The sequence below is a fragment of the Clostridium sp. UBA4395 genome, assembly GCF_002390995.1.
Taxonomy (GTDB): domain Bacteria; phylum Bacillota; class Clostridia; order Clostridiales; family Clostridiaceae; genus Clostridium_J; species Clostridium_J sulfidigenes.
In genome coordinates this window covers 1-53,902 of the sequence record NZ_DGRF01000062.1, presented here as the reverse complement: position 1 = coordinate 53,902, position 53,902 = coordinate 1, and the positions used below count along the sequence as shown (strand labels likewise).

Below are 53,902 nucleotides of genomic sequence, written 5' to 3'. Positions count from 1 at the left end.
TATAACTTAACAGAACGAAAAATAAAATTGGGGGAGGTTGAAATGATAAAAGAGGTATTTCTATTATATATTGATAGGTGGCAATTTTTCTTAAAGCTAACAATGGAACACTTAAAAATTTCAGGAATATCTATATTAATAGCTTCAATAATAGGGTTAATATTAGGAATTTTTATTAGTGAGTATAAAAAGACATCTCCATTTATTCTTGGTATAACAAATTTTGTTTACACAATTCCATCTATATCGCTTCTAGGTTTTTTAATTCCTTTTTCAGGTATTGGAAATACTACAGCAGTAATAACCCTTACCATTTATGCACTTTTACCAATGGTTAGAAATACATATACAGGTATAGAAAATATAGATCCTTCCATAATTGAGTCTGCAAAAGGAATGGGTAGTACACCTTTTGAAATATTATGTAAAGTTAAATTTCCTCTTGCTACTACAGTGATATTATCGGGACTTAGAAATATGGTAGTTATGACAATTGCTCTTGGTGGTATTGCTTCATTTATTGGGGCAGGTGGGCTTGGAGTGGCAATTTATAGAGGTATAACTACAAATAATAAAACCATGACTATTGCAGGAAGTTTATTAATAGCTTTACTAGCATTGATATTTGATTTTATTATTGGAAGTATTGATAAAATTATTAAAAGGAAATGGAGGTTATTATAATTCATGAAAAATTTAAAGAAATATTGTAAAAAGTTTTCTCTATTATTGTTATTTATTTTCGTAGTTTCTATGGTAGGATGTTCAAGTAAAAGCAAAACCATTAAGATAGCAACAAAACCAATGACTGAACAATTTATCTTAGGTGAGATGCTAGCATTACTTATCGAAGATAATACTGATTTGGAGGCTGAAATTACTAAAGGAGTAGGCGGTGGCACAAGTAATATTCACCCTGCCATTGTAAAGGGTGATTTTGATCTTTACCCAGAATATACTGGAACTGGTTGGAGCTTTGTACTAAAAGAAGAGGGAATTCCGGATGATGAAACCTTATATAAGGAGCTTACAGAAAAATATGAAAGTCAGTACAACCTAAAGTGGGTTGGATTGTATGGATTTAATAATACTTTTGGGCTAGTAATAAGAAAAGATATTGCAGAAAAGTATAATATTAAGACTTACTCTGATCTTGTAGCATATTCGCCAGAGCTTATATTTGGAGCTGAATATGACTTTTATGAAAGAGAAGATGGATATGATGCATTATGTTCTACTTATGGATTAAAGTTTAAAAAGGCGTTAGATATGGATATTGGTCTTAAATATGAAGCTATAAATTCTAAGGAAATTGATGTAATGAATATATTCACAACAGATGGCCAACTTGCCAGTTCAGATATAGTAGTACTTAAAGATGATAAAAATTTCTATCAAACTTATTATTGCGGAACTGTTATACGTGAAGAGGTCCTTGAGAAATACCCAGAATTGAAAGTAGTTCTGACTAAAATGGAAAATATACTAACTGATAAAGAAATGGCAGAATTAAATCATAAAGTAGAGGGAAAAGGCCTTGATGAAAGAGAAGTGGCAAAAGAATTCCTAATAAATAAAGGATTATTAAAGTAATTATAGCAGAGGGAGAAATGTATGGAAAAACAAGATGTTATACATTTTGAAAGTGTGGCCAAGGCATATGGTAATAACTTGATATTAAACGATTTTAATTTAAAGATAAATAAAGGAGAATTTTTAACGATAATAGGTAGTTCAGGTTGTGGTAAAACTACAGTATTAAAACTGATAAATGGTTTACTTACACCAGAGGATGGAAAGATCCATGTAAATGGACAGGATATATCGAGGGTGAATCAAATTGAACTTAGACGAAGAGTTGGGTATGTTATCCAAGGAGTTGGATTATTTCCACATATGAACATAAGGAAAAATATCTCTTATGTACCTAATCTAATAAAGAAAGATGATAAAAGAAAGATAGAGTCCAAAGTTGAGGAGCTAATAAAAGTTGTTGGATTAAGTGAAGATACGTTAGAACGTTATCCAAGTGAACTTTCAGGGGGACAGCGCCAAAGAGTTGGTCTTGCAAGAGCTCTAGCTGCGTCACCAGAGATATTACTTATGGATGAACCCTTTGGTGCAGTTGATGAAATAACTAGAAAGTTATTGCAGGAAGAAATCTTACGTATTTATAAAGAGTTTAATGTAACCATTGTATTTATTACTCATGATATAAAAGAAGCTTTAAAACTTGGAACTAGAGTGCTTGTTATGGATAAAGGGAAAATAATACAAATTGGACCGCCAGCTGAAATAATAGAAAATCCTAAAACTGATTTCGTGAAAAAATTAATAGGTAAAGGATAGATTATTTAATATCAACTTAAAAATAAACATACAATATGTAAAAAATTGTAACCATAAAATTTGTATGGTAGCAATTTTTTTTGCATTTTAAATTTGTTTATTTATCACCAATATTCTCTTACAGCATATGATGTATTGAAAGTATTAAATAGATTAACATTATTATATTTTTTCAAAAAGGAGGAGAATCTATGTCCATTAACTTTAAGAAATTTATACCACGACCAGGCCTTGTAAATAAGCAAGGACGTTTACCTGATCCTTCAGAATTAGTTTGTATTGAAGTTCCTAAAATTTTTGACCAATGTTTAATTAAAAGATGCCTTGTATATGGGGAAGGTGCTGACACCAATACAACAGATTGTGAATTAAGAAGCGACCCACTTATTGATCCCAAGAGATACATTGGAAGTAGAGATTTCGATGTGACACTGATTTCTGTAGATAAGATTCCAGTTAAAGGGAAATGTGGCTTCAAAAGAATAGTTCTTAATTATATGATTTCTTTCTATGCTGATTACATTGATTGTAATGGTATTACCAAAAGTGAACTATATGAAATTAATAGAACTGATGTAATTGGGAAGTTCTACTGCCCTGATTCAATAGCTCAAATTTCAGCTAGTTTTGTTCCAGTTCAACAAGCTGAAGATTTAGATTCCAATATTATTAAACTTGAGATGGTTGCTGAAGCTCTAGACGGTGAATTACTACAGGATCTAAATGGAGATGATGTTTTAGATATTACTTTAGGTTACTACATTATTGTAAAATGTGAACTTATTGTACAATTACTTATACCTGCTTATGACTACTGTCCAGTTCCTAAAGAGTTATGCGAAGAAGAGCCAGAAGAAGACCCATGTGAGAGATTTGACAGAGCTCCAGTTCCTAAGTTCTATCCAGATCAAAACTTAGATCCATTATTCCCAGACTGTGATGATAATGATGGAGATTGTGATTAGTAAAATTATAGACTCTATTATAAGGAAAAATACTTAAGGTTTTTACAAGTAAATGAGTGATGTAACTTACAAAAATCAGTAGCTATAAAGGTGATTATATTTTTATCCATATTGACATATTTTTAATAAAAGCTTATCTATCATCACCTTTTTTATAAAAACTCTATATTACAATAAAAACACTTAAAATAAAATGATACCTAAGTTGACCATATAATTGATTTAATTAAAATATATTTAAGTAAAAGGAGGATTCTATATATGAATTCAATGTCAAAAAAATGTTATGATCCTTGTAAACCTGACCCTTGCAAAAAGGACCCTTGTAAGCATGAGCCTTGTAAAAAGGAATTTAAAAAGGAAAAAAACTGTGCAACTATTATAAAATGTGGTACTCCTAGTGCAACTACAATTCCAGTAGCGACTATAGCAGGTACAACTTTTACTGTTAGCTCTGTTACTTTAGATAATTCTTGCTTATGTAATCCAATAACAAAACTAGAATTTGCAAGTAATCTTGTTGCTCCAGTTGCTTTTACAGGAACTCTAAACTTCCAAGTGTTTAAACTTTGTAAAGGTCAAGTTACACCTGTTCCTGTAGGACCTTCATGGACATTTGATTTAGTAGCATTACTTTCATCTAGAACATTCTCATTCTTTGTTTGTGATTGTGATTCTTGTTTTGATGATTGCTGTACCTATACTGTAGTAGCAACTGTTACTAGTGCAGTTACTGTGGGTACTCTTAATATTAATAACGCAACACTTGGAGCAATATCAACATGTGGCAGAAATAACTGTTGTTAAAGAATAGTTATATATCCAAGAGCTTAGATAGTTTTCATATAAATAAATAAATTACTAATATTAATGTTAACAAAGTCTCGGAGTGTGAAATTTCCATTCCGAGATTTTTCTTATGTATCTATAATTTATAGATTATTATTCTAAAATAATTATCTTTTATATTTTTATGAGCAATCACGAAACTTCAATATTTTGAATATAATGTATAATGAGCAATAGTTTTATGACTTTAGACTTAATGATAGATATTTCTTATTTTAATGATAAGTCATATATTTATTTGTGTTGTGCCTATAAAAGGAGGATTATATGATTTATTTAGATAATGCAGCTACATCCTTTCCAAAACCATCAGAAGTTTATGACCAAGTATTAAATTGCATGAAAAATTATTGTGCTAATCCAGGGAGAGGCTCCCATGATATGTCTGTGAAATCAGCTTTGAAAATCATGGAAACAAGAGAGGAAATATGTGAATTATTTAATATACCAAGTCCTTTGAATTTGATTTTTACTAGTAATGCTACAGAAGCCTTAAATATATCAATAAAAGGAGCTTTAAAAAGAGGAGACCATGTTATTAGTACAGTAATTGAACACAATTCTGTTTTAAGACCACTTCATTCATTGTTTGAAGATGGAGTTCAAGTTACTTTGGTAGGTGTAGATAAATCAGGTTATATTAATTTTAATGACATCAAAAAAGAGATTAAGAAAAACACTAAAATGATTATTATCAATCACACTTCTAATGTATTAGGTAGTATTCAGGATATTAAAAGCATTGGAAGGATTTCAAAGGATAATGGGATTATATTTATGGTAGATGCATCTCAAAGTGCTGGAGTAATTCCAATTGATGTGGAAAATGATCATATTGATCTATTAGCTTTTCCAGGGCATAAAGGGTTATTTGGACCTCAAGGAACAGGGGGATTATTTATAAGAGATGGTATTAAGCTAAGGAACTTTAAGGAGGGTGGAACAGGAAGTAACTCACACTTTATGATCCAACCAGACTTTGTTCCAGATCAGTTTGAAAGTGGAACACTAAATACACCAGGAATTGCAGGTTTATGTGAAGGTGTAAAATTTATTAAGAAAACTGGATTAGATAATATACGAAAGTATGAAGAAGAATTATTATGGTATTTGCTAGAACAGATAAAAAAACTTTCTTACGTAAAAATTTATGGAAGTGATTCTAAAAAACAGAGAAGTGCAGTAATTTCATTAAATGTAGATGGAATTGATGCTTCAGTTGTTGGTGAACAACTAAATGAAAGAGGAATTGCTGTACGGACAGGCTACCACTGTGCACCTTTAATACATGATGTAATCGGTACGGAGTATGCTGGTACGGTAAGGGTGAGTCCAGGTTATTTTAATACTTTCGAGGATATAGAAAAATTAGTGGAAGCAATTATAATGATTTATAGATTAAAATAATGTGAAATGGAGGATACAGTACATATATAATTATATATGTAATAAAAAACATTAGGATGTGAAAGTTATGAATGCTTGTAATAATTCAAACTCTCTTTATCAAATAGACAATCCTAGTGATTGTGAAAGATATAAAATGCTTGAATATATACTAAAGATGCAGAATAGATTAGATGATCTAGATAATATAATTGATTTAATGAGTCCCCCTAAAGATATAACAAATATTTGTCCACCAGGGTATGCTAAAAATATTAAAGTAGCAGTAATTGGTGGGGGAGAGGCAGGGCTATCTGCAGCCTTTGAACTTAGGAAGATAGGATGTAATATTACTTTATTTGAAGCAAGTGAGAGAATAGGTGGTAGGGTATATACCTACTATTTTGACAGAAGTAAAAGATACTATGGTGAATTAGGACCAATGAGTATACCAGTATCCCATGAGACAACTTGGCATTATATAAATCTTTTTAAGCTTAACACAAGCCCCTTTGTAAATAATAATACTAATACTCTGCTTTATGTAAGAGGCAAAAGAGCTGTGAATAATCCTAAAGGGAAATATATATCAAGGAATATATTTCATGAATTTCTTTTGACAGACAGCGACAGAAACAAAGTTCGTTCACAACTTAATAGAAAATTTTATCAAAAATATTTAGATGCTCTTACATCTGAAGAAAGAAAGGAGTTAGTTGAAACTAAACCTGAATACTTAAAAAGTATAGAGGACATAGACAAACTAAGTTATAGAAGAGCATATGAAAATGAAGAGTTTAGTGAAGATGCAATATCAATGTTAGGTTATCTGGAAGGTAGTCATCAGTTTTTTAGATTAAGTCTTACAGAAATTTTACAACAATATTATACTGTTGATTCTGAGTTCACTTATGGTATTAATAATGGTATGATTAACTTACCTTTTTCATTATACAAAGCAATTTGTGGAAACTTAGAAGAAGTGTACAAAGGTATTGACAAAGATAAATTAGGTTGTGTAGATATAAAAATGGGTTCTCCAATTGATGGCATATATAGTTCATCTTCAAATAATAAAATCATTCTTAAATATAAAGAATGTGGAACAAGCAAGGAGAATCTAGAAGAATATGATTATGTTATATGTGCTATTCCATTCACAAGCCTGAGAAGAGTTGAGATTAATCCTCTTTTCACAGTGACAAAGATGCAGGCAATAAATGAAATGAATTATGAAACAGCGCAAAAGATATATTTATATATTAAGAAAAGATTTTGGGAAATGGGAAATACGTCAAAAAGAATAGTAGGAGGACGATCTTTCACTGATCTACCACTAACTTCAGTTTACTATCCATCAGATCACGCAAAACCTGTACCTAATAAATATGGGAATTGGACTTTAAAGAATGATGTAAAGACTGAAGAGCCAGGGGTATTGCTTGCTAGTTATAGTTGGGGTCAAGAAGCTGTTAGGTTAGGCAATGAAAACCCTGAGTTGCAAGTTAATGACGTTATAAAATACCTTGAAAAAATGCATGAACTTCCTCCTCATTATATTGATGAAAATTTTATTGATTATAAGTCATTAATCTGGTCTGATGTACAGTATATATGGGGAGCAGCGGCACTATCAAAACCAGAGGATAAAACACTGTTTTCATATGCTGTAACTGTTCCAGAAATGGGAAATAGAGTATTCTTTGCAGGAGAGCATATATCACAAAAACATGCATCGCAACAAGGCGCTTTACAGAGTGGAATGATTTCAGCAAATGAAGTAGCAAAGCAAATAGTATCTAATAAAAAATAGGCATAGGGTTAAAGTATAATTGAATTTTAGTATAAATGTAATGACCTACATCAGCTAGATGTAGGTCATTTTCTTTCTATATAGTATATATTTATAATGAATATATACTATATAGAAAGAAAAATATATAAAATGAAAGCTCATCTTTATTATTGAAATAGAGCAACATTATTATAGATTAATCGTAATTTTATATTTAAAAAACAGAGAGTTGAAGTTAATGAGAGTTTAATGAAAATATATAGATATTATACTGAATTATGCTTAGATGTTTTAGTAAATAACTGTATTGAGTACCAATTCAAATACAGTTAGAGTTAAACTAGGAGGTGCACCCGTACTAAATCCTACTGGATATAGAGTGTCTACTGTATCATCTACAGCTCCCCAAGGAAGTGCAACATCAAAAATATTATTGAATAATTTAATTTGTTCATCTCTTGGAATATTTGTTCCTCCGAATCTATAGTCAAGAAATACAGCTAGACGATTAGCGTTTAAATTAACAATTTTATTATTTTCGATATGAATAAAATCAACCTGTGCAAAATCTATTGGAAGAAAAATAATTGAACTACCAGATAAAGCTTTGGATATATGAGTTATTGTATTTTCATCGATTAAGATTGATGCATTTTGAAATTCAGTATTAAATAGTGTAAATTGAGTAAAAGAATTTGAAATATTATTTCTAATAATAATTGAACCACTTGACAATGGGATACCTTCAAATGTCATTGTAGCTAAGCTGTCAGTTGATCCATTAAAAGTGTTTCCAGCAATAAGTGTTCTACCTTGTACAGATTCAATATGCAAGGAATTTCGATTACCAGTATGAATAAATGTTGTAGATAAAATAGAGAGGTTGTCTGCTTTAATAAAGGCGTTGCGGCGACCGCCTTCCATAATACAACTACTTATAGTGATGTTTCTATAAATATCATCCGGAAAAGCTTTAAAAGGAATATTAAATAGCGAGTTAGAATTTCCAGAAATTGGTGTAGGTGCTACGAAATGAAGTCCTTCAAGGGTAACATTATCTGATTGAATAGATAAATGAGAAGTATCACCAAGATCTGCAAATGTAATTATTGTTGTATCAGCAGAAAATCCTTTAAGTGTTAATGATTTATTAATTATTAACTGTGCGATAAGATTATAATTACCAGGAAATATTAATATGGTGTCGCCGGGTGAAGCAGCTGCTATGGAGGTGGGTAAATCTGTATAAAACAATAGTTGGGTTATATTATAAATTCTATTTGTTGTCAATGTTATATTATCTCCAAAAGAAAGATAAGTGATGTCTTGAGATATAGCAAAAGTAATCTGTGCTCCTGGTAATGTTGATTGTAATTTTACGGCTGTTGTGCGGATAAAAGGAGATTCTAAACTTATATTATATAGTCCGGGAGACATATTAATAGTGTTAATGGTAGAATCGTTTAATGCTTCCAAAAATTCAACGGTATTTGTAACATTAGATGATGTTCTTAGATTTAATTTTTGAATATACACAGCCGCAGTTACACTTTCATTTGTTATATCGGGTATAGTTTGGAGGGTAACAGGTGTGTCGGACAACATGTTTACAATAGTAATTATAGAAGGTGAATTGATACTAATGATTGCATATCCAGTATTTTGTTGATTTGTATCACCTGATTTAAATATAGTATTAGTAACAAGAACTCCATTAATAAAAATACCAAATACATTCGGCTCAGCTCCAGATATACTGAACATTACTTCGTAGTCACCAGCAATTTCTAGGAAAATTTCAGATTCTCCTACAATATGACCAATGTGTCCCAATATCCAACCATTTGAGTTATATTTTATAGCTTCTTGGGATGGTATCAGTTGATTTCCTGTATTATATATATAGGCATATTCGCTTATATTTGCATCTACAGGTTGGGGTATTACAGTATATTCAATATTTAGAAATGGTCTTTGAATTGGTGCTGACCATTCACTAGATAGATATCCAATAGTAGAGAGAATTATATTTTCTATTCCAACTAAAGTAATACCATTGTTGGGTAGTATATTTTCAAACCAATCAATTACTATATTTGTTATATCAATACTAATAAAAGTATTAACATCTGCATCTGTTATATCTATAGAATAGGGAGTTGGATCTATGGATGGCGCATTATTCCAAGTAACAGTATTCTGTAAAAAATCATTTGAATTAGTAAATACGCTAACAGTTTGAGGAGATAATGTTCCATCTGAAGAATCCTTTCTATATACAAATAAATTTAAAGAAGCATTTAAAATAGTATTTCCGTCAGGTATAACTCCAGATAAATTAAACTTTAATAAACTTCTAAATACATCTGCAGGTTGAACAAACACGCCTGTAAATAAAAGACTTGACGTACCAAAATTATTGTTTGGCTTTAGCATAGAGATATAAGTGTCATGTACAGGTGAAAGTTGTAAAGAGGGCATAACGTCATCTCCTTATTATTTTAGATTTATTTTCTTTTCCCCTGTTGTTTTAAATTATAACAAATTTACTTTACATAATATATTAGAGTATAAAAAGTTGTACTTAGAGCAATAACTATAAATTATATTTTTTATAAAGAATAAAAAGCTAGTTAAAGAAAACTCAAGGTTAGTAACCTCGAGTTTAATTAACTTAAAAAGTATATATTTATAAATTTTCATTTTAAAATCTATAAAGTTAAGGACGATAATTGATTGCCCTTAACTTTAAATTAGCTAAACTAAATTATTTTCGGATACTCATAATTTTTAGCAACAGTTACATCTACCACATGTTGATATTGCTCCAAGTGTTGCATTGTTTATATTAAGAGTACCAACAGTAACTGCGCTAGTAACAGTTGCAACTACAGTATAGGTACAGCAATCATCAAAGCAAGAATCACAATCACAAACAAAGAATGAGAATGTTTCTGATGAAAGTAATGCTACTAAATTGAATGTCCATGCAGGTCCTACAGGAACAGGTGTAAATTGACCTCTACAAAGTTTAAATACTTGGAAGTTTATAGTTCCTGTGAATGCAACTGGTGCAACAAGATTACTTGCAAATTCTAACTTTGTTATTGGGTTACATAAGCCACAAGTGTCTAGAGTAAGAGAACTTACAGTGAAAGTTGTACCAGCTATAGTAGCTGCAGGTACTGTAGTAGAACTAGGAGTACCACATTTTATAATAGTTGGACAGTGTTTGTCCTCTTTAGATTCTTTTTTGCAAGGATCATAATAACCTTTTGACATTGAATTCATAAATAGAATCCTCCCTTTAATTACATAAATTTTAAAAATGTTAATTGTGTTAATAATTAGAATATTAAATTATTTTGTTGAGTGTTTTTATTATAGTATATGAGTTTTATGGAAGAAAGGTGATGAGAGATAGGCATTTATTATAAAATAATATACTTAAGAATAGTATCACCTTTCATGATTACTAATTTTAACGAAGTTAAATTATTCATATAACTACATAAACCTTAATTATTTTTCAGTTATAGTACTTTTAATCATTATCATCACAGTCTGGGAATAATGGATCTAAGTTTTGATCTGGATAGAACTTAGGAATTGGGGCTCTATCAAATCTTTCACATGGATCTTCTTCAGGCTCTTCTTCACATGGTTCTTTTGGAACTGGACAGTAATCATAAGCAGGGATGAGTAGTTGTACAATAAGCTCACATTTTACAACAATGTAGTAACCTAAAGTAATATCTAAAACATCATCGCCGTTTGGATCTTGTAATAACTCGCCATCTAGAGCTTCAGCAACCATTTCAAGCTTTATAATGTTAGAATCTAAATCTTCAGCTTGTTGAACAGGTACAAAACTAGCTGAAATTTGAGCTATGGAATCAGGACAGTAGAACTTTCCAATTATATCTGTCCTATTAATTTCATATAATTCACTTTTGTTTACACCATTACAATCAATATAGTCAGCACAGAAAGAAATCACATAATTTAGGACTATTTTCTTGAATCCTGGTTTTCCTTTAATAGGAATTTTATCTACGGAAAGTAGTTCTACATTGAAGTCTCTACTACCAATATATCTCTTAGGCTCAATAAGTGGGTCACTTCTCAATTGATTATCTGTTGTATTTGTGTCTGGGCCTTCACCGTATACAAGACATCTTTTAATTAAGCATTGATCAAAAATTTTAGGAACTTCAATGCAAACTAATTCTGAAGGATCAGGTAAACGCCCTTGTTTATTTACAAGACCAGGACGTGGCACAAATTTCTTGAAGTTAATGGACATAAATTCTCCTCCTCTTGAAAAATTATGATAAATATAAATTTATTTAATACTTACAATACATCATATGTAAGAATATTAAAGTGGTGATATTAAAAAGGCAAGTTAATAAATTTTTTGTTCTATAGAAGTGCATAATAAATTTTTATTTAAATATAATTTTATAAAGGGGGGAGTGAGTATGAATGGTGTATATCCTTGGATATATGGGGACTGTAGAGATAACATATGGAAGTTTTCACTAAACGATAATAAAGAATTATGCTATAGAATTATGTACAGTGAAGGAAAATGGACTAAAGAAACTCTAATTGATGTAGAAGTGCTAGGGTTTGATGTTTATATTAGTGGAGATGAGATAATACATGTGGTATACAGCAATACTAAAGGTGAGCTGAGATATTGCACTATGAAAGATAAACGATGGTTGGGAAAGGTACTTTACCAAGTGGAAAGTAATGAGTTTGAAATACAAAATTTAAAAGTTGAAATTGTAGAAGAGGAGATGCATATCTTTTATTTACTTGTAGGTAATGATGGTAGTGACCATGGCGTATTAATGCATTGTATATGGAACGGAAAAGAAACTAAAACTACTACAATACAAGACATTATATTGATACCAAATTTAAAAGAATACTATTCAATACATGTAAATAAAAAAAGAAATATTTATGCATTTTTTATTACAGATGAAGGTGATGAAGTTTCTTTAAACTATTGTAACTTTGAAAGTAATAGGTGGTCGTCTGTGAGAAGGCTTTATGGTATCCAAGGAGAGGATATAGGTTTTGAAGTTCTAATGGTTCAGCAAGAGATTCATATACTAAATAAATCTAGAGAAGACTCTATATATTTTCTTGATCATGTTTCTATAGATATTATTGGAAGTTTAAAAGAATTTAGAGTTCATGAAAGTAGAAAGGAACTAAATGAACCTATATTATTTACTGAAAGTAATAAATTATATTCTTGTTGGCTAGAACAAGGTAAGATTTTCTATTCAGCTTTTGATGGCGAAAAATGGGACGGTCAAGTCTATTTTGATAGAGGGAATGAACTTACAGTAGAAAGATATAATTGTTTTATTTATATAGATAAAGATAGTGATAGAAAAGTAAGAAAAATTTACGGAACTAGGGGATTAGATCTGTATTTGTTTGATCCTAGTGAATTTATAGTAAATATAAAAGATTCATTAGAATCTAAAGGAGGTAAAGCTAAAAAAATAGTATCGCAGGAAGGAGAATCAAGTGAAAGTTTAAAATTTGAATTATCTCGCGTAAATTTAGAAAAGAAAAATTTAGAAAAAAAAATTACTGCTTTAAATCTGCAATTACAAAAAAATCAAAGATTTATAGAAGAATATGAAGACCAAATTTCTAGAGTATTAGAACAAAAGCGTAAATCTGATGAGAATTGTAATATATTTTTAGAATTACAAAAAAACATTCAAAAAGAGCTAGAAGATACAAAAAAAAGATTTTTGGAAGAGGAAGTTCTTACAAGAAATATTCAAAAGGAGTTGGAATATACAAGAGAAAAATTGATAGAAGAAAAAAAGATTAAAATAGCTGTTGAAAGTAAATTGAAAGAATGCCAAGAAGAAAATGTAATAATTAAACAGCAAAGTGAGATGATAAATGAAGAAAGAATGAGGTTGAGTGAAGAACTTGAATTAGAAAAGAATCAATCTATTATGGAACGATTACTAAGACGAAGACCAGGTGGAGTATAAAGTCACTTCTAAAGTTATAAAGCATACAATAAAGTAAGGACATGTATAAATTAGGTAAACACAAAATAGAGGTGAATAATATGAAAATAGAAGATTACGATTATATCATGATCTTTACTTCTCATCACAGAGCGTTATATATTTATGAGCGCTTAATTAAAAAAAATATTGTAGTAAAACTTGTTACTGCTCCTAATAAGATTAATATTAGCTGTACTCAGGCAGTGAAATTTAAAGAAATAGATATGGAAGTCATACAGAAGGAATTACAGAAAAATAATATTTATCCAACTAGCACCTATAAAATTGTTAAAGACGGAAAAAGCGAAATTTATGAATTAGTAGAATAAAATTTGCTTAGTCAATTTTTAAAGGATTATATTGCATAATAAGCAGGTGTAAAGCATATTTTTAGAATAAGAGTGAACTCGGAAACTAATGTTAAATGGAAGCAAAGGAGTTTTTATATAGTTTTAGTGCCGATCACTCTTTGAACTAATATTTAAATAATATGTATTTAAAATTACTTTTAGTAGGTTAAGAAGTAGCAAATTTGATATTAATATAAAGGATATAAGAGAGTTATATGAAGGTTTGCTAGTTACATCAATATATTTTGTTAGTAAAGGAGGGGTGAAGAGGAGTCTATGTTTAATAAAAGAGAGAAAAATATCTATTATGTATCACATTTAGGAACAGAAACTGTATCCATAATTGACGGAGATAATTATAGTATTATAAAAGAGATTGAAATTGGTCCAAGGCCTCTAAATATTATTGTTGATGAAAAAAATAATATATATATAGCTAGTGATAGAAATAATAAAGTTACACTTGTTGAGGATTTATATGATTCTAGTAAAATATGGGAAATTGCTAATAACGGTAATATTAAAGTTGATTCAATAGCTCAGAAAATCTATGCTAGTGATACTGAAGAAGTGTGTATTTATAGTCTAAGAACTGGTGAAAAGATTGGGTGTATAAAAGGATTTATTGCTGCGGAAAGTTTAGAACTTGACAAAGAGAAGAAAAAATTATTTGTATTAGACATTTTTCAGAATGAAATAAAAGTTTATGATACATCAAACTTCCAATTAGTAAAAGTATATAAAGATGTTGGGACTGCACCTATATATATGATCATTGGAGAAGATGAAAATTATATCTATATTTCAAATAAAGGAATTAGTAAAGGAAATTGTAAGGGGAATGTTTCTGTATTGAATCTTGAAAATGGAGATGTTTCATATATTGACTTTCCAAAAGGATCGTCTATCTCATATTTAGTACAGGCAGGACTCCTTTTATATGTAGCAAATAATGGGTTACATAGAATTGAAGTTGTAGATATATTAAAAAAAGAATGTATAGCAACAGTAAAAACTACTCTTCCAGAGTTACAAAGAATTAGATTATCTCCTGACAAAAAAACTCTATTTGTAACTAGTAAAAGTAATGATGGAAAAGGTGTATTTGAAAGGATTAACATCTCTGATAATTCTATTTTAGATAGTTTTACTTTTACACATAATAACAGTATTCCTTACGATATAGGTATTGTTACTCAGAATAAATTTGAAGTAGAGGAAAAGTCTTTTGCTTTCACAGGTTTGGAGGATAAAGGAAAGCAAGATAGTACTACTGCAATACTGGCCAAGAAAGTTTTATCTACGTATCAAGAAAAAATAATATTTTCACAGGTTACAATTGAAACATCTTCAAAGGATGACACAGTTATAACTGTAGAGGATATTATATTTAAAAAATGTGAAGTTATGAATGAAACGAAAAATAGAAAGATTATAGATAATGAAAAAAAATACTCAATTTTTCAATATGATTTTTATATTCCTTACTATATAGAATGTATGGATGAGATGGATCAAAAATATATATTTGAAGGAAAACTTAAGGGAACGCAGAAAGCTACTTTATATATACCTTCGGACGCAGAACAAAAGGGAATGGAATTTGTAATTAACTCTTTTGCTAAATTAATAAGCACTCCAGTATTCATAAACAAAAGTTTGAAGTTTGATGTTAGTGTCTTAATTTCAACAAATGTAATTGTAGAGGAAATAGTATTTATTCCATTTTACAAAGACTGTGAAAGTTTTGGAGGAGGGGGGAAAAATGACTAATGAAAATTATGATTGTTTTTTAGTCAAGCAGCAAGATGGGAAATTACTAAAGTTTTCTTATGATAGTGAGCAAGGTATATATTATCAAATCCTTATGAAGCGTGAATGGTCAGAAAATATAAGTGTTTACAAAGATAGTTTTAAATATTTTTATGTTTTGGAAGACTGGAATGGGGAAGTTCATGTTTTTTGTCAGGATATTTGTGGAGATCTTATTCTATGTACATTAGAGAATAAAGTATGGAAGTATAATACTCTTCTCAATATGAAACATGATACAATTACGCCTGTACAAATTAAAGCATTTTTTTGTTTGAAAGATATTCATTTACTGTATAGCATAATAGACAGATATACTTATTCAGAAGTGTTAATTCATCAAGTTTACAATAGAAAAGTAACATGGACTAACCCACAAATTATATCTAACCTAGAATATTATGTAAGGTTTCCGTATAGTATTTGTAAAGATAGTACTCTTAGTATAGTATCATTAAATACTATGTTAGGTGGAGGATATCAATTAGCTACTAGAAGTTTTCATATTAATGAAGGGAGATGGGGAAAGGAGGAGATTATACATACATCACTCTTAACATATATAGATTTTGCTTTTTGTGTAGAAAGAAATAGAAACCATTACCTATTTATTGAACAGGACGATCAGGTTAATAGAGTGATTTATCACTATAAAGAAATAGGAGTAAATAAAAATATTATACTATTTGAGCATGTAGATATAAATTCTTGCTTATTGATGTTGTATAATGAAATTTTATGGGCTTTGTGGATCTGTGATAATAAGCTTTATGGTTGTTTTTCTAAAGATTATGGACAAAATTTTAGCAATTATAAGATATATAAACTATTTGATAATATATTACCTAAAAAAGTAGTATATCAAGAATACTTAGAAAATAACAATAATAATTTTTTTATCAATGAGATATATGTAATGAACTTGAATGGAGATATACAATTATTTTTACATGAAATTTTGGATACTTCAGAAGAAGGCAAATTACAGAAAAATAAAAGTTTATTGAAAAAAAATGAAAGGTTAAATTTAAAGAAGAAAAATTCAAAAATTTATTTTGAAAAAATTGAAATAATTAAAAAGGAAAAACTAGAATTACAGTTAAAACTTAATCAGGCATATGAAGAACTAAAAGCATTGAGTGAAGATATAAAACATGAAAAAAGTCAAATTTCAAATCTAAAGTATAAATTCTATAGTGAAAAAGAGAAATTAAAATCATATATAAATGACAATGACATGTTAAGAAGGAGAAATAGTTTTTTAGAGCAGAAGATATTATTAAGTGATAATGAAAAAATACTAACTGAAAAGAAATTAGCTGAAAAAGAGAAGGAAAATGAAAAATTAAAACAACAAATGACTCATGAATGTATTGAGAATCTATCTGATTCAGAAGAAGATAGAATAAAAGATAAAAATAATATCCCAAAGCATGTTAGATTTTCTTTGATTAAATGGTTATTTGATGATGAACTTTAAAAGTATGCTAATAAAGCTTTCATCAAATTTTGTATGAAGTTTTTAAAATTATATTTAAAAGGTAAAGAATATGAGATGCATTAGTAAAGTTTAGTCAATTAATCCCTTTATGAATACTAGACTTTAAATCATAAATATGTTATTGTAGATAGAATATTATAATGGAAACTTCTTCTTATTTTTATTTGAAGAAGTAAATCTACTAACAAAAGTGTAGAGTTGAAGTGTAACTTAAGGAGGGCTTTATATGGGAAAGATTGCAGCATTTTTTGATATAGATGGAACTATCTATAGAGAAGGTTTAATAACAGAAGTTTTTAAAAAAATAATAAAATATGAGTTAGTTGAAGAAGATAAATGGTATAATGAAGTTAGGCCAGCTTTTTCCAAGTGGGATATTAGACAAGGGGATTATGATACCTATTTACTTAAAATGATTGACGTTTATATTGAGGCCACTAAGGGGTTAAGCAAAGAACATATAGAACATATAGCTAGAAATGTGATTAATCAGAAAGGTGATAGGGTATATACATTTTCTAGGGATAAAATTAAATGGCACAAGGAGCAAGGACATGTTGTAATTGCTATTTCTGGATCTCCTATAGAGCTTGTAAGAGAGATGGCAGGAAAATATGAAATGGACGATTTTAGGGGTACAATTTATAAAGCTGATAACCGCGGAAAATATACTGGCGAAATTATACCAATGTGGGATTCTGTAAGTAAAGAAAATGCTTTAATGGAGTTAAAAGAAAAATATGATATAGATTTAAGTAAAAGTTATGCTTACGGAGATACTTCTGGGGATTTAACTATGTTTAAATCTGTAGGAAATCCATATGCTATAAATCCAACTAAAGAACTTATTTCAAAGATAATAGAAAATGAAGAAGTAAAGAAAAAAATCAATGTTATAGTGGAACGAAAAGATGTTATTTATAATTTAGATATAAATAATTTAGAATTAATCTAAGTAAAATAAAGTTTTATATTTTAAGGGATAGCTTAAGTGGCGTTACAATAGAAGTCTTGTAACGCCACTTTTAAACATAGTACTTTCTTACAAAAGGGGGATTTGTATGATTAGATTTGAGATAATTACAAAAGATAGATTAGGAATTACAGTAGAGATATTAGAGAAAATTTACAATAGGAAAATTAACTTAATTTCTATGGAGGTGTTTTTTCAAAAGGTATGTGTAAAGGTTGAGGACACGGAAGATGGGTTGAAGAAGGAACTAATGAAAGAGATTTGTAATATTAAAGATATTATTTCCGTTAAAGAAATGGATTTATTATATTATGAACAGAAAGAAAAAAAGTTGAAAGCTATAATAGATTCAATAGAAGATAGGGAATTCAAGAACATTATTGGTACAAGCAAGGCAATAGAGCGAGTTAAAAATATGACTTTAACTATTGGAAAGAGCAACTCAACTGTGTTATTAAGAGGTGAAAGTGGTACGGGTAAGGAAGTCTTTGCAAAGGCAATACATGACATAAGCCCTAGGTGTAATAAGAATTTTATTGCTATTAACTGCGCGGCATTACCAGAAACATTATTAGAGAGTGAGTTGTTTGGATATGAGCCAGGAAGCTTTACAGGTGCAATGATAGGGGGAAAAGATGGCATTATTAAAGAAGCTAGTGAAGGAACTTTATTTCTAGATGAAATAGGAGAAATGCCTATGTTTATCCAAGCAAAGTTATTAAGGGTGATACAAGAAGGAAAAATTAGAAAAATTGGTAGTAATAAAGAAGAAGCCATAGATGTAAGAATCATAGCAGCAACTAATAAGAATCTTGAGAAAATGATTAAGGATAAAACTTTTAGAGAAGATTTATATTATAGATTAAATGTAGTTCCTATGTATATTCCAACATTAAAGGAACGATTAGAGGACATTCCACTTTTTGTACAGTTCTTTATAGATAAGTTAAATTATAAATTAAATAAAAATATAAAGGGTGCTGATGTTGAGTTCATTAGCGAGTTAATGAAATATCATTGGCCTGGAAATGTTAGAGAGTTACAAAATGTTATAGAAAGAGCAATGAATTTATGCAAAGGTGATATATTAACTGAAGAGGACATTTTTATTAATTTTAAGAATGATATTTATAGCTATGGATCTAAAGATATTATAGATAAAAAATCTGATGAATATTTGCAGCTACCATTAAAAGATATAATGGAGAAATGTGAAAAAGAAATTATTAAAAAAACTATATATAATTATAAGAGTTATAGAAAAGCTGCAAGTGTACTTAAAGTTTCTCATACAACAATAATGAATAAAATTAATAAGTACAATATAAAAATGTAGGTGTTTTGTATTAAAGCGCGTAAAGATTAATTTACATATGTAAATAAAACTTTACGAAAAAAATTTAGTGAGTAAAGAAATATTTACACTAACTTATTATAAATATTATAAGTTGCATATTATAAAAATAAATGAGTTTCTTCCTTTCCTTGTTATTAAAGCTTTGTCTAAAAGTATATGCACCTAGATTTAGTATCACTTAGATTACCCTTAATTTGGCACTAGAATTGCTATATATTATTGTAAAAATAATTTATATTGGGAGGTCAAATTAATGGGAAATAATTTAAAAGCAATGGGCTTTGCTACTAGAGCAATTCATGGTGGACATGTTAAAGATCAATTTGGTGCTTTAGCCACTCCTATTCATCAAACAGCAACCTTTACTTTCGAATCTGCTGAGCAAGGTGGTAGAAGATTTGCCCTTGAAGAAGGCGGATATATATATTCAAGACTTGGAAATCCAACAAATACTCAATTGGAAGAGAAGTTAGCAATATTAGAAGGTGCAGAGGCAGCAATTTCTACTGCATCTGGCATTGGAGCTGTTGCATCAGCATTTTGGACAGTGTTAAAAGCTGGAGACCATGTAGTAGCAGCAAAAACTCTTTATGGATGTACCTATGCTTATTTGAATCATGGAATAAGCAGATATGGGGTTGAGGTAACTTTTGTAGATACTACCAATCTTGAAGAAGTAAGACAGGCTATGAGAGAAAATACTAAGGTAGTTTATTTGGAAACACCAGCAAATCCAAATCTTGAAGTTGCAGATATAGAAGCCATAAGTAAGATAGCTCACCAAAATAAGGATTGCATAGTAATGGTTGACAATACTTTCTGTACCCCATATATTCAAAGACCATTAGAATTTGGAGCTGATGTAGTAATTCATTCAGGAACAAAGTTCTTAAATGGTCATGGAGATGTAATTTCTGGTTTTGTAGTTGGAAGTGGAGAATTTATAAAAAATGTTAGATTATTTGGTGTAAAGGATATGACAGGAGCTAGCTTAAGTCCTTTTGATGCATTTTTAATCATTAGAGGTATGAAAACTCTAGAAATAAGAATGGAAAAACATTGTGAAAATGCTATGAAAGTAGCTAAATTTTTAGAAGGACATAATGCAGTAGAAAAAGTATATTATCCAGGTTTAGAAAGTTTCCCACAATATGAATTAGCTAAAAAGCAAATGTCTTTACCAGGAGCTGTAATAGCTTTTGAGGTAAAAGGTGGAATCGAAGAAGGTAAGAAAGTTATAAACAGTACAGAGCTTTGTACAATAGCAGTAAGTCTTGGAGATGCTGAAACTTTAATTCAACATCCAGCATCAATGACACATTCACCATACACTAAAGAAGAAAGAGAAATGGCTGGTATTAGTGATGGATTAATAAGAATAGCTGTTGGTCTAGAAAATGTGGAAGACATAATAAATGATTTAGATAATGCATTAAAGTGTATACTATAATATAGTATAGAACTAATAAAGACTCCTAAATTAACGTTTGGGAGTCTTTAATTATATAGATTTATGAGACGTCTTTATTATTAATGCAATATTGCAATATATCTAGACTATCACTATCATAAACTTCAAATTCTTTTATTGACCTAATGATTTCTTTTTTGGCATGTTCAATATACCCATGTTTAAAATATAGTTTTCCTAGATTAAGAAGCACAAATTTATTATTTATTAAATTTAGTAAGTGTACAGCTATTTTAAGTTCGTCATATTTATCATTTATAAGCAATATTTCACATATTTCTAGAATAATATCAAGATATTCCCTTTCGTTTTCATCTTCAGATAAAAGAGTGGTGGATTCTTTGGTAAATAATTTTAAAAACTGTGAATACACTTCTAATAGTTTTTTATTGTAACCTGATAAGGAATCCTCTTTAAAATTGGATAATAAGGATAACGCCTTATCGTAATTATTAGTTAATACACTACTTATAACTTTGTACATTGAAAAATATAAATTTGAAGAATTATCATCAACTATATTGGGCATGTCAATACACTTGGTAAAGGAACCAGACATTACAAGACATTTAGCTTTAAGTAATACCAGCTCTTCAGTAATAGTTTCAGATAGTTCACATTTTTCTACGTATTCCAATGCTATTTCATAGAGTCCTTCATTATAAAACAAATCTGCAATAATATGATTAGATTTTGGAGAACTAGAAATAAGATCTTCTATAATCCTTTTAAAGTTATCCATTGGGGTATTTTTGAATTTTAATATATCTCCAATAAGGTATAAGGGATTAAGGAAATCGGACTTTGATTTAAGTGTTTCAATATAATAATTGTATGCAGCATCATAGTCTTTTAGTGCGAAGTAGGCATTGCCTAACTCATAGTATGCCTTAAAACTTCCTATTCCATATAAGCATTTTAATTCAGATGGTGCTTCACCTAGCTCAATACATTCTTTAAGAGATTCTATCTGAAGTGTAGGCATATTCATATCTTTAAAAATAAGAGATTTTAAAAAATATAAGTCAGTAAATTTAGGATAATGCTTAATACCGATGTCTATGAACTTAAAAGCTGTATCATAATTTTTAATTTTATAGTTTAAGAAAATTATCCTAAATATTAGTAAATAACTATATCCGTTGTATGGATCAAATTTCTCATAGGATTTATAGTAATGTTCTAACGCAGTTTCATTATCGTTTAATGCTGCGTATTCAGTACCTAGGTTAAAATGGGCAAAGGAATCATTGGGATCTTTTTTTATTTGCTCATTTAAAATAGGTATATTTCTATTTCTTTTATTCTTAGACTCTATTGATTTAGTCATATATCCATAATGACTAATTTGCATTAATTGATAAATTGCTTTATATTTGTTTTCTGAGTATACTAATTGATTATGAATTTCTCCCTCATAGTGAGTTCCGTGGTTATTTTTAAATAGTCTAGGATTTAAATTTATAGTTATTGAATTATCATCAACAATATTTCCATAATAATTTAATGTTTCAAAGTAGTAAATCGCATTTTCATCTAACTGTCTATTTAATAAATCTTTCAAGTTTTCTTGATTCTTAGGGGTTAATTCATCATCTGCATCTAATATAAGTATCCAATCTTTGGTAGCATATTTTAGGGATTCATTTCTAGCTTCACTAAAGTTATTGCACCAAGGAAAATAGTAAACTTTAGCCCCAAAGCTTTTGGCTATATCTACAGTTTTATCCGTAGACCCTGTATCAACAACAATTATCTCATCTACAATATCTTTAATACTGTTAAGACAGCTTGGTAAATAGTTTTCTTCATTTTTTACAATCATGCATAAGCTTACTTTATTTCTCATAATATATAATCTCCTCTTTTAAATAAAAAGCTTCATTGTTTTAATAAATAAAATAGTATATTAATTTTACTATATATACTATGTGAAAATTTAATGAACTGTTCTTGTAGTAAACATTACTATTTGCAAAACAAAATAGAGTATAATGGCAAAATTATAATTACTATGCATGCATTTATAAAAGTAATTACATGAATATTAAGCTTGCAAATCACATTTTATGTATAAGGTCATATAATATATCAGGAGCAAAATCCTAAAAATAAATTTGGGGGATGAATTTTATGGCTTTAACAATTGATTTTGATACTCCTCAAACTGGTACACCTCGTTCTGTTGGAGTTACAGGCACTGTTGCTAGGAATAGTCTTGCTTATTTAACAATTAGACTTAATGTTACAAATGCTGTTTCAGCAGGAAGAGATAGATCATTTTATAGAGTAATTGCTTATGATAATACAGCAAATGGAACATCATTAGCTGTTAATACTTCTTATACTTTGTCAATTGTACCAAAGTTTATAACAGGTGATACTGTTGACGAATCTACTGGTGTAGTAACCGCATGGTCATACACCATCTAGAATTATTTAAAATGGCATGGAGCAATTTATTGCTCCATGCTTTAAACTAATGGATTAAAAAAGAGGTGACAAATTTGTCCAATATAATAATTTATGCTACCAAGAGTCTTACCGTAACCAGTAAATTGATAAACGGAAATATGAATAAGCCTACTATAACTGTAGGTAGTGATGGTATACACAGCTATATTAGTTATTTATTTTTTGATATTTCTAGTATACCAAGTAATGCCTCAATTTCTAGTGCAGAACTTGTATTGTTTAAGACAAATAATTTTTATGATGATTGTAGGAAAATATTTTCTATATACCCACTATGTGATTATTTCAGTACTTATACAACTTTCAATAATCAGCCAGAAATAAATTGTAATATTAGAAAGAATTTTCATCCAATGACTTCAAATGTAGCTATAACAGTAGATTTAACCGAATTTGTTGTATTATGGTTACAAAATAAATTAAGTAATACAGGAATAGCATTACTTGATAGAAGTAATAGTATTGTTACACAATTTGGTTCTTCAATATGTAAGGATAGATATCTTGTTCCATTTTTAAAAGTGGTTATAAACGACGAGTGTAAATGTTGTAAGGAATGCAATTGTTGTAACAAAGATGAAGGTACTATAAGGCAGGTAAATGTCAAGGGAACTGTTGCAGAGAATTCAAAGTATGTAGCCATAGTAAATATTGGAGTGACAAGAAGTGGTACTGGACATACAGATAATTATTATGTAACTGATGAATATAACAATTTGTCAAATAGTAGTCCTCTTTATGTAGATAAAATCTATAATATGGCTATAGTACCAAAGGAAAATCCAGGAGATATAGAGACTGTAAGCTTTTATGGTTCATATAAGGAGTAGATTATTGTTTTCTACTATAGTTAGTAATCTTTTGTTTAAATTAATATAAAACTGGATGATTACTAATTAACATAAAATATGGTAAAGAAAAATAAGATTTTATTGGATAGATTACCAATAGAATAAGTATCTATTCTTACTATATTTAATAATAGTAATAAAGGAGCGATAGTATGGTTGAAAATGTAAGTAGTATGAGAGTTGATTCTGAGAAAAGTAATAAAAAAAATATTGTATTTTTCGTAAAGCAGGGACTAGATAGTTTTTTAAAAGATATTATTAATGAATTATCCCATGACTATGTAACTAAAAAAATAGTGGTAACAAATTTAAAACAAATTGATGAAGGGATGAAGTTTGCCGACATATGCTGGTTTGAGTGGTGTGATGAATTAATATCCTATGGAAGCAAACTGGATATTGCTAAAGAAAAGAATATTATATGTAGAATACACAGCTATGAATCCTTTACTGAATATCCATGTAATGTTTACTGGGAAAATATTGATAAAATCATATTTGTATCAGAACATATAAGGAATTTTACTATTAATAATTTCAATATAGATAAAGAGAAAACCATGGTAATTCCTAATGGTATAGATATTACTAAATGGACTTTTAAAGATAGAAAACCTGGGTTTAATATTGCATATGTAGGTTATATAAACTATAAGAAAGGACCTATGCTATTGCTTCATACGTTTAAAGCTATATACGATAAAAACAATCAATACAAGTTATATATTGCTGGTAAATTTCAAGATGCTAGAGATGTTTTATATTTTAATCAAATGATAAAAGAGTTTGGGTTGGAAGATAATGTGATTTATGAAGGATGGCAGGATAATCTAGATATATGGCTAGAAGACAAAAATTATATTTTATGTACAAGTGTATTGGAATCACAAAACATAAGTATTATGCAAGCCATGGCAAAAGGAATAAAACCTATAATCCATAATTTTGTTGGTGCAAAAGAAATATATCCTCAGTGTTTAATTTGGAATACAATAAATGAGGCTCTTGAGATGTTAATTGATAGTAAATATGATTCTCAAGAGTATAATTGTTTTGTTAAGAATGATTTTGAGTTGCAGGATCAAATAGAAAAACTAAAGGCATTATTCATAACTCTAGCTGAAATAAAAAAAGTTTCAATGATTGAGCAACCATTAGTTACTATAGGAATAACAAATTATAATGGTAATAAATATTTATCAAAATGTGTAGATTCTTTTATAAATCAAACCTATCCTAATATAGAAATTTTACTTATAGATGACTGTTCAACAGACGGCTCTGATGAAATAATTAGAAATTATGAGAAAAAACATAAAAATATACGAGGAATTTATCATAGTCTGAACTCAGGTGGAGCATCAAAAGGAATTCAAGAAATTATTAGTAACGCAAAGGGGAAGTATCTTCAATGGATTGCTTGTGATGACTTTGTAGAAAGGGATGCTATTTACAAATTTGTAGATTATTTAGAAAAAAATACAAACAAGGACTATGTATTTAGTGACTTTAATATAGTGGATGAAGATAATATAATAGTTCAGCAATGGAACTACCAAGTTCATCCTAAATATGAGGTCATTGAACGTATTTTTAAATCTGCATCGGGTATTATACCTATGAATTGTCTTCATAGATTGAATTTTTTTAAGGACAATAAAATAAATTGGATAGTTTATAAAAACAATGATTTTTCTGCAGATACATTGAATTGTCTGCAGTTAATAAAATATAATTGGAATTATGGAAAAGTAGATGGTGCAGTAATAAATTATAGAATTCATTCAAATAATTTATCACATAACTTACAAAGGAGAATAGATTCATCTGTTACTATATTCGATTATATAATTAAAAATTTTAAAGAAGAAGTATATGCATCTGAAATTAAATGGAGTCAATTTGAGGATAGGGACCAGCTAAAAAATTATGTAATAGCTCAATTTTATTATAATCAAATTCAAAATCATTTAAATATGAAAGCAATACCCCAATATATAAAGTGTAATGTTACTAAGGAAGAAATAGTAAAATATTGTTTTGTTTTTGCAAAGGAAGGGATGAAGTATATTGATGAGGGATTAAAGCATGGAGGAGCTTTTGTAAATGAATTTCTTAATTTAAAAGGATTATATGATACGTATAAAAAAGAAGTAGAAGATTTAGGAGGTATTTAGTAAATAGCTATAATATAATTAATTCTTGTAGTTTATAAATTCACATACTTTTAAGTATATAAATAGTATTTTTAATTAATTTATACAAAAAAGTATAAGTTTCTGCTAAAATAGTATTAGAAATTATTTAATATAATTATATAAGGGGGAATTATAAAATGGAAAAAAAGACAAGAGGTTTTTGGACCACATTAATGTTAGTGATTTACATTCTTGGAGGAATTAATTCGCTTTTTACTCCACTTACAAATAAGAATACAGCCCAAATATATCCAGAACTTGCCCTTAGCAATGGAATGGTAGTATTTTCAGTTATATTGGGAATAATAATTATTCTTATTTCTATAGGTATTTTTATGTGGAAAAAGATGGCGGTATATGCTTTGGCAGTATACTATCCCGTGACATTTCTAGTAAATTTAATTACAATAGATTTTAGTATGGGACCAATAGCAATAGGTATAATAATTGGTGGAATAATAAGCATTGTAATATCATATCTAATAGTATTCAGCCTACTTAAGAAAATTAAATATAATGAAGAAGCAGAAAATACAATGAATGTATAAAATTAGTGTATAGTAAATAAAGAAGATAGATTCTATCTTCTTTATTTATTATAAAATAGGACAAGGAGTGAAGAATTTGAAGATGGATTTCAATCTTTCAAAGAAGAAAAAGTATATACTGATTGTCATTGCAGTAGTATTATTTATAATACTTTCAGCAGTAATAATTGCTATAAAGTTAAAAGGACCAAAAGAGGAGACAACAATTACTCATGAAGATAGTTATGAAATCAAGGGAGAAGAAACATTAAAATTTAATGGTATTAGTATTATAAGTGATGAGCAAATCATTATAGTAGATAAGTCACAAGGAGAATTAAAAGATATTAAAGTTAAAGATGGACAAGAGGTAAAGAAAGGCGATGTATTATTTTCTTATCTTAATACTGCAGTTGAAGATCAAATAGCACAGTATGATAGGGAAATAACCTCCAATAATGGCAAAGTATCTAGAGTGAAGAAGGAAAAGGATAAAGTTAACACAAGCATTAATAAGCTACAAGGAGATTTAAATGCAATAAGTGGTGAACTAAATAAAGTTAAGAGTGAAATATCTAAGCTTAGTACATCAGAAGAAAAAGAAGCTCAAAGTCAATATAATGAATTATTGAAAACAAAAGATGTCCTTGAAGGTAAGCAACTAGAAGTTTCTCAACAAATAGAAATGTTAATGAATCAAGTTAATGGCATAGAAACTGAAGTAGCAAGTTATGAAGAGGGAAACAAGTCAATAGTAACTGAAAGGGATACTTTAAAGAAAAAAATAGGTAAAGATATAGTTGCAGATATAGATGGAGTAGTGAAAGTAAATAGCAAGGGTATAGATGACCCAACTGTAGCCTATATGAGAATAATATCTAAAGAGCCTTTAGTTAAAGCAGAAGTTTCTGAATTTGATGTAAAGAATTTAAAAATAGATGATGAAGTAATGTTAAAGGTTATTAGTAGTGGAGAATATATTAAAGGTACTATAACTGAAATTGACGAGCTACCTATTGAAGAACCAGGAAGAACTACAACAGGATACAATTTTTACATAAAACCAGAAAAGAGTATCAGAATAGGGTTTAGCTTAGAGGTTAAGTGCAATTACAAAGGAATAGAAATACCTAAAGATTATGTATATGAAAAAGATTCTAAGATACATATACTTAAGGAAAAAGGCGAATCTTATGAAGATATAGAAATAAAAGCAACTTTAGAAAATGATAAGTATTATTTATTAGATGGAGCTATAGGGATAGGAGATAGGTTGATTAAAAATCCTTCTACGGTACTAGAAGGGAGCAAATAATTATGATTAAATTAAAAGACATAAATAAGTTTTATGTTACTGGGGATGAAACTCTTCAGGCATTAAAGGATGTTAATTTAGAGATAAATAAGGGTGAGTTTCTAGCAATAATGGGACCCTCTGGATCAGGAAAATCAACACTTATGAAAATATTAGGATTGCTGGATAAAAAGTTTGATGGAAGTTACACATTTTTAGATAAAAATATAAGTTCTTTTTCAGATGATGCTTTAAGTAAGTTTAGAAATGAAAAGATAGGATTTGTATTTCAAGATTTTAACCTTATAAAAAGGCTTTCAATAAAAGAAAATATTGAAATACCTATGCTTTATAGAGGTCATAGAATAAAGGAAACCAAGAAGCGAGTTGTAGAACTATTAAAAAAGGTTAATCTTGAGAGTAAAATAAATAAGTATCCTACTGAATTATCAGGAGGACAACAACAGAGGGTATCTATTGCTAGAGCATTAATTAATAATCCAGATATAATAATTGCAGACGAGCCTACAGGTGCTTTAGATAGCCATACATCTAAGGAAATAATGGGTATGTTTAAAGAACTTAATGATGAAGGAATTACTATAATTTTAATCACCCATGATGTAAATGTAGCAAGACAAGCTAATCGAATAATGTCTATTTTCGATGGTGAGCTTAAGGAAGGAGAATTTTAGATGAAGCTTAGTGTTCTAATTTTTTCTGCTTTAAGAAATCTTATAAGAAATAGAAAAAGATCTTTCTTAACTATGTTAGGTATAATAATAGGAATAGCAGCAGTAATTACCATAGTTGCATTAGGGGAGGGGTATAAGAATAAAACTATAAAAGACTTTACAGGAGAAAACGAAGGTAAAGTTGTATTAAATGCAATGTTTACTCCATCAAATGCGGAACATATTAATGCTGCAGGAAATAGTTTTAATAATAATGATAAAAGAGCTATAGAAAGATTACAAGGAATTGAATCAGTAGAATATATATATTCTAGCAATGAATATGGTGAGCTTGTAGATTTACAAGTAAGGGGAGCTGCCATTCAAGGAATGGCTTCAAAGGTAGAAAAAACTGATTCTCCAAAGATTATAGGAAGAAATTTAAGTGAAAAAGATAATGAAAATTCAACAAGAACCATAGTATTAAGAGAAAGCCTAATTGGTGATAAGGTTGAAGAGAAAGAAGAGTTAATTGGAGGTATTGCAACCTTAAAGGGTATTACCTTTGAAATTGTAGGTATTATAGAATCTGATGAAGATGAGGAGTTTAGCTTTAGCTTTAAACCAGATATTCAAATTCCAAAGAACACCTATGATAAGTTTTTCCCTTCCAGTGATGTAGTTCAAGGTATGAGTATTACCTTAGTTAATGGAGTAAATGTTAAGGATACTATTAAGGATATAGAAAACGTCCTTAATGAGGAAGGCTCTAAAAAAGCTGAAGGAGAATATATGGTAATGGATACCAGCGGAATAATAAAAATCATGGGTTCGGTACTAAATACATTAACTTTATTTATTGCTGGAGTTGCTGGTATATCATTATTTATTGCAGGAATAGGTGTTATGAACATGGTTTATACTTCTGTTTCTGAGAGAACTTTAGAAATTGGAATAAAGAGATCAATAGGAGCCAGAAGAAAAGATATAAAGCGAGAATTTTTAGTAGAAGGTGTAGTTATTACTGTCACTGGTGGAGTGATAGGATATGTATTTGGAATAATAATTGCTAATATCATATCTTATTTTATGCACATGGCAATAATACCAAGTCTATTTACTGCATCTGTAGCTATAGGAATTTCCATATTTATAGGTATAGTATCTAGTATAATTCCTGCCAATAAGGCTGCTAGTGCAAATACCATTGATATACTTAAATAAAAATAGTGGTGGACTTTTTAAGTTAAAGGTCTACCACTTATCTATTTATCAAGGTTTACTATTGTAATAGAAAATGCATCGTATTCTATTAACCCATCTTTTCTCATTTTATTTAATTCACGGGATAATGAGGATCTTTGTACCCCAAATTTTTCTGCTAAATCCTTTTTAGTTACTTCTAGTTTAATTATATTACTCTTTTGAACATAGCTTTCATACATTAGAAAGTCAATTATGCATTGTCTTATAGATTTAAGAGAAAGTGTTTTTATTTTATCTGTTAAAATTAAGGTTTTGTCTGAGATGGAGTGAAGAAATTTAGATAAAAAAGTAGTATTACTTTGGCAGAGACTTAAAACTAAATCTTTTTTTAAGTGTATAAGTGTTACTTCCGTTTTTGCTAGAACCATCATTGGATAAAAGTTTTTATGGGAAAAAAGCAGATTTCCTCCTAGTTCACTTCCGATAGTAAAATCACTTATTGAGATATAGTTTCCTTTCTCATCAGTGCTTTGTACAGAGACAATTCCTTTCAGGACTATATCAAAAGTAACACATTTTTCATTTTGAAAATAAATTACGGAATTTTTTTTATAAGTTTTTATATTGAAAGAATCTTGTACAAATAAATGATTAATAGTGCTCATAGAGATATCTTTAAATAATTCTGTATTTTCAAGAATAGAAATAAAATCTAACATTATTATTTCTCCTTTTTCAAAATTAGTTACCTTGGTAACTGATTATAATATTAAAACAAATTATAATACAAGTAAAGATGTTGAAGGGAGAAAATAAAATGGATATATTCACAATAATTCTTTGGGTAATTACATTGACTTGGTTTATTTGGTCCATAATTAAAGATAAAAAGAAAACTTTTAACTCCATTAAAATGTCAACGGGAATAATGAAAAGCATGATAGGAGAAATTATAGGAATACTTTTTCTTATAGGATTAATACTTACATTCATTCCACCAGATATAATTAAATATTATTTAGGCCAATCTAATATTTTTATTTCCACAATTATTTCTGCATTTGTAGGAAGTATCACTTTAATACCAGCTTTTGTTGCTTTTCCACTGGTAGGTTCCTTAGTAAATGCAGGAGCTAGTATAGTTCCTATAGTGGCATTTTTAACAACTCTTACCATGGTTGGTTTTGTTACATTTCCTCTTGAAAAAAGAGAATTTGGTGTTAAGTTTGCATTGATTAGAAATTCATTAAGCTTTATATTTGCTGTGGCTATAGCACTTTTCATGGGGGTGATAATATGAGTTTAATTATTAAAAAAGTAAAAAGTAATATGTTGTTAACTTTTGTTATTTTAGCTTATTTATTTTTATTGATTTTTATGCCGAATAAAGGAATTATGGCATTAAATAATAGCTTATATTATGTGAAAGAAATGATTATAATAATGCCAGTAATACTTCTACTAACATCTCTCATTGAAGGATGGGTTCCTAAAAAGACCATAGAAAATGCACTAGGTGAAGGTTCAGGGGTTAAAGGATATATATTTTCCTTTTTACTAGGTAGTTTTTCAGCAGGTCCTATTTATGCAGCTTTTCCTGTATGTAAGATGCTTATAAAAAAAGGAGCCAGCATAGCAAATATAGTAATTATCTTAAGTGCTTGGGCAGTAATTAAGATTCCGATGCTAGCAAATGAATCCAAGTTTTTAGGTCCTAAATTTATGGTGATTCGATGGAGCTTAACTACAATATCTATTATTATAATGGCAATTATCACTTCAAGATTTGTTAAAAAAGAAGAATTACCTAAAGAAGATATTATAGAAAAGGAAGATGCAATACTAATTATAGAAGAGGACTTTTGTATTGGTTGTGGATTATGTACAAGAGTAGCATCAGAAGATTTTATATTAGAAAATAAAAAAGCAAAGGTTAATAAAAGTATATTAAAGTCACAAGAAAGTGAAAAGATTAAACTAGCTATATATAAATGTCCTGCAAAGGCAATTAAGTATAAATAATATATTCTAAAAAATAAAGATATAAAGGGGAAATTTATAATGGTTGAAAAAATTTATCAAATGACTAACAGCGATAGTAGAACAGTTGAAATGCTTATTTCAGATGAAAATGTTCATTACTTACACATGATATTTAATAAAGGAGAAGGACTTCCAGAGCATTTTTCAAATTCTAATGTATATATGGCTGTACTAAAAGGCACGTTATCAATTGGATTAGATGACCAAGAAATTCATGAATACAAAGAAGGCACTTTATTAAAAATACCATTTAAAACTAAGATGAATGTTGGTAATAAACATGATGAAATTTTAGAATTAACTGTGGTAAAGTCACCTGCTCCATCTAAATAATTACACAATAGGGTAAAAGATTTTAATTAATATATATAATTTACTGATTTTAAAATAAATAATTGAATAAGTTAAAAAAGCTGTTGAATATTCAATGTAATATTCAATAGCTTTTATTCTATTACTGTAATTTTCAACAGAATCTAATTAATAGTATATTGATTCAAAATAAAATATTGTGGTATAATTGTATATCATTTCAATAATCAATAATTATTGTTTATTGAAATAAGTTATTATTAAAGTTAAAATAAAAATAAAGTCTTAAATACATGGAGAAGAAATAATATGAAGAAAAATTGGATTATCGTCACAATAATTATAACCGTGGCTGTAGGATTAGGAGCCCTTACATATAAGAGTTACACTAAGAATAATCATACTGAAAATATGATTAAAAATGATAAAAATAAGTATGATGCATCAGCAGAGATAAAGGATGCATTAAAGTTACTAAGCAGTAAAAAACAAGCTGAAGTTATAACTAATGCAAAAACCTCTTCTAATGTACTAGCTCTATCCTTTGAAGGAATTAGTGATGCTAATACTATGGGAAAAATAGTGGAATTATTAAATGAGTATGGTGTAAAAGCAAATTTTTTTATTCCAGGTATTAAAGCTGGAGAAGACCCTACCACAGTAAAAAACATTAAAAAAGCGGGGCATGTAGTAGGAAGCGAAACTCTTTCAGATGCTAGGCATATGGAAAAGTTATCTCAGAAAGAATTAATTATTGATTTTTGCCGTGGTAATAAGATAATAGAAACTATAATTAAGGAGAAACCAAATTTACTAAAGTGTAAATCTACTACATATACTGATGAAGTCCTAGAGGCAGCATACGCCTCAGGTAATAAGTACGTGGTTCATAGTGATCATTATCTTAGCTATCAAAGTTTCAAGGATTATGGGCAAGCTCAGAATTATGTAAACAAATTAGATAAGGGCACAATTATTTCCATTAAGGTTAATGGTGTTCTTGATGATTTTGAATATGAAGGAAAAATAGAAGAGGAAAAGCCAGCTATAGATAAAGAAGCAGGGATAGATGATTATACTAAGGATGAAAGAGAAGAAATAACTGTTGTTAAAATTGTAGAATGGTTGTTGAAGGCCATAGATGAACAGAAAATAACTATTGTCCAAGTGAATGAATTAGTAGGAATGAAAAGTGATGATGAAACTTCATCATCTGAAAATATGTCAAATAAAGATGAGATTTATATAGATGAAAGTTATAAAGAAGAAAAAAATAATTCACAAGGAAATAGTGAAGTAAAAAATTCTTCAGATTTAGTGAATTTTAAGGAGCTAATAGAAAAAAATAATGGTAACCTGGCTCCTAATATTTCAGAGTTTTACACTACTAAAAAAGCATTATCCTATACCTTTAGAGGATTAGGTAATGAAACTGCATTAAATTCAGTTTTAATTTCTTTAGATAAAATAAAGGCTAAAGGAACTTTCTTTGTTACTAAGGATGAAATAGAAAAATATCCAGATAGAATTGCTAATATATTAAAGAAAGGTCATGAAATTGGCAATGGAGGAATAACAGTTAGCTCAAGTTTATTAGACAAATCTACAGAAGAGATTTGTAAAGAAATATATGAAGTAGATAATTTATTAAGGAAGATTGGTGTAAATACTAAAGCATACATGCCTGGATATGGTTATGTTGATGTTGAGGTTCAAGAAGCTTTATCTGTTATTAATAAAATTCATGGTATTAAGGGTTATGAATTGTTTACTTATTCTAAATCTCCTATTAATCATAAATATAAAAACATGAATGCAGAAGAAGTTGTAAGGGATTATATTAATTTAAATACCTATATGTCATTAAGAAAAGGTGAGATTGTTTACTTTAGGCTAGACTCAGATTTATTTGAAGATAAGAATACTGTAGCAAATATTATTGAATTAATTACCTCTAATTATGTAAAAAATGGACATGCCAATAAATATAATGAAGCAACACAATCCTATACTTTAGTTGAAAAGCCATTGAATTATTCTGTTGAGACTTTAAGTGAATTGCAACATACTGAGGAATCAGCTTCTCAATTAGGGAGATATAGGATGGCGGGGAATAATATTAACTCATTAATTAGGAGGTCTTATGAAGAAGCTTTATCTATGATGAAATCTAATTACATAGGTAATAAATATGTGGATTTAAGTGATTTAAATGAAGAGGAACAGGTTTTAATGGATAAGACAGGGACTATTGATACCAATGGTGAAGATGTAATATTTTTTACCTTCGATGATTGGGGAGGAGATCCTGTGGTTAATGAGATTTTAGATGTACTTAATAAACATAAAGTAAAAGGAAGCTTTTTTGTAATATCAAAGTATATTGATGCTAATAGCGATGTATCTAATGCTAATCCTAATTTACTTAGAACCATTGCATTTAATGGTCACGATATTGGAAGTCATAACTATAATCATGAAACTTTAGATACAAACAAGAGTAAATTGGAGATTTCTTTAGTTAAATCCTATGATGCTATGGCTAATGTTATAGGTGATTTAAATTCATTAAGACCATACTTTAGACCACCAACTTTACTTGTTAAAAAGGAAGGGCTAGCACAGGTATTTGAAAGTGGATTTAAATATTCTATTAATGGAAATATTTCAACTCATGATTATGAAAGTAGTTCTTCCCAAGAAATTGTTCATTCATTAGAAGAAAGTTTAATTAAAGGTAGAGGGAATATTATAGTAATGCACATGAACAATCAAAGTTATTATACCGCAGAAGCCTTAGATATTTTCTTAACTAATAATGAGAATGGAGTATACGGAACAAAGTATAAAATTGCAAAGCTAAGCGATTATTTAGAAAAATAATTTTTGTAACATATGAGGAGTTTAAAAATGAGGTTAGATACTATATGAATAAATTAAAAAAAGATGAAACCCGTGATGTCCTTTTAAATCCCCGTAAAGATAGACGGTTATTATCAAATGTTCCTGATAAGGAAGAAATTAGAGATAATATTGACCGTAGGGGATATCAACTTTTGGATGACCATAAAGAAGACCCTAGTGGTTTTATAATGAGTAAGAATGCTGGTATAAGATATGTGATGAAAACGGATGTGGAAGTTATTTGTAAAAGTAGCAAGGGGAATAAAAAGTTATTAGTAAAATCTATAGACATTTCTACCACAGGGCTTTTGTTAGAATTAGAAGATGAAACACAATTAAATATAATAAACAATGCTGAGGAGATAAAGTTAAAATTTAAAATATTACCTGGTTCTATGCCTGAGGGCTATGAAATGAAAGTGAAAATTAAGGGTGAAAAAGTTAGAGATTCTATAACATCTGAAGGAGAAGTTATCTGTGGAATAGAGTTTACAGAAACTTTGTCAGAGTATTCAAGTAGAAAAAAAGATAGATATGTACTTGTTACTTCTAGTTTTCTTTTATTATTTATTACACTATTTATTATATTAATGCGTGCAGAAAGTATTATATATTTTAAATTTAATAAATGGATATACCTTTATAGTATTATTGCAGCAGTATTCTTGCTTAGTAGATATTTATTTGGAATGTTATATAAACCTATACCAATAGATGTGAATTATACACCGGGAGTAACAATTATTATTCCTTGCTTTAATGAAGAGGAGTGGATTGAAAGAACAATTCTAAGTTGCATAAATCAAGATTATCCTATAGACAAGCTGGAAGTTATAGTAGTAGATGACTGTTCTAACGATAAGTCTGTAGAAAAAATTAAAGAAACTATTGAGAGGCTAAGTAGTGAAGCAGAGAGATTTGAAACAAAACATAGGTTAAAATATTTTGTGCAAGAAAATAATCTAGGTAAAAGGGATGCTTTATGCAGAGGAGTTAAGGAGGCTAAACATGACTTAGTTGTATTTGTTGATTCAGATAGCTTTTTAGACCCCTTTGCTATAAGAAATTTAGTTCAACCTTTTAAAGATCCTAAAATGGGAGGCGTATCAGGAAGGACTGATGTGGCTAATACATACACTAATGTATTAACAAAGATGCAATCAGTGCGTTATTACATAGCCTTTAGAATTATGAAGGCAGCAGAGGCTTATTTTGATGCTGTTACCTGTTTATCAGGACCATTAGCTTGTTATAAAAAACAAATAATTCTAGACAATATGGATGCATGGTTAAATCAAAGGTTTTTAGGTCAGAAGGCAACCTTTGGAGATGATCGTGCTATGACTAATTTTGTGTTAAAAGGTCATCGAACAAGTTATCAAGATACAGCTATCTGTTCTACCATTGTACCTAATAAATATAAAATATTTCTTAAGCAACAAATGAGGTGGAAGCGTTCATGGCTAAGAGAATCAATAATTGCAGGTAAATTTATGTGGAAAAAGGAGCCTTTTATGGCAGTATTCTTTTATATGGGTGTAGTAGTTCCTATTGTTGCTCCAATAGTTGTTACATATAACTTAATTTATGTTCCAATTATCCATAAGATATTTCCAACAACCTTCTTAGTAGGAATACTTATGATGGCTTTAATGATGAGTTTTGCTCAAATGTTTCTTAGAAAAAGTACTACATGGGTTTTTGGTATGGTATTTTGCATTTATTATGAGGCAGTATTATTGTGGCAGATGCCTATTGCATGGGTAACCTTTTGGAAGTCCACATGGGGCACGCGAATGACTCCTAGTGATATAAAGGCTCAAAAGAAGAAGGAACAGAGAACTACTTCCAGTAAGTTTAAGAAAAAAGGAGGGAAAAACAATGAAAAGTAATACTTTTTCTCCTAGAAAGAAAGATAGGATTAAGATAGCAAGAGGTATATTACAAGGGGTTATTTTAATTATATTGTTAATAGCTATTATAAAAGCTTTATTTTCATTCTCTGTATATGAGCCTTACAGTTCATCTAAGGTAAGTAATAATCAAGATAGTGGCTTCATTGCAGTATCATATTTTGGCGTAGATAGAACAGGAAATGATACCTTAATAAGTACCAAAAGATTGAATGAACAACTTAAAGCATTAAAAAATAACGGATATGTAACAATTACTCAAAAGGATGTAGTGGATTATTATTTAAAAGGTAAGGCATTACCACCTAAATCACTATTTTTACTATTTGAAGATGGAAGAAGAGATACAGCAATATTTTCTCAGAAAATCATAGAAGAATACAATTTAAAGGCAACTATGCTAACTTATGCTGATAAATTTGAAAAGGAAGACTCGAAATTTTTAAGCTCTAATGAGCTATTAGAGTTAGTAGATAGCTCTTACTGGGAATTAGGTACAAATGGGTATAGACTTAAATACATAAATGTATTTGATAAAGATTCAAACTACTTAGGTAATTTAAATTCAGTTCAGTTTGCAGAATCAGCTTCAAGTATGGAGAGGGATTATAATCACTATTTAATGGATTATATTAGAGATGAGTATAATATTCCCACAGAGTCCTATGAAGAAATGAAACAGCGGATTGATAGTGACTATAGGGCTTTATCTAAAGTGTATACTAAGGAAATTAGTCAAGTGCCTAAATTATATGCCTTAATGCATTCTAATACAGGCCAGTTTGGTACTAATGATAAGGTTAGTGAAATAAATGGTAAATGGATTAAAGAGTTATTTAATATGAATTTTAATAGGGAAGGTTTCTCGCTAAATACAATAGATAGTTCAATCTATGATTTAACTAGAATTCAACCACAGTCCTATTGGTCAACCAATCATTTGCTAATGAGAATTTTGGATGATACGAAGCAGGATATTGAATTTGTAGTTGGAGATAAAGAAAAGGCAAGTAAATTTAAAGAGGTATCAGGAAAAGCAGAGTTTAAGGATGATACTATTATATTAACATCTTTATCAGAAGGAAAAGGTGTCCTTAAACTATTAAATAGTGATACTTATAAGGATGTTAAGGTGTCAACAATATTAAATGGGAATATCATAGGTTCTCAAGGTATTTATTTGCGAGCTAATGATGATCAAAGTGATAGTTTATGTGTTAGACTTATGAATAATGTAATAAGTATTATTGAAAATTCAAAAAGTAGTTCTAATGTCATATTCTCACTAGACTTAAGTAAAAACAAAGAAGAAAAATTTGATATAAGAGATGGGGGAAGCAGAAAGGTTGATATAACAGTAGTTAATGATAAAATTAGTATAGACATTGATGGTACTAATATAGCTAAAGATTTGGATGTAACTAATGACAATCAGGGAAGTGTTTATTTAGAGTCTGCATGGGGAGAATATGGGTATAGTCAAAGGAATATTGCAGATGATGTATATGATGGTGTATTTAAAAAGTTTAGGATAAGTGATGTTAATGATAATGAATTGCATGACAGCTCACTAAAGGGAGTTGATAGTATAATTTATTCCCTCAGAAATTTTACTGATAAAATTATAGACTGGTTTATTAAATATTTATAGATTATAGAGGTGTTAAATGGGTAAAAGAGCAAAGAATACTTGGATTATTATTACTTTGACTTTAATAATAAGTATGTTTCTATATGGTTGTTCAAAAGAAAAAAATCCCTTGGAAAATAGCAATAAAGTACAGGCTGGAGAAACAGCTGCAATTGAGAAAAAAAAGATATTTGATGAAAATATAGATAACTTATCAGCATGGATCACTTATTGGGATTTAGATGTTAATGGAGAGATTAAGTCTTTAGATAAGCAATTAAAAGAAGTTTCATATTTTGCAACTTATTTTGATTCCAACAATGAACTGATAATGCCACAGCAATTAGTAGATTACTATAATAGAACAAAGGATGAGGACTATACTAAATATCTTACTATTGTTAATGATAAAATAAATAGTGATGGAACTTCATCACTAAAGGATAAGGATCTTTTAAAGACATTGCTCACAGATTCTACCTTAAGAAGTAAACATGTTAAGGATATAATAAGTTTAGCATCTCAGTATGGTTTTAATGGAATAGAAATTGACTATGAACAAATTAAGGATGATATGGAATTATGGAATAATTACCTATTGTTTATTAAAGACCTATATGATGAATGTGATGGAAGTGGACTAAAATTAAGAGTTATATTTGAGCCTAATGTCCCTTTTGATGATCTAGAGTTTATAGAGGGGCCGACCTATGTTATGATGTGTTACAACCTACATGGAGGATTTAGTGAACCAGGAGAAAAAGCAAATCCTCAGTTCATAAAAGAATTGATGGATAAGATGGAAAGAGTACCAGGAAGTAAAAAAATTGCCATTGCTACAGGTGGATTTAATTGGGCTTCAGATGGAAAGGTAACTTCATTATCTGAAGTAGAAGCTAAAGATTTAGTAAAAGAATATAGTGCAAAAGAGGAAAGAGACAATAAAAGCCAATGCATAGTATTCAAGTACACTGATGAGGATGGGATTGAACATGAAGTGTGGTATGCAGATAAAAATACATTGAACTCATGGATGCAAGTTATAAAGGAAAAAGGCTATGGTATCAGTCTTTGGAGACTTGGTGGAAATGTGTTTCAGTAAACTCAACAGATAGTTGAGTTCCTCTAAAAGGACTAGTTATTGTTGTAGTTTAAATTTCAATATACGTAGAGAGCTAGGTTAAATTTAGTAGTTGACCTAGCTCTCACTATAACTGTATAAATAATTCACATAATTACCAATTTCAATATAGTTATAAGCATTAAATTATATTTATTTTAGATTTTATGAATTATAATTACATGTTTTCCCTGTATAAGAAATTATTTGCGTTGTTAAAGTGCTTCTTTTATAATAAAATAATATATATCTATAAAATAAAAAGAAGGTATATAAAATGTTTGACTTTAAATTTGACTGGCAAGATGATTTAAATACCAATATTGGGAGAATTGATGAACAGCATAAAGAACTTTTTAGAATTGCTCGTAATATAGAACAATTATTGATAACAAAATGTGCTACCGTAGATTCTAAAATTCTTCTTGATATAATATGTGAGCTTAGAGAATATATTTCTTATAGCTTTTATGAAGAAGAAAAAATAATGAAAAAAGCTAATTACTCTAATTATGAAGAACATATAAAATCCCATGAGGAATTAAAAAAAGTGATTATGAATATTGAGCTATCAGTATTAAAGAAAAAGCCATGTGAAGAATTAAAGAAAATTAAGGATTCTCTACAAGACTGGATTTTTCAACACATGATGATAGAAGATAAAGCAATGGCAGAAGAAATATTAAAGAGTCCAACCTACATTTAGAATGTAAGTTGGACTCTTAAAATTTATTTCTTTTTACCTAAAATACGTATTAAGTATATAAATAAGTTAACGAAATCTAAATATAATTCTAAAGCGGCAATTATAGCAAACTTATTTGTGGTAGCGTCATCATAACCGTAATTTTGTTCATGTATTAATTTAACTTTTTGCATATCATAGGCTGTTAATGCACAGAAAACTGCAATACCAATATAATTAACAAACATAGATAACTGATCAGAACCTATAAAGAGATTGAATAAGCTAGTAACTAATATACCAACAACCCCCATTATAGCAATTCTACCTACCATTGATAAGTCCTTTTTGGAAGTCATACCTATCATGCTACAACAAAAAAACATGGCAGAAGTTACTACAAAAATACTTATGATGGACTCGAGACTGTAGATAGTAAATATTGCCCCAAAAGTAAATCCGTTTACTATAGAATAGGTTATAAACATGGCAAAAGCAGCTTGAACAGAAAGTTTATTAATCTTTCTGCTAAGTAAAACTACTAAAGCTAATTCCACAACAATAATACTTATTACGAAAGCTGAGTTACTATAGATTAACATCATCATAGAAACATTAGTGGAAATAAAATAACCTACAGCAAAGGTAATTATTAGTCCGATGGCCATATATAATAAGGTCTTATTTATAAAATTATTTTGGCTCTTACTATATGAAATTTCATTCATAATATCACTCCTTCAATAAATATAATATATGTAATATTATACAATATATTAAGAATTAATAAATAGATTATATACATTAAAAGAAAAAATTCAGGAACTATTAATGTATTTTATAGCAATTATAGAGGTGTTATAAGTAAAACATAAAAAATAGAATGAACTTGGAAAGAATTTCAATGAAATGATATAATATTTATATTAATGAAAAAATGAAAAAATATTTAGGATATTAAATAAGTGTAAAAATCATGGAAGTATTAAATTGCAATTATTAACATATGAATGTTATTTGGATTAAGTGGAGGATAAAAATGGATAAAATATTAATTACAGGATCAGAGGGATTTTTTGCTTCAAGGTTTATAGAATACTATAGGGATAAGTATAATATTATAGAATTTGGAAGAATGGAACTAGATATAACTAATGAAGAGAAAACTATTAAAATTATAGAAAATAACAAACCAGATTATGTAATACACTCTGCTGCGCTATCAGACACTGGAACTTGTGAAAGAAATCCAGAGTTATCCTATGATGTAAATGTGAGAGGAACCATAAATGTAGCAAAGGGATGTAAAAATTCTAATAGTAAATTGATATATTTTAGCTCAGATCAGGTATATAGCAATAATAACTCCTTAGGTCCACACAATGAGGATAGCATTTTAACTCCAAAAACAGTGTATGCTGCTCATAAAATAGAAGCTGAGAAAAAAATATTAGGGTTACTAATATACATTTTTTATCATCAGACGAAGCAATTAAAAAATGTATAAGAGATTTTTCCTTTAAAATATAATAATAAAGAACAGGTTACAAATTTGCGCTATAGAAGTAATGTACACTGTAAAAAGTTAGGTACAATGGGATGAAGATATATAAATCCCTCAAATCTGCACGACCACAACAACTTCCTCTTTATATATTTTTATAGAAAAAATTTTATATCCAATAATATAGTTTTATGGAGGATGAAATGGATAAAAAGATACTTATAGGAGAAATGGCTAAGATTCACAATATATCAACTCAGACACTAAGGTATTATGATTCTATTGGATTACTTAAGCCTAGACATAAAGATGAAGAGAATGGATATAGATATTATGATATTGAACAGTTTGCTCAGCTTGATTCTATTTTATTTTTAAAAAAGCTGGGAATGCCCCTTAAGGATATAAAAAAGTATTTTTCAAATAGAAATCTCAAAATACTAACTGATCTCCTTAATAAGAAAGAGAAGGACATAGATAAGGAAATTGAACTTTTGGAAAGATATAAAAAAAGTATCTCTAAAAAGCTTGAGTTTTTGGAAGCAAGTATAGAAGAAGCTAGACTTGAAGAATGTGAACTAATTGAGTTAGAGGATAGAGATATAATATATATTTCTTTAAATGATAGAACAGATATATATAGTGTAGAATATGGAATAAAAGAATTAAGTAATAGATTAGGAGATAATCTTTGTTTATTTGATGGAAGAATAGGAGCTTTTATCTCACAAGAAGATATTTTAAATAAAAGGCATACTACCTTCAGAGATATTGCTTTAATTTTTGATCATGGCATTTTCAACCATAAAAATATAAAAACTTTGCATAAAGGAAGATATGCAAGGATAATTTATAGAGGACTCTATGATTATGCAGAAACCTACTTTAATAAGCTGATAAAGTTCATGGATATAAATGGACTAGAAAGTGTTGGAGATGGTATAGTTCTTACCATAACTGATTCTGCTTTTTCTTCAAAGGAAGAAGAGTATTTAACAGAAATACAGATTCCTTTAAAATAAAGGATTGACATTATAGTTACTATAAGGTTTAGAATATTAACTTGTGAGATATAAGAGTGTTACAGTAGTTACACATAAGATAAATTATTTTAAGTAGGTGATATTATGAACTTTGTAGAATTAACGGAAATGAGATTAAAGAAATTATTGATAAAATTTTTGTTTCCTAGCATATTAGCTATGCTAGCAACGTCAGTAAATATTCTTTGTGATACCATATTTATAAGTCAAGGAGTTGGAAAAGAGGGCCTTTCGGCTTTAGGAATAGCTATACCTATATATAATGTATATAATGCAGTATCCCTTTTAATAGGAATGGGAGGTGCTACCTTATACTCTATTAATATGGGTAAAAAGAACAATGAAAAAGCAAATCAGGTCTTTAATACATCAATTTTTATAGCAATTATAATAGGGTTAAGTATTTCTATTTTTGGATATATCTTTTCAAAAAATATAGCTATAATGTTTGGAGCCTCACAACAAATATTAGGACTTTCTGATGAATATCTAAAAATAATATTATTATCAGGTATAAATTTTATATTATCAGGCGTTTTACAGGCATTTATAAGAAATGATGGTGCTCCAAAGCTTTCTATGGTTGCCGGAATTACTGGTAACATGTTTAATGTAGTTTTTGACTATATATTTATTTTTGTACTTGACATGGGTATGAGAGGCGCTGCCATAGCAACTGCTATAGCACCAATGGTAACTTTAATAATTATAGCTACTAAATTCATTAAAAAATCTGGACATCTTAGATTCAACTATAAATCAATTGAAATTCCATATATTACAAATATATTTAAGGTAGGGATATCAAGCTCATTCATTGAGGTATCTGGAGCTATTGTTATAATACTATTTAATTATATTTTAATAGATATGATAGGCGAGATTGGAGTGGCCGCTTACAGTATTATTAGTAACATTGCTTTAATTGGAGTTGCTATATTATCTGGAATAAGCCAAGCTATTCAGCCAATAGTAAGTGTTAATTTTGGAGCTGAACATTATGATAGAGTAATTAAAACTAGAAAAGCAGCTCTATTTATTGCATTAGCCTTTGGAATAGTATTTTTCTTAGTAGGAAATATCTTTACAAAAGAAGTAATTAGCTTTTTTAATAATTCAGACTTAAAGCTTATTGAAATTACAGCTAGAGGTATGAGAATATATTTCGTAGCATTTATATTTATTGGAATTAATATGGTTAATATATCATTTTTCCAAGCAATTAGTCATGCTAAGATATCAAATACCATGTCTATTATAAAGAGTTTTGCATTAGTATTAATTAATCTATGTATTCTTCCGAAAGTATTCGGTATAAATGGATTATGGTCCACTATACCAGTTGCAGAATTTATTACTTTAATCATTGGTATATTTATAGTTAAATATAATATGAATTACTTAAAGTCTAAGGCATAAAATTAATGAATAAAGTTACAGCATATAAATTTGCTTCTATGCACATTTATATGCTGTATTTTTATATAAATATATAGATGAAAATTAAAAAATTGGAAAAACTACTTCACATGTCGTAGTAATTGTGATATATTATAATTACTACGACAGATAAAGTACGATAGGCAGAGTAATTGCATAATATACACTAAAGATATAGTTATATATGAAATAGTAAGTAGTAGGTGGAGAAAGGAGGATAACATTTGATAAGTAGTGATGTTATTAGAGGATATAATGATACTATAATTCTTTTTACTCTCCTAGATAGGGAGTCCTATGGATATGAGATATCTAAAACTATAAAAAAACTATCAGAGGAAAAATATATTATAAAGGAAACAACATTATATTCTGCCTTTACAAGGCTGGAAAACAACGGTTATATAGAATCTTTTTATGGAGATGAGACCTTTGGAAAGAGAAGAACTTATTATAGAATCACACAAAAAGGACTCGATTACTATAAAGAAAAGTGTGAAGAATGGAAGGTTATTAAAGAAGTAATGAGTAAATTTATAAAGGAGATGGAGAACTATGGAGACCATTAGAAATTATTTAGAAAATATTTTTTCAAGGTTACCAAAATCAGCAGAAATTATAAAATTAAAAGATGAGTTGCTTTCTAATATGGAAGAAAAATATTGGGAACTTAAAGAAAGTGGAAAAACTGAAAATGAAGCCATTGGAATTGTAATTTCTGAGTTTGGAAACATTGATGAGTTAATAAAGGAGTTGGGAATTGAAAATAGAAAGCAATTAGATAATATTCCGACTATTACCATGGAAGAAGCAGAAAATTACATGAGGGATAAAGTTAAATATGGAAAGCTTATTGCTGTTGGTGTTATGTTATGTATATTAGCACCAGCAATACTAATGTTTACTCATAATATTATAATAGGTGGAGTATTTGGTACAGAAATTAATGTGGAAACTTTAGAAGGACTCAGTGTTATCCCATTGTTTATTCTTATAGCTATTGCTGTAGGGTTATTTATCTATGCTGGTACTCAACTTGACAAGTATAAGTATTTAGAAGATGATTTCATATGTCCATTACATGTACAGCAAAGAGTAAAAATTAAAAAAGAAGAATTCTCATCCAATTTTACTAAATTAAATATAATTGGAGTTACACTTTGTGTACTGTCACCTGTTGCGTTAATTGGTATATCAGCAATTGGAGGATATGATAATGACATATTATCTAATTATGGAGCAATTGTATTATTAATAATGGTAGCTATTGCAGTGTTTATATTTGTAAGAGTTGGGAATATAAATAATAGCTATAATGCACTTTTACAAATTGAAGAATATTCATCAAAATGTAAGGAAAATAATACAGTTATAGGTGATGTTGCATCAGTTGTATGGCCTATTGCCACAGCAATATTTTTGATTTGGGGGTTAGGATTTAATGGATGGCATATTTGCTGGATTATATTCCCTATTACTGGAATACTCTTTGGAGCTTTTAGTGGAGTATATGCCTTAATAAAGCGTAATAATAAAAGATAAATTAGTAAAATAGCTAGTCATGAACTTAAAGTTTGACTAGTTATTTTACTTTAAGCAAAGAACTCTGTTTATACTGGAGTTAATTCTCCAGTGGTGGAATCCATAATAAAACCATAGACGTTAATATCTTTTGGTATTAGAGGATGTTTTGTAATGATATCTACTGTTTCAGCTACTGAAGTATTAACATTATCAAATCCACTTAACCATGAATCAAAGTCAACTCCGAAGTATTTAACCAAATTAATTTGATCTTCAGTAATGTTTCTAAGTTTCATTTTTTCAATAATTTTTTTACTATTCATGTGTTGTGCTCCACAGTCTGTATGACCAATTACAAAAATTTCTTCAACCCCTAAATCATATATAGCTACTAATAAGCTACGAGCTATACTTCCAAAGGGATGAGATATTGAACCGCCAGCATTTTTAATAATTTTTACATCACCATTTTTAAATCCAAGGGCAGCGGGAAGTAGTTCCGTTAGCCTAGTATCCATACATGTAATTATGGCTATTTTTTTATCTGGATATTTACTTGTAATATATCTTTCATATTTTTTATTTTCTACAAATTCCTTATTGTACTTCAAAATTTCATCTATCATGTTTTCACGTCCTTAATATAAGTATTATTAAATGTAAAAAGTAAATTTTAAATAAGTTAATAGTAGTATATAAATACTTAATTATCGCCTAATAAATAGATTCTATTTTAAATATGAACTAAATACAAGGAATTTCTAATTTTTTTCACAATATAAGAAATAAATTTAAAATGAACTTGAAAATAATATAATGATTAGTTAATTATAGAAATATATAAATTATTTATAATAATTACTAGTGAATATGATGTAGTGGAATAGATTAACAATAGTATTCTTATATGATATAATATTGTTCAGAGTATAATAATTATTATGATAATTTGTTAAATTACTATCTAAAGGAAATAAAGTTATATATTTGACTTTAGGTGTTGGGGGAGTTGATGCTATGGTAGATAAACTTTCTGTTTTATTTATTTATTGGATAATCTACAGTTTGTTAGGATGGATAGTAGAAACAATATATTGCTCTATTCTTGATGGATATTTTGTGGAAAGAGGTTTTTTAAATGGGCCATTGTGTCCTATATATGGTTTTGGAGCACTTTTTGTTTTATTATTACTAAATCAATATAGTGATAATGTAGTAATAGTATTTATTTTTGGTATGATCTATACAACTATTATAGAGTATATAACTAGTTTTATTATGGAAAAATTATTTAAAATGAGATGGTGGGATTATTCTGATTATAAATTTAATATTAGAGGAAGAGTTTGTTTGAGAAACTCTTTTTTGTTTGGATTTCTATGTGTTGTACTAATTGAGATAATACATCCTTTCACAGAGAATATTATGACTAGAATTCCAATAACAATAGTATACTTATTATCTATTTGCATTTTAATATCTCTTCTAGTAGATTTATTCATATCTATAAATTCCATAGTAAATCTTAATCGTAAGTTAGAAGAAATTCATCATGTTAAAGAAGAAATATGGATTAAATTATATGAAGAGGGTATAGTAAGAAAATTAGAAAACCTACGTATAATAACAGATAGCAAATTAAATAACCTAAAGGAATTAAAGGAAAATTTAACTGAATTTAAAGAAAATATAACTATAGATAAAGTAGAAATATCCCTTCGTAAAAAATATAAGTCTCTCTTAATGGAAACTAAGTATGTGGAGCGGAGATTAATATGTGCCTTTCCTAAATTAAAATCTCAAAGATATAATGAAGCTTTACATGAATTACGAAAGGCGATAAAGGACATTGAAAATGAAGATTATTTAAAAAAAATATTGAAATTTATAAAAAAGTTATTTAAAAGAAGTAATAATTTTTAAAGTTAAAAAACATTAATTTGTATAAAAAGAGTGTATATAGTATTAGAAGTATTGTCTTTAAATTAACTTGTAAAGGAGAATGATAATGTTTGCTTCAAAGGAAAATGGAGATGGAAAAAAGACTAGAATATTTATGTGGTCGAAAAATTCTACAAGAAATGATGTTATCAATATTGCTTGGCCTGTTCTGTTAGAACTTCTTATGGGTTCCCTTTTTGGAATGGTAGATATGATGATGCTTGGAAGAATGGGCGATAATTTATTGGCTGCAGCTTCTGTATCTGCTGTAGGTATGACAAATCAGCCATTATTTATAGGATTGTCTCTTGTACAAGCTTTAAATGTTGGGGGAACAGCAATGATTGCTAGATACCTTGGATCAAAAAGAACTGATAAAATAGAAAATACTTTAAAGCATGTAATATTATTGAGTTTGATAATGTTAGCTATACCTATATCAGTATTGGGAATAATTTTTACAGGACCAATTATGAAATTTATGGGGGCAGCCAATGATACATTACAAGTAGGTGGAAGTTATTTTAAAATTATTATGGTTGGGTTTATATTTCAATCTTTTAATATGTCAATATCTGCAGCACTTAGAGGTATTGGGGAAACCAAAACACCTATGAAGATAAATTTAAGAGCTAATTTTTTAAATGTTATTGGGAATGCAGTTCTTATATATGGTCTTTTGGGACTTCCTAAACTTGGTGTTACGGGAGCTGGAATATCTACTGCTATATCTAATGTAATAGCAAGTATATTTTTATTTAGGTATATTATAAAAGGTAAAAGTATAATTAAATTAGATATTAAAAAATCATTTAAAATTGATAAAAATATTATTTATAATCTAGTAAAGATAGGTGTACCTGCATCTCTTGAGCAGTTAGTTTTAAGAGTTGGAGTACTTATGTTTGTAAGAATAGTTGCAGGACTTGGAACTGTAGTGTATGCATCACATCAAATATCATTAAATATATTAAGTCTTTCTTTTCAACCAGGACAAGCTTTTGGAATTACAGCTTCATCCCTGGTAGGTAGAAGCATAGGAGCTAGAGAGCTTTCAAAGGCGGAGAGTTATGCCAAGGAAACCAGAAAGATTGGTTCCTTGATATCCACTTTTATGGCTATAATTTTCTTCTTTTTTGGTCCGCAGATTGTAGGTTTATATTCAAAGGATCCAAGGATTATACAAAATGCATCTATAGCTTTAAAAATAATAGCATTAGTTCAACCATTTCAATCATCACAACTAATATTAGCAGGAGCTTTAAGAGGTGCAGGGGACACCTTCTGGCCACTAGTTGCTACCTTTGTTGGAGTATTATTAATAAGAGTTGTTTTAGCTCACTTGCTTGTAAATATATTTGGGTATGGATTAGCCGGAGCATGGATGGCTGTATTCATGGATCAATTTGTAAGATGGTTTTTTGTTTACATGAGATTTAGAACAGGAAAATGGAAATATATAAAAATAAGGTAGATATACATATACACTATAAAGGTTATCTTAAATAGATACTTATAAAGTCTTAGTATGGATAATATTTAATTTACTTTACTTTAGGGTTTATATGATTAGAGTATAGTGTAGTAATGAATAAATTATAAGTTAAGAGGGAAAGCATGGATGAAATAAAAAAAATATTTGATTTAAATATTGGACTAGTATTAGCCGGTGGAGGTGCAAAGGGTGCCTATGAGGCAGGTGTATTTAAGGCACTTTGGGAGTTAGACATAATAAGAAGAGTTTCAGTTGTATCAGGAACGTCAATAGGTACAATAAATGGACTTTTATTATCTATGAATGACAATAGTATAATGGACAAAAGTTGGTCAAGTCTAACTTATTCTAGATTTATTAATCATGAAAGCTTGGCAAGAGATTTAAAAATTTCTCAGTTAATAAAAAAAGCTAAGAATATAGGCAAGGAACAAAAATTTAATGAACTGCTTAGTGTAAGTGATATAGGTTTGCTTTCTCAAAGTGGCATACGTAAGTTTATTGAGGAGTATGTTGATTTAAAAGTAATTAAAGAGTCAAGAAAAACTCTCTATGCATGTGCATATAATATAGACCTGAAAACACCTGAGTATTTTAGATTAAATGATTATGATAATGAGAAACTTATAGACATTGTACTTGCGTCTTGTGCAGTACCATTTATTTTTAAGCCTATAAATATAAATGAGTATAGATATTCAGATGGGGGTATAAATAGTCCTAAATATGATTATCAAAATGCAGATAATGTACCAATAGCTCCTCTTAAAAATCATAATTGCGATATTATCATAGTTGTACATTTATCTTATAAGCATCAATTAGATAGAACAGGATTTGAAGACTGCAATATTATTGAAATATATCCTTCTATGCATTTAGAAGCAGTAAGTGTTATAGGTACAGTTAATATAAGACAAAGTACATTAAATCAACACATTGACCTGGGATATCGAGATGGGCTTTCAATCTTATCACCTATGATAATAGACATGATGAAGGGAAAATCCCTAGGGAAGTTAATTGAAAAGCATGAGGAATATAACAAAGAATTACTAAGTAATAATCATTTCTTTTAAAAAAGTGGTATCATAGATTTCCATAGATATTGGAAGCTATGATACCATTTTAAAGTTATATTTTATTCCCAATAGGTAATAGCTAAGGTCAAGTCATCTCCATCTTCATTTATGATATCATGAGTACATATATATCCAGTTTGTGATTTTTCAATTTTGGTATGAATTTTTATTTTATGACCGTAATAGGTTTCTTTTTTATATACTACTGTAATCTCACGCATTTCATAATTTAAAGCAATATCTAATGGTATAGATTCAATTATCCAACTTACATATTTTACATTATTAACATGTTGATTAGTATCTATATCACTATATCTTATATCAAATACCTTTTCAGCATCCCAACTATCTAAAGGTTTCAATGAGGAATGAATAAAGCGTTCATTTTCATCCTTGGATACATTGTATGCGGCATACATATCATCGCTTACTTTTACAGGTCGTCTTTTAGTTGAATCAACTAAGAGCCATATAGACTGTCCATCCACTACTAAGTTACCTAAACTATCTTCAATATAGTTTGTTCTATATGCGTAATATTTATAGAAAGAATTTGCTCTCGTAGATACTCTTAAATTCTCATCATACAAAGGGTATCTACTTATTTTTATATTCCACTGGGTTAGTATCCATCCTTTATTATTTGCCATTAGGTATTCTACACCAACACCACGGCTATCAGATTGTACAGAGCATATATCCATAAGATAATTCATAATAGTGGAAATTAAAGCTCTTTTCTTGGCATCCACTTCATAATAGTGTACATTATAATTTTTACTAGTTATTAAACTCATGCTATTCCTCCTGTGGTAATAATAAATGTTACTAAGGCATAAGAATATTTTACCACAAACTTAGAGGAGATTTTATGTTTATAATTGAACTAATTTGTAAATATTATTTTCCTTTTAAGAATATTAAAGTTTACTATTAATAGAAAAAGAAAATTTACTTGTGTAAATGAATTATTGTATATAAACAGTTGATAAAATTAACTGTTTATATATTAGATTTAATAGTATAATTAGGGTATCTTATTGTAATTTAGGAAGGAATGGATATAAGCTGTGATCGATATAAAGCTTGAAACATTTATTACTGTGGCTGATACAAAGAACTTTACACGAGCTGCCAACATATTAAATATGACTCAACCTGCAATTTCTCATCATATAAAACTTTTAGAGGAATATTACAATGTGAAGTTATTAGAGAAAAAAAATAAGAACATGGAGCTTACGGAGGCAGGAAGGATACTTTATAAATATGCTTTAGAAATTGATAAAATAAGCAAATTGGCAAAAAACCATCTTTCAAATGAATCATCTATTATAAAGAGATATAATGTAGGTGCAACTCTTACTATAGGGGGATATGTACTTCCACCTATCATAGGAAATTATAAGATGAGCAACAAAAACATAGATGTAATACTTCATGTAGAAAATACAGGGAATATAATTCAAAAACTCTTTAGTGGTGAGATTATATTGGGTGTTATAGAAGGCCCTTTTGATAAAAGTAAGGTGATTTATGAAAAATTTAAAGATGATGAACTAGTATTTGCTATTTCAAAAAGTCATGAAATGGCTAAGAAAAAGAAAATAACAATGGATGAAATTCTTTCAGAAAAGCTTATACTAAGAGAAAAAGGATCTGGGACAAGACAGATATTTGAAGATTATATGGTGCATCAAGGATTTGAACCTAAGAATATTAATCCTTATATGGAAATTGGAGATATAACAGCAATTATGTCTTTAGTAGAATCTGGACTTGGAGCAACGGTGGTATCAAAGGAAGCATTAAATTCACCATTGATGTGTAAAAAATTTAAAGCATTATCAATCAAAAATATGAAAATGAAAAGAGAATTTAACTTTATATATTTAAAAAACTCAAATATGGATTTTATAAAGAACTTTATTGATTTTTGTAAAAAGCAATGTGATGAGACTGAATTAGAATAAAACATCTTCTAATTTAGTCTCTATTTTATATTTAAGTTATCCTAAGTATAAAGAATCTTTATTTTACTATAACTAATCTTAAGTTCACTTTGTAAAATTGCAGAGATATAATAAACATGAAAATATTACAAGGATATGAAAAGTGCAGAAAGATTAACAATTAGAATGTCAATACATGAAATAAAGAAGGGTAGTGAAGAAAATGGCAATAATAGCATCAGCAGAAGAAAAATCAAAATTAAAGGGGCAAGGATTTCTTCCACAAAGAGATGGAATACACTTTGCATGTAGAGTGATAACTGAGGATGGATGCTTAAATTCAAAGGAAACAAGAGTCCTTTCTGAAATAGCTGAGAAATATGGAAGAGGATATATGAGTTATACTACAAGACTTACAGTAGAAATTCCATGGATAAGATTTGAAGATATTGAAAAGGTAAAAGAAGAGCTTAGTGAAGCAGGACTAGAAGGTGGAGGGACGGGTCCGAGAGTTAGACCTGTAGTAGCGTGCAAAGGAACTGTATGTATATTTGGGCTTTTAGATACACAAGAATTAGCAAGGAAAATACATGAAAGATTTTATAAAGGATATTACAATGTACTTTTGCCACATAAGTTTAAAATAGGTATAGGTGGATGTCCAAATAACTGTATAAAGCCAGACTTAAATGATTTTGGCATAATGGGTCAAAGAGTACCAGATTGTAATGAGGATTTATGTTTAGGATGTAAAAAGTGTTCAGTAGAAGAGGCTTGTAAAAAAGGAGCAGCAAAAGTTATTAATGGAAAGCTTCAAATAGATAGGGAGAAGTGTACAAACTGTGGACTTTGTATAGATAAATGTCATTTTGGTTCAATGGTATGCAAAAAAGATGGTGTAAAACTATTTATAGGTGGGAAATGGGGTAAAACTCCAAGACGTGGTGAACCATTGAAAGGAATTTATTTATATGATGAGGCTATGGATATAATAGAAAAAGCAATTTTATATTATAGAGATAACGGAAAAACTGGAGAAAGATTTGGTGATATGGTAGAGAGAATTGGATTTGAAGAAGTATCTAAAGGAATATTAGGTAATGAAATTCTCCACGAGAAAGAAGAAATATTAAAGGCAGAGGTCCACACCAAGAGAAATTATTCCTGTTAATTAAAATATAGAAATAAAAAAGTAAGGGGCTTTCGCAAAATAGAT

At 28.8% G+C, this 53,902-nt stretch carries 47 protein-coding genes; 39 read left to right on the top strand and 8 right to left on the bottom strand.

The features are described 5' to 3' along the window. Nucleotides 1-42: 42 nt before the first annotated feature. The 7 genes from B2694_RS11545 (at nt 43) to B2694_RS11515 (ending at nt 7,362) form a co-directional block, all read left to right on the top strand. Nucleotides 43-684 carry an ABC transporter permease gene (locus B2694_RS11545; protein WP_346885870.1) on the top strand — a complete coding sequence of 214 codons (642 nt, stop codon included), beginning with the start codon at nt 43-45 and terminating at the stop codon, nt 682-684. Between the two features lie 3 nt (nt 685-687). Continuing rightward, entirely contained in the window at nt 688-1,593 is a 906-nt protein-coding gene (locus B2694_RS11540) for a glycine betaine ABC transporter substrate-binding protein (RefSeq protein ID WP_346885869.1), read from the top strand. 21 nt (nt 1,594-1,614) lie between these two features. Continuing rightward, nucleotides 1,615-2,349 carry an ABC transporter ATP-binding protein gene (locus tag B2694_RS11535; RefSeq protein WP_346885868.1) on the top strand — a complete coding sequence of 245 codons (735 nt, stop codon included), beginning with the start codon at nt 1,615-1,617 and terminating at the stop codon, nt 2,347-2,349. A 191-nt stretch (nt 2,350-2,540) separates the two neighbouring features. Next, complete coding sequence (locus B2694_RS11530; protein ID WP_346885867.1) at nt 2,541-3,314, top strand: hypothetical protein; 774 nt, start codon at nt 2,541-2,543, stop codon at nt 3,312-3,314. A gap of 261 nt (nt 3,315-3,575) precedes the next feature. Continuing rightward, complete coding sequence (locus B2694_RS11525; protein ID WP_346885866.1) at nt 3,576-4,121, top strand: DUF4489 domain-containing protein; 546 nt, start codon at nt 3,576-3,578, stop codon at nt 4,119-4,121. Nucleotides 4,122-4,430: 309 nt separating this feature from the next. Then, nucleotides 4,431-5,570 carry an aminotransferase class V-fold PLP-dependent enzyme gene (locus B2694_RS11520; RefSeq protein WP_346885865.1) on the top strand — a complete coding sequence of 380 codons (1,140 nt, stop codon included), beginning with the start codon at nt 4,431-4,433 and terminating at the stop codon, nt 5,568-5,570. Nucleotides 5,571-5,637: 67 nt separating this feature from the next. Beyond that, entirely contained in the window at nt 5,638-7,362 is a 1,725-nt protein-coding gene (locus tag B2694_RS11515) for a flavin monoamine oxidase family protein (protein ID WP_346885864.1), read from the top strand. 273 nt (nt 7,363-7,635) lie between these two features. Here the strand turns inward: B2694_RS11515 and B2694_RS11510 are convergent, their stop codons facing one another. From B2694_RS11510 to B2694_RS11500, 3 genes are all read right to left on the bottom strand, one after another. Next, the gene (locus B2694_RS11510) at nt 7,636-9,825 is read right to left on the bottom strand and encodes a DNRLRE domain-containing protein (RefSeq protein ID WP_346885863.1); all 2,190 of its coding nucleotides are present in this window, start codon (nt 9,823-9,825) and stop codon (nt 7,636-7,638) included. A 309-nt stretch (nt 9,826-10,134) separates the two neighbouring features. Beyond that, complete coding sequence (locus tag B2694_RS11505) at nt 10,135-10,635, bottom strand: DUF4489 domain-containing protein (RefSeq protein WP_346885862.1); 501 nt, start codon at nt 10,633-10,635, stop codon at nt 10,135-10,137. Nucleotides 10,636-10,888: 253 nt separating this feature from the next. Further along, nucleotides 10,889-11,650 carry a hypothetical protein gene (locus B2694_RS11500; protein WP_346885861.1) on the bottom strand — a complete coding sequence of 254 codons (762 nt, stop codon included), beginning with the start codon at nt 11,648-11,650 and terminating at the stop codon, nt 10,889-10,891. Between the two features lie 178 nt (nt 11,651-11,828). On the opposite strand from B2694_RS11500, the gene B2694_RS11495 reads away from it, so the two are divergent. The 7 genes from B2694_RS11495 (at nt 11,829) to megL (ending at nt 20,849) form a co-directional block, all read left to right on the top strand. Continuing rightward, nucleotides 11,829-13,385: a hypothetical protein gene (locus B2694_RS11495; RefSeq protein ID WP_346885860.1), complete on the top strand. Its 1,557-nt coding sequence runs from the start codon at nt 11,829-11,831 to the stop codon at nt 13,383-13,385. 80 nt (nt 13,386-13,465) lie between these two features. Beyond that, nucleotides 13,466-13,735: a putative Se/S carrier-like protein gene (locus tag B2694_RS11490; protein WP_150844557.1), complete on the top strand. Its 270-nt coding sequence runs from the start codon at nt 13,466-13,468 to the stop codon at nt 13,733-13,735. A 297-nt stretch (nt 13,736-14,032) separates the two neighbouring features. Further along, on the top strand, nt 14,033-15,529 hold the full coding sequence (locus B2694_RS11485) for a hypothetical protein (RefSeq protein WP_346885859.1): 1,497 nt from the start codon (nt 14,033-14,035) through the stop codon (nt 15,527-15,529). Beyond that, on the top strand, nt 15,522-17,048 hold the full coding sequence (locus tag B2694_RS11480; RefSeq protein ID WP_346885858.1) for a hypothetical protein: 1,527 nt from the start codon (nt 15,522-15,524) through the stop codon (nt 17,046-17,048). Before B2694_RS11485 ends, B2694_RS11480 begins: the two co-directional genes overlap by 8 nt. A 247-nt stretch (nt 17,049-17,295) precedes the next feature. Then, nucleotides 17,296-18,024: an HAD-IB family hydrolase gene (locus B2694_RS11475; protein ID WP_346885857.1), complete on the top strand. Its 729-nt coding sequence runs from the start codon at nt 17,296-17,298 to the stop codon at nt 18,022-18,024. Nucleotides 18,025-18,130: 106 nt separating this feature from the next. Beyond that, nucleotides 18,131-19,378 carry a sigma 54-interacting transcriptional regulator gene (locus B2694_RS11470; RefSeq protein WP_346885856.1) on the top strand — a complete coding sequence of 416 codons (1,248 nt, stop codon included), beginning with the start codon at nt 18,131-18,133 and terminating at the stop codon, nt 19,376-19,378. Between the two features lie 274 nt (nt 19,379-19,652). Next, the gene (gene megL, locus B2694_RS11465) at nt 19,653-20,849 is read left to right on the top strand and encodes a methionine gamma-lyase (RefSeq protein ID WP_346885855.1); all 1,197 of its coding nucleotides are present in this window, start codon (nt 19,653-19,655) and stop codon (nt 20,847-20,849) included. A gap of 61 nt (nt 20,850-20,910) precedes the next feature. Here the strand turns inward: megL and B2694_RS11460 are convergent, their stop codons facing one another. Then, nucleotides 20,911-22,719, bottom strand: a complete 1,809-nt coding sequence (locus tag B2694_RS11460; RefSeq protein WP_346885854.1) for a tetratricopeptide repeat-containing glycosyltransferase family 2 protein — start codon at nt 22,717-22,719, stop codon at nt 20,911-20,913. 284 nt (nt 22,720-23,003) lie between these two features. Between B2694_RS11460 and B2694_RS11455 the strand changes: the two genes are divergently transcribed. From B2694_RS11455 to B2694_RS11425, 7 genes are all read left to right on the top strand, one after another. After that, entirely contained in the window at nt 23,004-23,303 is a 300-nt protein-coding gene (locus B2694_RS11455; RefSeq protein ID WP_346870502.1) for a hypothetical protein, read from the top strand. A 74-nt stretch (nt 23,304-23,377) separates the two neighbouring features. Next, on the top strand, nt 23,378-24,175 hold the full coding sequence (locus B2694_RS11450) for a DNRLRE domain-containing protein (RefSeq protein ID WP_414632731.1): 798 nt from the start codon (nt 23,378-23,380) through the stop codon (nt 24,173-24,175). Between the two features lie 173 nt (nt 24,176-24,348). Next, nucleotides 24,349-26,373, top strand: coding sequence for a glycosyltransferase (locus B2694_RS11445; protein ID WP_346885852.1), 2,025 nt, complete (start codon nt 24,349-24,351; stop codon nt 26,371-26,373). Nucleotides 26,374-26,531: 158 nt separating this feature from the next. Then, a complete protein-coding gene (locus B2694_RS11440; RefSeq protein ID WP_346885851.1) occupies nt 26,532-26,942 on the top strand; it encodes a hypothetical protein in 411 nt (136 codons plus the stop codon). Nucleotides 26,943-27,024: 82 nt separating this feature from the next. Continuing rightward, complete coding sequence (locus tag B2694_RS11435) at nt 27,025-28,236, top strand: efflux RND transporter periplasmic adaptor subunit (protein ID WP_346846897.1); 1,212 nt, start codon at nt 27,025-27,027, stop codon at nt 28,234-28,236. Between the two features lie 2 nt (nt 28,237-28,238). Next, nucleotides 28,239-28,910 carry an ABC transporter ATP-binding protein gene (locus B2694_RS11430; RefSeq protein WP_346846455.1) on the top strand — a complete coding sequence of 224 codons (672 nt, stop codon included), beginning with the start codon at nt 28,239-28,241 and terminating at the stop codon, nt 28,908-28,910. Next, a complete protein-coding gene (locus B2694_RS11425; RefSeq protein ID WP_346885850.1) occupies nt 28,911-30,113 on the top strand; it encodes an ABC transporter permease in 1,203 nt (400 codons plus the stop codon). Nucleotides 30,114-30,154: 41 nt separating this feature from the next. On the opposite strand, the gene B2694_RS11420 is transcribed toward B2694_RS11425, so the two are convergent. Then, nucleotides 30,155-30,814, bottom strand: a complete 660-nt coding sequence (locus B2694_RS11420) for a Crp/Fnr family transcriptional regulator (protein ID WP_346879226.1) — start codon at nt 30,812-30,814, stop codon at nt 30,155-30,157. A 98-nt stretch (nt 30,815-30,912) separates the two neighbouring features. On the opposite strand from B2694_RS11420, the gene B2694_RS11415 reads away from it, so the two are divergent. The 8 genes from B2694_RS11415 (at nt 30,913) to B2694_RS11380 (ending at nt 40,723) form a co-directional block, all read left to right on the top strand. After that, a complete protein-coding gene (locus B2694_RS11415; protein ID WP_346885849.1) occupies nt 30,913-31,395 on the top strand; it encodes a permease in 483 nt (160 codons plus the stop codon). Beyond that, nucleotides 31,392-32,117 carry a permease gene (locus B2694_RS11410; RefSeq protein WP_346885848.1) on the top strand — a complete coding sequence of 242 codons (726 nt, stop codon included), beginning with the start codon at nt 31,392-31,394 and terminating at the stop codon, nt 32,115-32,117. Before B2694_RS11415 ends, B2694_RS11410 begins: the two co-directional genes overlap by 4 nt. 39 nt (nt 32,118-32,156) lie before the next feature. Next, a complete protein-coding gene (locus B2694_RS11405) occupies nt 32,157-32,471 on the top strand; it encodes a cupin domain-containing protein (RefSeq protein WP_346867478.1) in 315 nt (104 codons plus the stop codon). Nucleotides 32,472-32,759: 288 nt separating this feature from the next. After that, nucleotides 32,760-35,333, top strand: a complete 2,574-nt coding sequence (locus B2694_RS11400) for a polysaccharide deacetylase family protein (RefSeq protein ID WP_346885847.1) — start codon at nt 32,760-32,762, stop codon at nt 35,331-35,333. A 44-nt stretch (nt 35,334-35,377) separates the two neighbouring features. After that, entirely contained in the window at nt 35,378-37,246 is a 1,869-nt protein-coding gene (locus B2694_RS11395; protein WP_346885846.1) for a glycosyltransferase, read from the top strand. Next, nucleotides 37,236-38,918 carry a glycoside hydrolase gene (locus B2694_RS11390; protein ID WP_346885845.1) on the top strand — a complete coding sequence of 561 codons (1,683 nt, stop codon included), beginning with the start codon at nt 37,236-37,238 and terminating at the stop codon, nt 38,916-38,918. Before B2694_RS11395 ends, B2694_RS11390 begins: the two co-directional genes overlap by 11 nt. A gap of 16 nt (nt 38,919-38,934) precedes the next feature. After that, nucleotides 38,935-39,999, top strand: coding sequence for a glycosyl hydrolase family 18 protein (locus B2694_RS11385; RefSeq protein ID WP_346885844.1), 1,065 nt, complete (start codon nt 38,935-38,937; stop codon nt 39,997-39,999). 295 nt (nt 40,000-40,294) lie between these two features. Continuing rightward, nucleotides 40,295-40,723 carry a hemerythrin family protein gene (locus B2694_RS11380; protein ID WP_346885843.1) on the top strand — a complete coding sequence of 143 codons (429 nt, stop codon included), beginning with the start codon at nt 40,295-40,297 and terminating at the stop codon, nt 40,721-40,723. Between the two features lie 23 nt (nt 40,724-40,746). Here B2694_RS11380 and B2694_RS11375 read toward each other — a convergent pair whose 3' ends face one another. Further along, nucleotides 40,747-41,430, bottom strand: coding sequence for a Bax inhibitor-1/YccA family protein (locus B2694_RS11375; protein WP_346885842.1), 684 nt, complete (start codon nt 41,428-41,430; stop codon nt 40,747-40,749). 311 nt (nt 41,431-41,741) lie between these two features. On the opposite strand from B2694_RS11375, the gene B2694_RS11370 reads away from it, so the two are divergent. From B2694_RS11370 to B2694_RS11350, 5 genes are all read left to right on the top strand, one after another. Beyond that, nucleotides 41,742-42,209, top strand: a complete 468-nt coding sequence (locus B2694_RS11370) for a sugar nucleotide-binding protein (protein ID WP_346885841.1) — start codon at nt 41,742-41,744, stop codon at nt 42,207-42,209. Nucleotides 42,210-42,409: 200 nt separating this feature from the next. Further along, nucleotides 42,410-43,228: a MerR family transcriptional regulator gene (locus B2694_RS11365; protein ID WP_346885840.1), complete on the top strand. Its 819-nt coding sequence runs from the start codon at nt 42,410-42,412 to the stop codon at nt 43,226-43,228. Between the two features lie 105 nt (nt 43,229-43,333). Next, on the top strand, nt 43,334-44,668 hold the full coding sequence (locus B2694_RS11360; RefSeq protein ID WP_346885839.1) for an MATE family efflux transporter: 1,335 nt from the start codon (nt 43,334-43,336) through the stop codon (nt 44,666-44,668). Nucleotides 44,669-44,913: 245 nt separating this feature from the next. Next, complete coding sequence (locus tag B2694_RS11355) at nt 44,914-45,258, top strand: PadR family transcriptional regulator (RefSeq protein ID WP_346871035.1); 345 nt, start codon at nt 44,914-44,916, stop codon at nt 45,256-45,258. Beyond that, nucleotides 45,245-46,231, top strand: a complete 987-nt coding sequence (locus B2694_RS11350; protein ID WP_346885838.1) for a permease prefix domain 1-containing protein — start codon at nt 45,245-45,247, stop codon at nt 46,229-46,231. The genes B2694_RS11355 and B2694_RS11350 overlap by 14 nt, the downstream gene beginning before the upstream one ends. A gap of 68 nt (nt 46,232-46,299) precedes the next feature. Here the strand turns inward: B2694_RS11350 and B2694_RS11345 are convergent, their stop codons facing one another. Beyond that, entirely contained in the window at nt 46,300-46,839 is a 540-nt protein-coding gene (locus tag B2694_RS11345) for a carbonic anhydrase (protein WP_346885837.1), read from the bottom strand. A 391-nt stretch (nt 46,840-47,230) separates the two neighbouring features. Between B2694_RS11345 and B2694_RS11340 the strand changes: the two genes are divergently transcribed. The 3 genes from B2694_RS11340 to B2694_RS11330 all read left to right on the top strand — a co-directional run bounded on the left by B2694_RS11340 (nt 47,231) and on the right by B2694_RS11330 (nt 50,728). Continuing rightward, complete coding sequence (locus B2694_RS11340) at nt 47,231-48,136, top strand: putative ABC transporter permease (RefSeq protein ID WP_346885836.1); 906 nt, start codon at nt 47,231-47,233, stop codon at nt 48,134-48,136. Between the two features lie 85 nt (nt 48,137-48,221). Then, nucleotides 48,222-49,628, top strand: a complete 1,407-nt coding sequence (locus B2694_RS11335; RefSeq protein WP_346885835.1) for an MATE family efflux transporter — start codon at nt 48,222-48,224, stop codon at nt 49,626-49,628. 143 nt (nt 49,629-49,771) lie between these two features. Beyond that, nucleotides 49,772-50,728: a patatin-like phospholipase family protein gene (locus B2694_RS11330; protein WP_346885834.1), complete on the top strand. Its 957-nt coding sequence runs from the start codon at nt 49,772-49,774 to the stop codon at nt 50,726-50,728. 62 nt (nt 50,729-50,790) lie between these two features. On the opposite strand, the gene B2694_RS11325 is transcribed toward B2694_RS11330, so the two are convergent. Beyond that, nucleotides 50,791-51,531 (bottom strand): acyl-[acyl-carrier-protein] thioesterase, encoded by a 741-nt coding sequence (locus B2694_RS11325; protein ID WP_346885833.1) that lies wholly within the window; start codon nt 51,529-51,531, stop codon nt 50,791-50,793. A 273-nt stretch (nt 51,532-51,804) separates the two neighbouring features. On the opposite strand from B2694_RS11325, the gene B2694_RS11320 reads away from it, so the two are divergent. Beyond that, on the top strand, nt 51,805-52,707 hold the full coding sequence (locus B2694_RS11320) for a LysR family transcriptional regulator (protein WP_346885832.1): 903 nt from the start codon (nt 51,805-51,807) through the stop codon (nt 52,705-52,707). 202 nt (nt 52,708-52,909) lie between these two features. Then, nucleotides 52,910-53,857 (top strand): 4Fe-4S binding protein, encoded by a 948-nt coding sequence (locus tag B2694_RS11315; protein ID WP_346885831.1) that lies wholly within the window; start codon nt 52,910-52,912, stop codon nt 53,855-53,857. Nucleotides 53,858-53,902: the final 45 nt, after the last annotated feature.

Bases quoted from the DNA above. Each gene is read 5' to 3' on its own strand.
- B2694_RS11545 (WP_346885870.1), top strand. From the start codon at position 43: ATGATAAAAGAGGTATTTCTATTATATATTGATAGGTGGCAATTTTTC.
- B2694_RS11540 (WP_346885869.1), top strand. From the start codon at position 688: ATGAAAAATTTAAAGAAATATTGTAAAAAGTTTTCTCTATTATTGTTA.
- B2694_RS11535 (WP_346885868.1), top strand. From the start codon at position 1,615: ATGGAAAAACAAGATGTTATACATTTTGAAAGTGTGGCCAAGGCATAT.
- B2694_RS11530 (WP_346885867.1), top strand. From the start codon at position 2,541: ATGTCCATTAACTTTAAGAAATTTATACCACGACCAGGCCTTGTAAAT.
- B2694_RS11525 (WP_346885866.1), top strand. From the start codon at position 3,576: ATGAATTCAATGTCAAAAAAATGTTATGATCCTTGTAAACCTGACCCT.
- B2694_RS11520 (WP_346885865.1), top strand. From the start codon at position 4,431: ATGATTTATTTAGATAATGCAGCTACATCCTTTCCAAAACCATCAGAA.
- B2694_RS11515 (WP_346885864.1), top strand. From the start codon at position 5,638: ATGAATGCTTGTAATAATTCAAACTCTCTTTATCAAATAGACAATCCT.
- B2694_RS11510 (WP_346885863.1), bottom strand. From the start codon at position 9,825: ATGCCCTCTTTACAACTTTCACCTGTACATGACACTTATATCTCTATG.
- B2694_RS11505 (WP_346885862.1), bottom strand. From the start codon at position 10,635: ATGAATTCAATGTCAAAAGGTTATTATGATCCTTGCAAAAAAGAATCT.
- B2694_RS11500 (WP_346885861.1), bottom strand. From the start codon at position 11,650: ATGTCCATTAACTTCAAGAAATTTGTGCCACGTCCTGGTCTTGTAAAT.
- B2694_RS11495 (WP_346885860.1), top strand. From the start codon at position 11,829: ATGAATGGTGTATATCCTTGGATATATGGGGACTGTAGAGATAACATA.
- B2694_RS11490 (WP_150844557.1), top strand. From the start codon at position 13,466: ATGAAAATAGAAGATTACGATTATATCATGATCTTTACTTCTCATCAC.
- B2694_RS11485 (WP_346885859.1), top strand. From the start codon at position 14,033: ATGTTTAATAAAAGAGAGAAAAATATCTATTATGTATCACATTTAGGA.
- B2694_RS11480 (WP_346885858.1), top strand. From the start codon at position 15,522: ATGACTAATGAAAATTATGATTGTTTTTTAGTCAAGCAGCAAGATGGG.
- B2694_RS11475 (WP_346885857.1), top strand. From the start codon at position 17,296: ATGGGAAAGATTGCAGCATTTTTTGATATAGATGGAACTATCTATAGA.
- B2694_RS11470 (WP_346885856.1), top strand. From the start codon at position 18,131: ATGATTAGATTTGAGATAATTACAAAAGATAGATTAGGAATTACAGTA.
- megL (WP_346885855.1), top strand. From the start codon at position 19,653: ATGGGAAATAATTTAAAAGCAATGGGCTTTGCTACTAGAGCAATTCAT.
- B2694_RS11460 (WP_346885854.1), bottom strand. From the start codon at position 22,719: ATGAGAAATAAAGTAAGCTTATGCATGATTGTAAAAAATGAAGAAAAC.
- B2694_RS11455 (WP_346870502.1), top strand. From the start codon at position 23,004: ATGGCTTTAACAATTGATTTTGATACTCCTCAAACTGGTACACCTCGT.
- B2694_RS11445 (WP_346885852.1), top strand. From the start codon at position 24,349: ATGGTTGAAAATGTAAGTAGTATGAGAGTTGATTCTGAGAAAAGTAAT.
- B2694_RS11440 (WP_346885851.1), top strand. From the start codon at position 26,532: ATGGAAAAAAAGACAAGAGGTTTTTGGACCACATTAATGTTAGTGATT.
- B2694_RS11435 (WP_346846897.1), top strand. From the start codon at position 27,025: ATGGATTTCAATCTTTCAAAGAAGAAAAAGTATATACTGATTGTCATT.
- B2694_RS11430 (WP_346846455.1), top strand. From the start codon at position 28,239: ATGATTAAATTAAAAGACATAAATAAGTTTTATGTTACTGGGGATGAA.
- B2694_RS11425 (WP_346885850.1), top strand. From the start codon at position 28,911: ATGAAGCTTAGTGTTCTAATTTTTTCTGCTTTAAGAAATCTTATAAGA.
- B2694_RS11420 (WP_346879226.1), bottom strand. From the start codon at position 30,814: ATGTTAGATTTTATTTCTATTCTTGAAAATACAGAATTATTTAAAGAT.
- B2694_RS11415 (WP_346885849.1), top strand. From the start codon at position 30,913: ATGGATATATTCACAATAATTCTTTGGGTAATTACATTGACTTGGTTT.
- B2694_RS11410 (WP_346885848.1), top strand. From the start codon at position 31,392: ATGAGTTTAATTATTAAAAAAGTAAAAAGTAATATGTTGTTAACTTTT.
- B2694_RS11405 (WP_346867478.1), top strand. From the start codon at position 32,157: ATGGTTGAAAAAATTTATCAAATGACTAACAGCGATAGTAGAACAGTT.
- B2694_RS11400 (WP_346885847.1), top strand. From the start codon at position 32,760: ATGAAGAAAAATTGGATTATCGTCACAATAATTATAACCGTGGCTGTA.
- B2694_RS11395 (WP_346885846.1), top strand. From the start codon at position 35,378: ATGAATAAATTAAAAAAAGATGAAACCCGTGATGTCCTTTTAAATCCC.
- B2694_RS11390 (WP_346885845.1), top strand. From the start codon at position 37,236: ATGAAAAGTAATACTTTTTCTCCTAGAAAGAAAGATAGGATTAAGATA.
- B2694_RS11385 (WP_346885844.1), top strand. From the start codon at position 38,935: ATGGGTAAAAGAGCAAAGAATACTTGGATTATTATTACTTTGACTTTA.
- B2694_RS11380 (WP_346885843.1), top strand. From the start codon at position 40,295: ATGTTTGACTTTAAATTTGACTGGCAAGATGATTTAAATACCAATATT.
- B2694_RS11375 (WP_346885842.1), bottom strand. From the start codon at position 41,430: ATGAATGAAATTTCATATAGTAAGAGCCAAAATAATTTTATAAATAAG.
- B2694_RS11370 (WP_346885841.1), top strand. From the start codon at position 41,742: ATGGATAAAATATTAATTACAGGATCAGAGGGATTTTTTGCTTCAAGG.
- B2694_RS11365 (WP_346885840.1), top strand. From the start codon at position 42,410: ATGGATAAAAAGATACTTATAGGAGAAATGGCTAAGATTCACAATATA.
- B2694_RS11360 (WP_346885839.1), top strand. From the start codon at position 43,334: ATGAACTTTGTAGAATTAACGGAAATGAGATTAAAGAAATTATTGATA.
- B2694_RS11350 (WP_346885838.1), top strand. From the start codon at position 45,245: ATGGAGACCATTAGAAATTATTTAGAAAATATTTTTTCAAGGTTACCA.
- B2694_RS11345 (WP_346885837.1), bottom strand. From the start codon at position 46,839: ATGATAGATGAAATTTTGAAGTACAATAAGGAATTTGTAGAAAATAAA.
- B2694_RS11340 (WP_346885836.1), top strand. From the start codon at position 47,231: ATGGTAGATAAACTTTCTGTTTTATTTATTTATTGGATAATCTACAGT.
- B2694_RS11335 (WP_346885835.1), top strand. From the start codon at position 48,222: ATGTTTGCTTCAAAGGAAAATGGAGATGGAAAAAAGACTAGAATATTT.
- B2694_RS11330 (WP_346885834.1), top strand. From the start codon at position 49,772: ATGGATGAAATAAAAAAAATATTTGATTTAAATATTGGACTAGTATTA.
- B2694_RS11325 (WP_346885833.1), bottom strand. From the start codon at position 51,531: ATGAGTTTAATAACTAGTAAAAATTATAATGTACACTATTATGAAGTG.
- B2694_RS11315 (WP_346885831.1), top strand. From the start codon at position 52,910: ATGGCAATAATAGCATCAGCAGAAGAAAAATCAAAATTAAAGGGGCAA.